This window comes from Pseudomonas sp. NFACC16-2 (assembly GCF_900119205.1).
Lineage (GTDB): Bacteria > Pseudomonadota > Gammaproteobacteria > Pseudomonadales > Pseudomonadaceae > Aquipseudomonas > Aquipseudomonas fluorescens_Q.
Genome location: NZ_FPIX01000020.1, coordinates 1 through 57,671, shown reverse-complemented (window position 1 = coordinate 57,671; position 57,671 = coordinate 1). Strand labels below are relative to the sequence as shown.

Genomic DNA, 57,671 nt, shown 5'->3' with positions numbered 1-57,671 from the left:
GCAGCAGGAACGGGCTGACGTGCTTGCCCAGGTTGTCGTAGGAAAACAGCGTGCGCACCTGGAAGCCATCGCCAACCCAATGGGGCCGTGGGCTGGTGTAGAGGCCGATGATGTTTTTCATGCTGTGTCTCCAAAATCAGTACTGCGATTCAATGGGCACAGCTTAGAACCGACACCTTTGCAGCACTAGACTGCAAAAATCGGCTTTAGCGTTCTATTTAGAGAACGACTGAAAAACCTGTAGGAGCTCGCTCCTACAGGTTCTGGTGTCATTCAAAGGTGATTGCGCTTGGCAAACTCCGACAGCCCCACCAAGGATTGCAGGCCAAGCTTTTCCAGCAGCCGAGTCTTGTAGGTGCTGACGGTTTTTGGACTCAGGAACAGGCTTTCGGCGATGTCCTTGCCGCGCATGCCCATGGCCAGCATGCGCAGGATGGACAGCTCGCGGGTGGAGAGGCTTTCCAGCGCCTGCTGTTCGCTGCGCTGCTGAAAATCCAGCCTGACGGACATCTGCGGAAAATAGGCATAACCGGACTTCAAGGCCTGGATGGCCTTGGTCAGTTCCTTGAGGTCGCTTTTCTTGGTCACAAAACCCCGGGCCCCGGCCGAGATGCAGCGGTTGCAGAAGTGCTGCGCATCCTGGGAAGTGAACACCAGCACACTGCACTCAGGGAATTGGGCCATGATCCAGACCAGCAGGTCCAGGCCATCAAAACCGTTCATCACCAGGTCGAGGATCACCAGGTCTGGCACGCACTCCTTGATGAGGGCCCTGGCATCGGCCACGCCGCTGGCGTCTCGGATGTGGGTGAACGCCTCATTCTGGCAAATAAGCCGCAGCGCCCCTCGTATGACAGGGTGGTCATCCACGATCAACACGTCTTTCAAGGCAATTCCCCAGGTCATTACAAACGGCACCGGCGCCATGACTGCACCGGACTCTTGCATAAGCGCCAGGTCTAGCCACCTGTCAGATCCGACAGTGCAGACCAACGGTCTTTCTCAGCGTCCATGGCCCTGCCTGAGGGCGCGCGTCCACGGTTGCAGCGACTCACGGGCTTGAGGGTCGACCAGCTCCATCAAGCGCTGCAGGGAGGCAAGGTCAGGCAGTGGCGCCTGGCTCAGGTGCATGCTCGATCGGCGCGCGACCGGCACCGGCGACAGGCTGGCCGGTTGCGCGTTGTAAATCATCCCGTGACGAACCTGTGGGTTATAGATAACAAAATCGTGCAAGTCCAACGCCCCGCTTGTCAGCCCGGCATTGACGACGATCAGGTCGAAGGGCTCGCTGCCGTACTCCACCAGCGTCAGCAACTCTTGCACATGGCTCACGGGGACAATCCGGAAATAGCCCTGTTGATTGAACAGGCGCTCCAGCACGATTCGATGAGCATGGTGTGGGTCGGCAATCAGGATACGGAGTGCTTTGTTCGGCATGGCAAGCTTTCCAATAGCAACGCGCCAGGTAGAAACCGGCTCAGAACATTAAAGGCCGTCAGGCTAGAGGAAGCGCTTGAAAGACGATGTAGGATTATTCCCAAAATGAAGCCAGACGAAGCCCTTGTTAGGTCTTCAGTTGCTCCGCCACGTGCTCGATGGCTTGGCGAATATCTTCCACGGCTTGGGCGAGCAGCGACGTATCGCCGCCCCGACAAGCGCTTTCCAGCGCCTCGCAGGCGGCGATCAGCCGTTGCGCCTGGACGATCCGCGCCCCACCCTTGATCCGGTGCGCCAGGTCCGCCAGGCCCGGCAAGTCTTGTCGGCTGGACAAGTGCAACAGTCGCGCTTGATCGTCGGCATTGCTGCTGACCAGTTCCTCCAGCAGTGCCCTGATGGCGGCCGTGTCGCCACCGGTCAGTTGTTCCAGGCTGGTCAAGTCGATGCCATCGTCGGGCTGAGGCGCCCCCACGTCCGGCGTGACCGAAACCAGGCACGCATTGAGCGCCCGAAGGCTGATGGGTTTGAACAGGCAATCGTCCATCCCGGCCTCGGCGCAGCGGTCCTTTTCCTCGGGCTGGGCGTTGGCCGTGAACCCCAGGATCAGCCCGGGCGACAGGTTTTGCGCATGCTCTTCGTCGCGAATGGCCCGCGCGAGTTCGTAGCCGCTCATCAAGGGCATGTTGCAATCGGTGATGACCACATCGAAGTGCTCGCTGCGCCAGGCGTGCAGACCTTCGACACCGTTCTGCGCCTCCTGGACACGATGGCCCAGGTAGCCCAGTTGCTGGGACAGCAGCAAGCGATTGGCCGGGTAGTCATCGACCACCAGGATACTCAGCGCCGGGCCCGGCACCAGCGCCTCAGCCTCGACAGGCGGCGAGGTCGGCAAGGCGTCGAGCAGGGGCAGGTCCAGCAGGATCTCGACCTGCGTGCCCGCCCCCGCCACGCTGCGCAACGTCAGGGTGCCGCCCATCATTTCGCACAAGGTGCGGCTGATGACCAGCCCCAGCCCGGAACCGCTGCGGGCCGACTGGGTCGTGTGGCTGGCCTGGGTAAAGGGGCTGAACAGGCGGCGCTGGTCCTCAGGCGAAATCCCGCAGCCGGTGTCCTCGACTCGCAGGCAAATGCCCAGGCGCCCGTGTTCAATGTCCGGCTCGCCGCGCACACTCAGGCGCACCTCGCCTTGGTCGGTGAACTTGATGGCGTTGCTCAACAGGTTCGAGACGATCTGCTTGAAGCGCAACGGGTCGATCGACACGTCATGGTTGACCCCGGTGTCCAGCACCCGTTGCAGGCGCAGGTGTTTCTGCCGGGCCAGGCCCTCGAAAATCCGCGTCACCGACTCGATCAATTCATGCAGATTGGCCCGTTGCGGTGCCAGCGACAGCTTGCCCGACTCGATGCGGGCGATGTCGAGGATGTCGCCGATCAAGTCCAGCATGCCATGGGCGGCCCCCGACGCGACTTCGATGGCGACCCGGTCCACGATGCCTTGGTCGGCTTTTTTCAGGGCCAGTTCCAGCAGGCCGATCACCGCGTTCATCGGTGTGCGGATCTCATGGCTCATGGTCGCCACGAAGGTGGTCTTGGCCCGGTTGGCGTCGTCAGCGCTTTCCTTGGCGACGCGCAATTGCTCCAGCAGGCGCCGCAAGTAAATGACCCAGCCCAAGGTCACCAGCAATAGCAGCGCAGCGACGGTGAACCCCTGGAGAATGGTGGTGCGGTTGCGCAGCCAGTAACTGTCGTCGATTACCACCTCACTGCGCCAGCGGTTGGTCAGCTCGTCCATCTCTTCGGGAGAAATACTCAACAGCGCCTTGTCGAGAATCGAGTAAAGCTCCAATGCGCCCCGGTTCGTCGCCAACGCAACGCGCGCGGGCAAGGTGCCGACGGTACTGGTGACCTGCAGCGTGTCGCGGTACTGGCGGGAGATCATGTAGCGGGCGCTGATCAGCGGATTGACAGCAGCGTCCGCCCTGCCGGCGGCGACCATGGCCATGGCATCGGCGGTGTTTCGTGCCGTCACCAACTGCACGCGGGGGAACTGCTCCAGCAGGAACTCGCGCAACACGTTGCCACGCACCAGCGCCAGGCGCTTGCCGGCCATCTGGTCCAGGGTCAGCGGGCCCTTGGCCCGCGCGGGCACCACCAGCACGAACGGATTCGTCAGGTACGGTCGGGTAAAGCGCAACTCGTCTTCGAGTTCGGTGCTGGGTATGGCGGTCGCCAGGACGTCGGCCTTGCCGCTCTTGATCTGCCCGATCAAATCATCAACCGAGTCGCCACGCTGCACATCGAATTTCAAACCGGTGCGCAAACTGATCCTCGCCAGCACATCGGCGCCGATGCCGTGCAAATGGCCTTGTTCATCGAAGAACGTCAGCGGCAAGAAATTTTCGTTGGCAGCGACTTTGATCCGTGGGTGGGCATCCAGCCAGCGCTGCTCCTTGACGCTGAAGTGCAGCGCCTGCTGACCCGGCATGCTCGCGCCGCCGGCACTCCAGCGCCTCAGGATGCTCATCTGTTCGCTGGCGGGAATGGCTTGCAGCGCGGCGTTGATGATGCGCAACAGGCGCACGTTGTCGCGGCTGACCGCGAAGGCGAACGGCTGCACTTCCATGCGCGAAAAATCGGCCAGTTGAATATTGTTCAGGTAATTCTTGCTGATCAGGTAGTTGGAACTGATCGAATCCCCCAGATAAACGTCGGCCTGACCAAACGCCACGGCACCGATGGCACTCAAGGTCGAGGGGAACAGCTGCAAGGAGGCTTCGGGGTAAAACGCCTCGACCGTCTCCGGCGGCAAGTAGTGATACAGCATCGCCACGCGCTTGCCCGCCAGGTCGCTGGGCAAGTCCTGGCTGTCGTTGATGCGGGCCACGAGGGTGGGCAGGTCATCGGCATAGGCCTGGGACATCGCCAGGTCCGGGTCGCTGGCTTCGAAGCCGTTGGCGGTGCCGAGCAGATCGATCTCACCGCCGCGCAGGGCCTGGAGCGATTCGGCACGGGATGGGTAGCGCTGGACCTGCACCTTGATGTGAAGGAGTTGCCCGAGCAATTGCGCATAATCGGCGGTCAGGCCTTCATAGTCGCGACCATTGCCGGTGATGCTGAACGGCGCGTAGTCCGGCGCCGAGGCGCCCAACTGCAACGTGCCCTTTTGGCGCAGCCAGGTCCAGTCGGCGTCGTCCAGGGACACCGAATAATCGCTCACATTGGAGCGCCCGAGTACCCGCAGCGCCTCGGGAGCCGCGCCCACCGATGGCACCACACTCAATGAGCCCAGCAACAGCGCCACCAGGCCTGTGCGTAAAAGCAACATCATCTGGTCAGGGTGTTTCGCTTGGCGTAGTCGGCCCGGCTCACACCGACTGCACATACAGTCAGGGTGGACCGGCTGAGGGGTTCAGACTGCCAATACGAGGGAACAGCGAACCGAGCCTTTCAAACAGCAGGAGGCTGTGAAGTGAGTGTAGGAAATTTCTGAAGAATTTCCTGCGAGTGACCGCGCCTATGGCCTGTGGGAGTTTGCTCGCTCCCACAGGGTTGCGTTGGCTGATAGATTTCCTGCGAGTGACTCGCTCCCACAGGACCTATACGGCGGCGAGCAACTGATCGCGCACCGGACGCGCCTGCCCGCGATTATTCCCGTGCTCATACAGCGAGCCGGCAATTTCATCGGCACGCACCGGCAGGATCGACAGCAAGGTATCGCTCAGGCCATGGCTGGCCTGGCAGAAGCCCTGCATGTAGATCGCCGCCTTGCAACGCTCGTCGGTGATCAGCTTGTAGTTGCGATCCACCTCGAAATCCCCCAGGTATTGCGCCAGCGGCTCCAGCAAGGTGCGGTGCAGCTGCCGCTCGTATCCGGTGGCCAGCACCACCGCGTCATAGCGGCGCACGGTCAACTCGCCAGTAGCGTTGTTGCGCACCGCCAGTTCCACGCCGGCATCGGTGGCCGTGGCCTTCTCCACCGTAGTGAGGGTGCGGAACGCATGACGGGCGATGCCAGAGACTTTCTGGCGATAGAAAATCCCGTAGATGCGCTCGATCAGGTCGATGTCCACCACCGAATAGTTGGTGTTGTGGTACTCGTTGACCAGGCGCTCGCGCTCGCTGTGGGGTTGCTGGAACACCAGGTCGGTGAACTCCGGCGAGAACACTTCGTTGACGAATGGGCTGTCGTCCGCAGGCTTGAGGGCCGAGCCGCGCAGGATCATGTCGACCTGCACCGAAGGGAAGCTGTCGTTGAGGTCGATGAAGGCCTCCGCCGCGCTCTGCCCACCGCCGATGATCGCGATCTTCATCGGCTGGCCCTTCACGCACGGCTGGCCCGCCATGCGCTCCAGGTACTGGGAATGGTGGAACACCCGCGCGTCGTCCTTGAACACCTTGAACGCCTCGGGAATCCGCGGCGTACCACCGGCACTGACCACCACCGAACGGGTGGTACGTACGAATTCTTCGCCCTGGCGGCCGCGGGAAATCACCCGCAGCGCCTCGACCTGCTGGTTGTGCAGCAGCGGTTCGATGCGCAGCACTTCTTCGCCATAGCGACTCTGTTGGGTGAAATGCCCGGCCACCCAGCGCAGGTAGTCATTGAACTCCATGCGGCACGGGTAGAAGGTGCCGAGGTTGATGAAGTCCACCAGGCGGCCATGGTGCTTGAGGTAATTGACGAACGAATACGGGCTGGTGGGGTTGCGCAGGGTCACCAGGTCCTTGAGAAAGGAAATCTGCAACTCGCTCTGGGTCACCAGGGTGTTGCCGTGCCAGCGGTAGTCGACCTGCTTGTCGAGGAACAGCACGTCCAGTTCACCCTGGACCGGCCCGCGCTCCTGCAAGGCGATGGCCAGCGCCAGGTTCGAGGGGCCGAAACCGATGCCGATCAAGTCGTGAACGATGGGCGATGCAATTGCCTGTGTCATGTCCAGTGTCCTCTGGAAAAGCCCTCAACAGGGCGCGAAAAGCCTGGGGTGACCTGCCCAGCGTTTAGGGGGCCAACAAGTCGTGTGTTGAGAGGAACGAGGACAATGAAAAAAAATTTACCGCGAGACGACCGGCGTAAGCAGATTAATGCGCGTCCCACTGCCGCACGCGAACGCGGCAGTGCTTCATGGCGTTGACGATGTGTTTTTCCACCAGTGCCCGGGAAATGCCCAGGCGCTCGGCGATTTGCGGGTGGGACAGGCCTTCGAGCTTGCGCAGCAGGAAGCTCTCGCGGCACAGCGGTGGCAGCTCGGCCAGGGCACGCTGGAGCATGTCCAGGCGCTGGCCGTGGTCGAGGCAGGTCTGGGGCGACGGAGTGAAAAAGCGCTCTTCGCTGTCCAGCACCTCCAGGGATTCGACCTGGCGCAAGGTATTGCGCCGATGCCCGTCGATCACCAGGTTCAATGCCGTGCGATACAGGAACGCCCGGGGCTGTTCGATGGGCGTGTCGCTGGCGCGCTCCAGCACCCGCACATAGGCGTCATGCACCACATCCTCGGCCGCCTGGCGGTTGCCTAGCCTGGCGTTCAGGAAACACACCAGCTCGCGATAGTAGTTTTCCAACATGACTCCCGTGCGCAATCGCTGCGCCAGCTATCCCTGTGCCCACTCGGCATGCCCGGGAAAGGCAATGGCACGATAGTGGCAGATTCAATCGCGTAATTTATAGTAATTCTCATATAGATTTAAAGCTTTGGTTTGCATCAGAGCTGATTCGCTCATCCCAACCCAGGCGGAGCACGGCTTTTGTTGGTGAGGTGATGTATCTGTGGCGAGGGGATTTATCTGTGGCGAGGGGATTTATCCCCGCTGGGCTGCGCAGCAGCCCCCCCCCAAAGCAGCACCTCTGTGTATCAGGTGTATTGAGTGGGCTGGTTTGGGGCCGCTTCGCAGCCCAGCGGGGATAAATCCCCTCGCCACAGATAAAGCCACCCGCCACAACATCATGGCCTGGCTGTTGAATCGCCTTCCCCTCAACCTGCTACCAAGTGTTTCAACCCAGTAAATTCCCGCCCCAAGCGCTCGTTTACCAGAACAGCCTCCCGTCCCTGCCCTGCCTGCGACGGACCCGATATCACCGGCCGGAACCCTGCATGAAACGTCCCCGTCCTACCCGACGCGCCTGGCTTCTCACCTTCGCCCTGCTTCCAGCCGTGGCCTTCGCCGCGTGGCAAGCGGTCGCGCCAAGCCGGGCGCCCCTGGTCACCGCGCCCGTCACCCGTGGCGACATCGAAAACAGCGTCACCGCCCTGGGCACCCTGCAACCGCGGCGTTATGTCGACGTCGGCGCCCAGGCGTCCGGGCAGATCCAGAAGATTCACGTGGAAGCCGGCGACGAAGTGCGCGAAGGCCAGCTCCTGGTGGAAATCGACCCTTCCACACAAAAGGCCCGGCTGGACGCCGGACGCTTCTCGATTGAAAACCTCAAGGCCCAGCTCCAGGAACAGCGCGCCCAGCACGACCTGGCGCAGCAGAAATTCCGCCGCCAGCAGCAACTCAAGGCCGGCGGCGCCACCCGCGAGGAAGACGTGCAGACCGCCCAGGCCGAAGTGCGGGCGACCCAGGCGCGGATCGACATGTTCCAGGCCCAGATCCGCCAGGCCCAGGCCAGCCTGCGCAGCGACGAGGCCGAGCTGGGCTACACGCGGATCTATGCGCCCATGAGCGGCACCGTGGTCGCCGTCGGCGCGCGGGAAGGCCAGACCCTCAACGCCCAGCAGCAAACCCCATTGATTTTGCGCATCGCCCGGCTGTCGCCGATGACGGTCTGGGCCGAAGTCTCGGAGGCCGACATCGACCACGTCAAACCGGGCATGACCGCCTACTTCACCACCCTGGCCGGTGGCAGCCGGCGCTGGAGCAGCACCGTTCGCCAGATCCTCCCGGTGCCGCCACGCCCGCTGGAAGCCAGCCAGGGCGGCAGCCCCAGCGGTGGGCGCAGCGGCAGCGAACGGGTGGTGCTCTACACCGTGCTGCTCGACGTAGACAACGCCGACCGCAGCCTGATGACCGACATGACTGCCCAGGTATTTTTCGTCGCGGCCCAGGCCCAGAACGTGCTGACCGTGCCCACCGCTGCGTTACAGGACAACGCCGGCCAGGTGCGGGTGCTGGCCGACAATGGCGATGTCCAGTCGCGGACCGTTCGCACCGGCGTCAGCGATCGACTGCACATCCAGATCGTCGACGGCCTGAGCGAAGGCGAACAGGTGCTGATCGGTCCGGCCACCGGCAGCGGAGGCTGAATGAACACGCCCCTGATCGAACTGCGGGACATTCGCAAGGCCTACGGCGGTGGCGACAGCCCTCGGGTGGAGGTGCTGCGCGGCATCGACTTATCCATTCACGCCGGGGAATTCCTGGCGATAGTCGGCGCGTCCGGCTCCGGCAAATCCACCTTGATGAACATCCTCGGCTGCCTCGACCGCCCCACCAGCGGCGAGTACCGTTTTGCCGGCGAAGACGTCGCCAATCTGGGCAGCGATGAACTGGCCTGGTTGCGGCGCGAAGCGTTCGGCTTCGTGTTCCAGGGCTATCACCTGATCCCGTCCGGCACCGCCCAGGAAAACGTCGAAATGCCGGCCATCTATGCCGGCACCTCGGCCGCCGAACGCCACGCCCGCGCCAGCGCCCTGCTCGAACGCCTGGGCCTGGCCAGCCGCACTGGCAACCGTCCGCATCAGTTGTCCGGCGGCCAGCAACAACGAGTGTCGATTGCCCGGGCCTTGATGAACGGCGGCCACATCATCCTCGCCGACGAACCCACTGGCGCCCTCGACAGCCAGAGCGGCATCGAAGTCATGGCCTTGCTCGACGAACTGGCGAGCCAGGGTCATGTGGTGATCCTGATCACCCACGACCGCGAAGTGGCGGCCCGGGCCAAGCGCATCATCGAGATCCGCGATGGGCTGATCATCAGTGACAGCGCCGGCCCCGAGTCGGCCACGCCCCATGCCCATCCAAAGGCATTGCAGGCCGTGGACCTGCGCCAGCGCCTGAGCGCCGGCAGCGAACACAACGGCGCCTGGAAAGGCGAGTTGCTCGACGCCGTGCAGGCCGCGTGGCGGGTGATGTGGATCAACCGTTTCCGCACCGCCCTGACCCTGCTCGGCATTGTCATCGGCGTGGCGTCGGTGGTGGTGATGCTGGCCGTGGGCGAAGGCAGCAAGCGCCAGGTCATGGCCCAGATGGGCGCCTTCGGCTCCAACATCATCTACCTCAATGGCAGCGCACCCAGCCCGCGCGCGGCCAAGGGCATCATCAGTGAATACGACTTGGCCGCCCTGGCCGCCCTGCCCGAAGTGCAGCGGATCATGCCGGTCAACGGCGCCGACGCCAGCGTGCGTTTCGGCAACCTCGACCACACCAGCTACGTCGGCGGTAACGACACGAATTTCCCGATCATCTTCAATTGGCCGGTGGCCCAGGGCAGTTACTTCAGCGAGGCCGATGAGCGTAGCGCTGCCGCAGTGGCGGTGATCGGCTACCGGGTCCGGCAGAAACTGTTCAAGGACGTCGCCGACCCCGTCGGCCGCTACATCCTGATCGAGAACATGCCGTTCCAGGTGGTCGGCGTGCTGGCCGAAAAAGGCGCCAGCTCCGGGGATTCGGACGCCGACGATCGCGTCGCCGTGCCCTACTCCGCCGCCAGCGTGCGGCTGTTCGGCAGTCGTCATCCCGAGTACGTGGTGATCGCCGCCAAGGACGCGGGCAAGGTCAAGGAAGCCGAGCAAGCCGTCTCCCGCACCCTGTTGCGCCTGCACGACGGCAAGCAGGATTTCGAGCTGACCAACAACGCCGCGATGATCCAGGCCGAGGCCCGCACCCAGGGCACGCTGTCGCTGATGCTCGGCGCCATCGCGGCGATTTCGCTGTTGGTGGGCGGCATCGGCGTGATGAACATCATGCTCATGACCGTGCGCGAACGCACTCGCGAGATTGGTATCCGCATGGCCACCGGCGCCCGGCAGCGCGACATCCTGCGCCAGTTCCTCACCGAAGCGGTGATGCTCTCGGTGGTCGGTGGGCTCGCCGGCATCGGCCTGGCCCTGCTGGTGGGCGGCGCATTGCTGCTGGGCAAGATCGCCGTGGCGTTCGAATGGCTGGCAGTGTTCGGCGCCTTCGGCTGCGCCCTGGTCACCGGCGTTGTCTTCGGTTTCATGCCGGCCCGCAAGGCCGCCCGCCTCGACCCGGTCGCGGCCCTCACCAGTGAATGAACCTCATCCCATGAAAGCGCCCCTGACCCTCCTGGCCGCCAGCCTGCTACTGGCGGCCTGCGCCAGCCCGTTGTCGCCACCGGACAGCGGCATCCAGCCGCCGCTGGCCTGGAAGAACCTCGACACGCCCAGCGCGCGCGCCGATAACCAGCAATGGTGGACGCACTTCGGCAGCCCACAGTTGAACCGGCTGATCGAACAGGCGCGCCTGGACAGCCACGACCTCGCCGCCGCCATGGCCCGGGTGCGCCAGGCCCAGGCCAGTGCGGTGATCGCCGGCGCGCCGTTGCTGCCGGCAGTCACAGCCGGGCTCAACGGCAATCGCCAGGAATTGTTGCGCGGCAAAGGCTACAGCCAACTGGACGTCGACCGGGACAACCGCACCATCGACTACTACGACGCCAACCTCAGCGCCACCTATGAGCTGGACTTCTGGGGCGGCAAGCGGGCGGCCCGGGACAGTGCGTTGAGCACGCTCTCGGCCAGTCAGTTCGACCGGGCGACGGTGGAATTGACCCTGCTCAGCGGCGTCGCCAACAGCTACACCCAGGCGTTGTCCCTGCGCGAGCAACAGCGCATCGCCGAACAGAACCTGGACAACGCCCAACGCGTACTCGACCTGGTGCAGACCCGCTACGACGCCGGCAGCGCCACGGCCCTGGAACTGTCCCAGCAGAAAAGCCTGGTAGCGGCCCAACAACGCCGCTTGCCCCAAGTGCAGCAGCAGGCCCAAGAGGCGCTGATCACCCTGGCCACACTGCTGGGGCAGCCGGTGCAATCGGTCGGGCTCGAAGACGAAGGTTTCGACCGCCTGCACTGGCCCGCCATCGACGCCGGCGTACCCAGCGAATTGCTGCGCCGCCGCCCGGACATCGCCGCCGCCGAAGCGCGCCTCGCTGCCGCCCAGGCCGACATCAGCGTGGCCCGCGCCGCCATGCTGCCCTCCGTCACCCTGGGCCTGAGCCTGGGCACTGGCGCCGACATCGCCGACCAGTTGCTGCGCAACAACGTCTACAACCTCACCGCCGGCCTGGCCGCGCCGATCTTCAACAACGGCCGCCTGAGTGCCGAACGAGACAGGGCCACCGCGCGCCAGGAGGAACTGCTGGAGCTCTACCGCGCCGCCATCATCAACGGCTTCGCCGACGTCGAAAAAGCCCTGAACAGCATCAACGGCCTGGACCAGCAACGGCAATGGCAAAGCGAAGAACTGCACCAGGCCCAGACCGCCTTCGACATCGCCCAGCGCCGCTACCAGGCCGGCGCCGAGGATTTGCTCACCGTACTGGAAACACAGCGCACGCTGTACGCCGCCCAGGACATGAACGTGCAACTGAGATTGGCGCGGGTGCAGGCGAGTGTGGCGTTGTACAAGGCGTTGGGTGGGGGTTGGCGGGTGATGTAAGCCTCGAATACACATTCAAGCCAAGTGACATCTGTGGTGAGGGGATTTATCCCCGCTGGGCTGCGCAGCAGCCCCCCAGAGCCGGCACCTCGGTGTGTCAGGTGTATTGGGGGTAGCTGATTTGGGGCTGCTTCGCAGCCCAGCGGGGATAAATCCCCTCGCCACAGATAATTCCCCTCCTTACAAAGATGTTCGGCTTTGGTTCTGTTTATCCGGTCGTGTAGGACTCCCGAGTGAGGCTACATCGCCTTGCGCCGTTACCTACAACTGCGCCAGAATCCGCCGGCTTGTGCGCCTGGCTCGTGGCTTTTACTGTTTCCGGGTCGCTGATTTCAGCGATCGGGTTTGGTAGCCCGCGAGTCAACTAGGCGCAAGCGCCACCTCCTACAGATGCTCTCTCGGTGTCTGTTTCATGGTGGCCGTGCGCAGGGCGTCTTCGGGCGCGCCGGGTTCCTAGTGCTCCGGTCTACCAACCCGCGTACGGCCGCCACCCCATCGTTTGGTAGCGATAGTGTCGGCTCCTGAAAATGAATACTAGGAGCTACACCATGTTCAAGATCACCCCCAATCCCCCCGCAGACGACTCCAAAAAACTCAACGAAGCCGCCGACCGCGCCCTCGCCTTTTACCTCGATCCCAAGCCTGAAAAACCCAATCCAGCGCCGGGCCAGTTGTTCACGGTTGCAGAAGACGCGGACATGGAATGCCTTCTGGCCAACCTCAGCGAAACCCTCGCTTCGGTCAACGTCATGGCAAGCGAGCAAGCTTTTGAACTGGAAGGCTCGCGGCGCCATTTTGCGCTGGGCATCCAGCAAATGATCGAGTTGGCAGAACTGCTGGCGAACCGCGCACTGGACATCGCCGCGCCGCGCTAAAAAACCCTTACAACACAACCCTCAAGCCAAGTGACATTGTGGCGAGGGGATTTATCCCCGCTGGGCTGCGAAGCGGCCCCAAAACCGGCTCCCTCAAAAACACCTGACACACCGAGGTGCCGGCTCTGGGGGCTGCTGCGCAGCCCAGCGGGGATAAATCCCCTCGCCACAACAGTGTTCATCCAATAGGAAAGGTTAAACGGGTTTGCTCTTGAGATTGCGCGCATACCACGGCCGTTGCGGCACGCGGCGGAACAGTTCGGTGAGCTTTTTGTCATCGCTGCCGAAGGTGATGCGCAGCGCCAGTTTCATGGTTTCCGGGTCCATTTCCACCGAGCGTCCGGCCTGCAGCCCCGGCGTGGTGTTGCAACCGTGGGTGTCCGGGCCCAGCCAGGGGTCGGCGATTTCCACCCAGCGGCCGGGGGCGAACCAAGGTACGCCGCTGACTTCGAGCCGGCTCACTTCCCCCGGGTGGAAACGTTCGTGGGCGCGGAACCAGTCTTCGAGGCGGTCGTCGATCCAGCCGTGGAAGGCCCAGAACACCGGGTTGACGTGGGAAGAGAACGGATCACCGAGGAAGTCGTTTTCCGGCGCGTACCAGCGCTGGGCGAAGTCGTCCGGGTCACGGGCGAACGGTACTGGGTGGCCGTTGGACGGGTCCCGTGGCACCGAGGCCCAGCGCATGTGCAGCCAGTCGTGCAGGCCCAGCTCCACTTCCGAGCCGAACTGGCCCAGGGTCAGTTTCGACAGGTAGCGCGGGTCACGGTAGCGCGATTCCCACACCTGGAAATTGCTGTGGTAGGTCTCGGCGGTCTTGATGTCGCTGACCCATTGGGCGTATTGCTCGTCGCCGTCGGCCAGCCAGGTGGGTGGCAAGGCGGTGCCGTCGAGGTTATCGAAATAGCGGGCGAACCCCTGGCGATCACGCTCCAGCTCCGGTTGCGGCAACGGGAAGCGCGGCCATGATGGCAGTGGCTGGAACGAACGCGCGATGCCGAGCATGTGCCGGTGCATGAAGAAGAAGTCGATGCCCGAGCCGTTGCGATCCTTGCGCGGGCCGCGGGCGTCGCGCTCCTGATCTCGTGGGCCGGGCTGCCAACCGATGCCGCGCAGGGCGTTACGCTTGTCTTCGTCCAGGGTGTGCCATTTGTCCCGCGAGGCATGCCAGAGCTGGTGGAACAGCCGATGTTCTGGCGACACCAGCCAGGCCAACAGCGCCGGGCTCAGCGGTGTACGTTCGCGGGCTTCGGGGAATGGTTGCTTGTGGGCGATGAATTGATTGTCGAGTTCCAGCAGGCCCAGCGGACGATCCAACCGCAACACACGACCGCTGAGCGTCGCGGAGCCGGCATTGCCGAAGCCAGCCCAGACTTCGTCCAGGGTCATGGTGAATTCATAGTCCGGCGCGCCGCCCGGGGCCTGGGCGCCGATCAGTCGCCAGCTCAGTTGCTTCGGATCGGCGTCGGCCAGGTCGCCCAACACCCGATAACGTGGCTCATCCCCCGCGCGCAGCCGCTCGGCGGTGTCAAGGCACCCCACCAGACCACGGCCCTTGTGGCCGATATCGAGGAACACCTGGAGACCGTCCTGGGGCAAGCCATCGAGGCCAGCGTCGCAACCGGTGAAGCGGATCGTCCAGATGCCCCGCAACGTATCGGCCCGACGCTGGCCCGCCACGTCCGCCACGTCGAACGAGGCCTCGCCGGGGGTGATGGTCGGGTCCGGTCGGGTCAGTTCGCGATGCCCGTAATACACCGCAGGCACGGCGGCACCGGTCAGCGCCAGGCCTGCCATGAACCATCGTCGAGAAATCGTCATTGCCTTACCTGTGTCCAACCCTGGAACGGGCTTTATCCAAGCTAGAACGATGGGTGGGCCAACAAATTTATAGAGGCCCTCGAAGCCGCCTAAATTTCCCCACCGATCACTCGTTCTCCCCAGATAGCAAAGGCTCCCGCGCCTGTCCTTCCAAGGCGAACCTGACTGAGATCGGCAATGACAACACGACGTTCGAAAAAGGCTCTTTTCATCGGCCTGCCATTGGCCCTGGCGCTGGCCGTCGGTGGCGGTCTGGCAGCCTGGGATCACTGGTGGCGGGACAACCCCGGCTACCCGGTCAAGGTGATGAAAGAAGCCCGGGAGCTGCACGAACGCCTGCTGTCCTTCGACAGCCACATCACCGTGCCGCTGGATTTCGGCACCGCCGGCAATGAAGCAGACAAGGACGGCAGTGGCCAGTTCGACCTGGTCAAAGCCAACCGCGGGCAGCTGTCCGGCGCGGCCCTGACGGTGTTCGGCTGGCCCGAGCTGTGGAACGGCGACAATGCGCCGCACAAGCCTACTGCCGGTTTCGTCGAGGAAGCGCGCAACCAACAGGAAGTGCGCTACAAGATCATCACCGGCCTGGTCCGGGACTTTCCCAACCAGGTCGCCATCGCCTACACCCCGGATGACTTTCGGCGCCTGCACGGCGAAGGCAAGTTCGCGATCTTCATCAGCATGCTCAACGCCTACCCCCTCGGCCATGACCTGAGCCTACTGGACCTGTGGACGGCGCGGGGCATGCGCATGTTCGGCTTCAGCTACATCGGCAACAACGACTGGGCCGACTCCTCGCGTCCGCTGCCGTTCTTCAATGATTCGCCCGACGCCCTCGGCGGCCTGTCGGAGATTGGCAAGCAAGCGGTGACCCGCCTGAACGACCTCGGCGTGATCATCGACGTGTCGCAAATGTCGACCCTGGCCCTGGAGCAAGTCGCGCAGTTGAGCCGCACGCCGCTGGTGGCCTCCCACTCCGCGCCCCGGGCGATGGTGGACATTCCGCGCAACCTCAGCGACAAGGAAATGCAACTGATCAAGGCCAGCGGCGGCGTGGTGCAGATCGTCGGCTTCTCCCAATATCTACGCCCGTTGACGCAAAAAACCCAAGACCGACTCAACGCCCTGCGCGAACGTTTCGACCTGCCGCCACTGCCCAACCTGGCAATGGCGCTGATGCCCGGTGACCCGATCATCGCCGCCTGGCCGGAGCAGAAGTTCGGCCAGTACGCCAGCCAGCTCTACGGCATTCTCGAGGAGGAACCCAAGGCCAGCCTCAAGGACCTGGGGGATGCCATCGACTACACCGTGCGCAAGATCGGCATCGACCACGTCGGCATCAGCTCCGACTTCAACGAAGGCGGCGGCGTCAAAGGCTGGGAGAACGTCGGCGACATTCGCAACGTCACCGCCGAACTGCTGACCCGTGGCTACTCCGAAGCCGACATCGCCAAACTGTGGGGCGGCAATTTCCTGCGGGTCTGGGATCAAGTCCAGAAAGCCGCACGCCCCGCCATCGCCTCGACCCAGAAGACCGTCCAGCCATGAATGAACGTCGCACTTTCCTGAAGCAGGCCGGCATCCTCGCCGCCGGCCTGCCCCTGGCCTCCGGCCTGTCCGCCACGGCCAGTGCCGATGCTCTGCCGCCGCTGCCCAAGAATAAATGGGCACAACTGCGCTCGATGTTCGACCAGGACCCGGACTACCTGCACTTCTCCAATTTCCTGGTCACCACCCACCCGCGCCCGGTGCGCGAGGCCATTGAAAAGCACCGCGCGGCCCTGGATAAAAACCCGGGGCTGTTGATGGACTGGGACCTGGGCGTCACCGAAGAACGCGAGGAAAACGTGCGCATCTGGGCCGGCCGTTACCTGCAAGCTAGCCCGAAGCAGATCGCCCTCACCGGCAGCACCACCGAAGGCCTGTCGATCATCTACGGCGGCGTCCACGTGGCGGCCGACCAGGAAATCCTCACCACGGCCCACGAACACTACGCCACCCACACCATTCTCGACCTGCGCACCCAACGCAGCGGCACCCGGGTGCGCAAGATCAAGCTGTTCGACAACGCCCACGACGCCAGCCACGAACAAATCCTCACAGCCATCGACCGCAACATCCGCCCGGAGACGCGGGTGCTGGGCATGACCTGGGTGCATTCGGGCAGCGGCGTGAAGCTGCCGATCGACAAGATCGGCGCCCTGGTGGACAAGCACAACCAGGGCCGCAGCGACGAGCAGCGGATCATTTATGTGGTGGACGGCGTGCACGGTTTCGGCGTCGAAGACCTCAGTTTCCCCAAGATGAATTGCGACTTTTTCATCGCCGGCACCCACAAGTGGATGTTCGGCCCACGGGGCACGGGCCTGGTGTGCAGCCGCAGCGAAGAGCTCAAGTACGTCACGCCGATCATCCCGACCTTCTCCGAAGCCACGGCGTTTTCCACCACCATGACGCCGGGCGGCTACCACGCCTTCGAGCATCGCTGGGCGGCGGACGAAGCGTTCAAGCTGCACCTGCAACTGGGCAAGGCCGAGGTGCAGGCGCGCATTCACGCCCTCAACAGCTACCTGAAAAAACAGCTGGTGGCACAGCCGCAAATCGAGCTGGTCACGCCGCTGAGTCCGGACCTGTCCGCCGGCTTCACCTTCTTCCGGGTCAAGGGCCGCGACAGCGATGAGATCGCCGGCTACCTGATGAAGAACCGCGTGATCGCCGACGCCGTGCACCGCGACGCGGGACCGGTAGTCCGCACCGCGCCGGGGCTGCTCAACACCGAAGCCGAGATCGACCGCTTCATGGGCTTGCTGAGCAAGACACTCTGAACCTGACCTTATCGAGAGAGACGGATGAACAGTTTTTCGTTGAAGCTATTACCGGCACTGGCCCTCGCCGCCCTGCTGCCCTCCGGCGCCCAGGCCTCGCAACCGGGCCAGGTCTTTCGCGACTGCAAGGACTGCCCGGAAATGGTCGTGCTGCCCACCGGCACCTTCCAGATGGGCACCCCGGAAAACGAAGTGGGACGCGAGCCGGACGAGGGTCCGATGCACCCGGTGACGTTTGCCAAGCCCCTGGCGATCAGCCGCTTCCAGGTGCTCAAGGGCGAATGGTTCGCCTACCTGCGCGACACCGGCTACACGATGCCCGACGGCGATAAGCGCCCCGGTCGCGCTTGCAAGGCCGGCATTCCGGATTACCAGGGCAGCGACCCGCGCAAGCAGTACACCGACCGGCATCCGGCGGTATGCATGGATTTCGCCGAGGCCAACGCTTACGTGGCCTGGCTGTCGAAAAAAACCGGCAAACAGTACCGACTGGTCAGCGAATCCCTGCGCGAGTACGCGGCACGCGGCGGCAGCACCGGCCCGTTCCCCTTCCCGTTCGACGAGGGCAAGGAATACAGCATCGCGCAACACGCCAACACCTACGGCGCGGCCGACGGCTACAACTTCACCGCACCGGCCGGCAGCTACGCGCCCAATGCCTTCGGCGTCTACGACATGCACGGCAACATCTACGAGTGGACGGCCGATTGCTATAACGACAGCTACGTCGGCGCACCGAGCGACGGCAGCGCCTGGCTGACCGGCAAGTGCGAGTTCAAGCGCATCCGTGGCAACGACTGGGGCGAAGCACCGGTGTTCTCCCGCTCGGGCAACCGCAACGCGCTGGTGCCCAGCGATCGCGGCGACTGGATTGGTTTTCGGGTGGCGCGGGATATGTAAATCATCGGACTCGCCCAAATACCTGTTTGGACCGGGGATATGGTTAACCCTGTGGTGAGGGGATTTATCCCCGCTGGGCTGCGGAGCAGCCCCCAATGAAATACCACATCTATATTTCTGACTGATCGGTGTCGCTTGTCTTGGGGCCGCTTCGCGGCCCAGCGGGGATAAATCCCCTCGCCACAGGTGCTTTGCTCGTCCCGATAGATGGGGTGAGCACCACTAAATCCCCTCTCCTACCAATCGTTCTACAGGTGGGCGCGCCCCAACCGGCGTGCCGCCGTCCTCCAGCCCATGCGGTGAATGCCCGCGCTGGCCTTCGCCCTTTTTATCAAGCAGGGAAACCTCCATGAGCCAACCAACACGCGGGGTGATCAATGAAATGTTCACCTTGCTCAAACCCTTCCGGCTGATTGTCGTAGGCTCCATCCTCTTGGGCATGCTGGGCGGCCTGAGTATCACCGCCCTGCTGGCGACCATCAACGACGCCCTGAACGCCGCCACAACGCCCACGCCCCGACTGCTGGCGACGTTCGCCGGGCTTTGTGCGGCGGCGCTGCTGGCCTCGATTCTGTCGGACATCGGCACCAACCATGTCGGCCAGAACATCATCGCCGAGCTGCGTAAGTCCCTGGGCAAGAAAGTCCTGCTGGCGCCCATCGAACAGATCGAACGCTATCGCAGCCATCGGCTCATTCCGGTCTTGACCCACGACGTCAACACCGTCAGCGACTTCGCGTTTTCCTTCGCGCCGCTGGCCATCGCCTTCACGGTCACCCTCGGTTGCCTGGGTTACCTGGCCTACTTGTCACTGCCGATGTTTTTCCTGCTGCTGGTGGCGCTGGTGATCGGCACGGTCGTGCAATACCTGGCGCGTGCCCGTGGCATCCGCGGTTTCGAAGCGGCCCGTGAGGCTGAGGATGCGCTGCAGAAACACTACGGCGCCATCGCCGCCGGAGCCAAGGAACTGCGTATTCATCGTCCACGCCGCCAGCGTATGTTCAGCCAGCGCATCGAAGCGACCGCCGATTACATCTGCGCGACCAACATCCGTTCGGTCAACACCTTCGTGGTGGCCAAGACCTTCGGCTCGATGCTGTTTTTTGTGGTCATTGGCCTGGTCCTGGCCCTGCAATCCCTGTGGCTGGGCATCGACAAAACCGTGCTCAGCGGCTTCGTGCTGGTGCTGTTGTACATGAAGGGCCCGCTGGAATACCTGGTGATGACCTTGCCGGTGATCAGCCGGGCGAACATCGCCTTCAAGCGCATCGCCGAACTGGCCGAGCAATTCTCCTCACCCGAACCGCACCTGTTGCTCAACGACAAACACCTGCGCAAGCCCACGATCCAACAGCTGGAACTGCGTGATGTGCACTACGCCTTCCCAGTGGTCGAAGGCAGCCAACCCTTCGCCCTGGGACCGGTCAACCTGTCCATCGCCCAAGGGGAGATTGTGTTCATCGTCGGCGAAAACGGTGGAGGCAAGACCACGCTGATCAAACTGCTGCTGGGCCTCTACTTCCCCCAGGGCGGCGAAATTTTCCTCGACGGCGCGCCGGTAGGGGCCGCTCAACGGGACGATTATCGCCAGTTGTTCACCACGATTTTTGCCGACTACTACCTGTTCGATGAGCTGGTCCAGGGCGATCAACAGGTGCCCAAGGACGCCAACCGCTACCTGGAGCGCCTGGAAATCGCCCACAAGGTCAGCATCCGCGACGGTGCCTTCAGCACCACCGACCTGTCCACCGGCCAGCGCAAACGCCTGGCGTTGCTCAATGCCTGGCTCGAGGAGCGTCCCGTGCTGGTGTTCGACGAATGGGCCGCCGACCAGGATCCGCTGTTCCGGCGGGTGTTCTATACCGAACTGCTGCCGGAACTGAAGGCGCTGGGCAAAACCATCATCGTCATTTCCCACGACGACCGCTATTTCGACATCGCCGATCAACTGGTCCGGATGCAGGCCGGTCAGGTGGTCAGTGAAAAAGCTCCGGCGGCGTTTGCCTGAACCCGCCCGACGCAATGCTGTTTACCGCGAGAACACCATGAACGAACTGCTAGATGATGATCTGCTGACGCTGCTGCTGGAGGATGTCGCTGGCGACATGCAAGCCAACTCCCACCGACTGGACCGCGCCCCCCTGTCTTTCGCCCAGCAACGCTTGTGGTTGGAGCACCAGCGTGACCCCGCCCGTTCGGCCTACAACCTGCCACGGGCCCTGCGCCTGAGCGGTGAGCTCGATGCCGACGCCTTGGAGCAGGCCCTGAATCGGGTCATCGACCGACACGACATCCTGCGTACCGCGTTCAATGACATCGACGGCGCGCCGGTCCAGGTCGTCGAGCGCGACGCCTGCCTCGTCCTGCACCGGGAAGACCTCGGCGACCTCGCCCCCCAGGCGCGTGCCACGGCGCTCTCACAGCGCATCGAGCTGCACGCCGGGCAACCGTTCGATCTCAGCCGCGCGCCGCTGATGCGAGCCACGCTCCTGAGGCTGGACAGCGACGAACATGTGCTGTTGCTCAACATGCATCACATCGTCTCCGATGCCTGGTCCAACACGATCCTCATGCAGGACATGACCCAGGCCTATGCCCAGGCCGTGCTCGGCGATCCGACACCGCTGCCACAGTTGCCCATGCAATACGCCGACTACGCCACCCACCAGCGAGGCGAGTACTTGCAGAGTTCGGCCTGCCAGCGCAGTGGCGAATACTGGAGTCGCTACTTGGGGCAGGACCTGCCCACGTTGGAGCTGCCCCAGGATTTCCCCCGCGCCACGGGCCAGCAACATATGGCCGGACGCGTACATCTGTCACTTGCCCCCGCAATGGCCCGGGCCCTGGACACGTTCTGCCAACGCCAGGGGCTGACGCCTTTCGTGGTGGCGCTGGGGGCCTGGCAAATGTTGCTGGTCCGGTACAGCAACCAGGACGATTTCACCGTCGGCGTCCCCAACGCCAACCGCAACAGCCATGAAAGCCAAGACCTGGTAGGTTTTTTCGTCAGCAGTCAGGTGTATCGCACGCGAATCGACTCGAGCCGCAGCGGGCTGGATTTTCTGCGGGATCTGCGCGCCCAGGCCCTCGCCGCGCTGGAACATGCCGACTACCCGTTGGAGCTGATCCTCGATCAGTTGCAACGCCCCGGCGCACAGGGCTTGTTCCAGGTCTTGTTCAACTGGCGCACCGGCTCACCGGCCCTGCCGATCTCACCCAAAGGCGAACTGGCCCTGGAATTTCTCGACACAGGCGACAGCCAGGCCAAGTTCGACTTGTCGCTGGATGTCGACTATTCACAACAGCAGATAGTGGCGACCTTCGAATACAGCCGTGATCTCTATCGCACTGACACCATCGAGCGCATGGCCGAGCACTGGCAGAACCTGTTGCGGGGCCTGATCGAGACGCCTGAACGCGCCCTCGGCGAGCTGCAATTGCTTAGCGCTGATGAACGCCAGCAAACCTTGCACGACTGGAACCGCCAGCCGACCCAACTGCCCCGTGAGCGTTGCCTGCACCAGGTGATCGAAAGCCATGCCGCCACCACGGGCGACGCCATGGCCCTGACGTTTGAAGGGCTGCACATGAGCTATGTCGAGCTCAACCGACGGGCCAACCAATTGGCCCACCGGCTGATCGAGCAAGGCGTCGGACCCGACGTACTGGTCGGCATCGCCGTCGAGCGCACACCGCAGATGATCATCGGCCTGCTGGCAATCCTCAAGGCCGGCGGTGCCTACGTGCCACTGGACCCGGCCTACCCGGCTGACCGCCTGGCCTACATGATCGAGGACAGCGGCGTCACCCAGATCCTGACCCAGGCCCATCTGCGTGAATCGCTGGCGCTGCCCGCTGGCATAGGCTGCCTGTTGCTGGATTCGGTCGACGCCGATAGCACCTATCCCGAGCACAATCCGGATGTGCCGATGCACCCGGATAACCTGGCGTACGTGATCTACACCTCAGGCTCGACCGGCAAGCCCAAGGGCGCACTGCTCGCGCACCACAATGTCAGCCGCTTGTTCCAGGCCACGGAGCACTGGTTCAGCTTCGATCACCGGGACGTCTGGTGCCTGTTTCATTCCTATGCCTTCGACTTTTCCGTATGGGAGATTTTCGGCGCGTTGCTGCACGGCGGTCGACTGGTCATCGTGCCCCACGCCGTGAGCCGTTCGCCGCAGGAGTTCTACGCCCTGCTTTGCCAGGAAAACGTTACGGTGCTCAACCAGACACCCTCGGCGTTCAAGTCATTGTTGCAGGTCGCCTGCGAGCCTCGGCAGCCGCTTGCTCATCGGTTGCGGCAGGTGATTTTTGGCGGCGAAGCGATTGACGTGCAGAGCCTGCGCCCCTGGTTTGAACGTTTCGGCGACCAATCGCCGCAATTGATCAACATGTATGGCATCACGGAGACGACGGTCCATGTCACCTGGCGACCGCTGTCGATCGAGGACTTGCACAGCGAGACCGCGAGCCCGATCGGCCAGCCTATCGTCGACCTGTCCTGGTACTTGCTCGACGCGCACCTGAACCCGGTCCCCAAGGGGTGCATCGGTGAGCTGTATGTCGGCCGGGCCGGCCTGGCCCGTGGCTACCACCAGCGCGCCGACCTGACCGCCAGCCGTTTTATCCCCGACCCGTTCGATCCGCTGCCGGGTGGCCGCCTGTATCGCACCGGCGACCTGGCGCGCTACCGCACCGACGGCAGCATCGAGTACATCGGGCGCCTGGATCATCAGGTCAAGATCCGCGGATTCCGCATTGAATTGGGCGAAATCCAGGCACGTTTGCAAACGCTGCCGGCGGTCCAGGATTGTGTGGTGCTGACCCATGACGGCCCGACCGGCCTGCAACTGGTCGCCTACGTGATCGCCACGCAACCGCCCAGCGCCGAGTTACGCGAAGGTTTGTTGAGCGCGCTCAAAGCGCAGTTGCCGGACTACATGGTGCCCAGCCACCTGCTGTTCATCGACCGGTTCCCTCTCAACGCCAACGGCAAGCTCGACCGCAAGGCCTTGCCGGAGCCTGACGCCAGCCTCCGGCATTCGAACTACGTGGCGCCCCGCACTCAGCTGGAAGAGGCCCTGGCGCAGCTCTGGCAACAGTCCCTCAAGGTCGAGCGCGTGGGGGTCAACGACAGCTTCTTTGAACTGGGCGGGCATTCGATCCTGGCCATCGAGCTGATCGCCAACCTCAAGGCCCGCCTGAATATCACGGTGCGGCTGCAAGAGCTGCTGGCCCACCCGAGCATCGTCGAGTTGGCCCTGTTCATTTCGCAAAAACATCGGGAGCAGACCCCATGCCTTGTGGAATTGAACAACGCGCCCGCCAGCGCACCGCAACTATTTTGCCTGCATCCCAGCGGGGGCATCGTATTCTGCTATCAGCCACTGGCGCGCAAACTCCAACATCGGGCGCGCACCGTTGGCGTCATGCACCGTGGCTTCAGCGAACCCCATGCGAGCCCTGAAGCCTGGCGCGAGATGATCGCCGATTACAGCCGGGAAATCGTCAACGCCCAGCCCCAAGGTCCGTATTACCTGATGGGTTGGTCCTTGGGCGGGACCATCGCCCTGGACATCGCGGCGACGCTGGAAAGCCAGGGCCATAAGGTAAATTTCCTCGGCCTGGTGGACAGCACGATTCCAGAACACCTGTACCCGGCAACCCTATCGCGTCATCGGCATTTGCCAGGCGATGAACAAGCCGACCCGGCCTCCCAGGATCTGCTTGGGGCCATCGAATACTTCGATCTGCTGTTTCCAACCCTCACCGAGCGCACGGCGACTTACCGGCAACAGAACCCCGACAGCACGGTCCAGGCATTCCACGAATGGGCCGCCAGCCAGATCGAGCCGGGGCGAGGCGACTTGTTGTCAATCGTGCAGAGCGTCAAGGATGAAGTCATGAACGCCCAGGCGTTCTCGGTGCATGATCGTTTGCTGGAAGCGTTTGACAGATTCACCTTCAAACCGGTACGGGTACGCCCGAGCTGCTGGTGGACCCAGGCGGAAAAAACGCCGGAAGAACTGGCCTTCTGCGAAAACCTGATCAAGGGCTACAGCCTGACCGGCGAGCTGCAATGCTCGGTACACTCCCCGTTGCGCCATCGCAGCATGATCTTTGATGAGGGGTTGCTTGATTCGCTGATCGAGGTTTTTCTGGGCAGTACGACACACGATAAGTAGCGTCAGGCACACTCATTGTGGTGAGGGGATTTATCCCCGCTGGGCTGCGAAGCAGCCCCCAAACCAGCAACTCGGTGTATCAGGAGGATTGAGTTCACTGCTTTAGGGCTGCTTCGCAGCCCAACGGGGATAAATCCCCTCACCACAGGTTTTGGGCTGCCACAGGTTTTGGTCTGCCGCAGTTTTTGTGCTGCTTCAGGTGTTTGCACACTTCCCCATCAGCCATAAAAAAACCGACCCGCACAAGGCGGGTCGGTTTTTTCTGCGCGCGCAACTCAGAACTGCGGTTTGTACGTCACGCTGAACATCATGTTGCGTGGATCACCGTAGTAGTTATTCGCGCTGAGCTGACTGTAGGACGGAATGAAGTACTTCTTATCGAATATGTTGTTGAAGTTCACTGCCAGGTTCACTTCATCAGTCAGGTCATACCCCACTCGCGAGCTCCAGATGGAAAAACCTGGCTGATCGAATTGGCGATCATAGCTGACCGTACTGCTCTGGGTGTTGACTCCACCCCCGACACTGACTTTGTGCCAGTCACCCGGCAACCGATAGTCAGCCCAGATACGTACCATGTGCTTGGGTGTCCAGGTACTGAACACCTTGCCCTTGTAATCCGCGTCTTCCAGAAACTTTGTGGTGTTATAGGTGTAGCTGCTCGACACCTGTAAGCCCGGTGCTACTTCACCACTAACTTCAGCTTCGAAACCTTGGCTCCTGACCTTGCCCGTCGCTACCGAACAGTACCAACCATCACAAGCGAGACCACCGCTGATGTCGCTGACCGCACGGTTCTCGTGATCGTATCGGAAGATCGCAAACGAGGTATTGAGCTGGCCATCCATTAGCTCGCCCTTGAGGCCCAACTCATAGTTGGTGCCCTCGACCGGCTTGAGGATCGACTGACTCGTATCGCGCACGGTCTGGGGAATGAACACATCCGAGTAGCTGGCGTAGGCCGACCACTGGTCGTTCAGGGCATACACCAGCCCGTAGTATGGCGTGACCTTACCGCTATGCTTGGCCGTGCTGCTTGCGGGATCAGCGTTCTCGACACGAGCAAAATAGGTCTGGGCGTCATAGGCAAAGTCATACCAACTGGATCGCGCACCGACGATCAGTGTCAGCGGTTCCGTCACATTGACGCGCCATGTGCCATAAATGCCTTTCTGCCGTACGTCATAGGTGCTTTCGGTCAGGTTCGCACTGTCGGCAATGCTATCAAAGGTGGGGGACGGCCTATGATGATCGATGTTGTCAATATCCACACCCGGCGTAAAAGCCCGGGCGAAGGCATCATTGGTTTTAAGCTTGGTGTAGTTGGTGCCCAACATCACATTCTGTTTGAACGACAGTGCTTCGAAGTCGCCATTAATGTAGGCATCGAACCCAAGGGTCTTGGTAGAGAAATCGGTTGAGTAATCCGCATAACGCGCACCGGTCCCATCGTCCGCTATCGTACCGGTGATGAACTGATACGTCGCTTCATTGGACTCGTTCATGGCCATAGCCGCGGCTTTGACCTTCCAGTGATCATTGAAGTGGTGCTCCAGATCCAGGAACACCGAAGTTTGATCATTCATCGCTCGGTTCCAACTGGCGCCAGCAAATGAGGAGCGCCCCAAGTTCAAGGCCGTACCGTCGCTGTAGCGCGGAAGACCGATCAAGTAAGGGGTGGAGTGGCTTTTCTTATTGCTGGCACCGATGCCAAGCACCGTATCCGGGCTCAGGTCAAAATCCACGGCGCCATAGACGGTCTGTTCCCAGTTCGACACATAATCCGTGAACGAATTGCCTTTTTCATAATTGACCACGGCCCGACCACGAATGGTGCCTTCGGAGTTCAGCGGACCGCCGACATCCGCCTGGCTTGCATAGCGGTCCCAACTGCCGGCCTTGGCGCTCAACGTAACTGTTGGCACGGCTTGCGGGCGTTTGCGTACCATATTGATCGCGCCCCCAGGACTGTTGGCGCCCTGCAACAGGCCAGCAGCGCCACGAAGGAATTCAACGCGATCATAAACAGCCATGTTTTCGGTGATGTAGCTGCCCAGCGAGTAAACATTACGCGGAACCGGTACACCGTCGTACTGCAGCGTTTCGATATCGAAACCACGGGCATAGATGAACATGCCGGGACCGGGTGATTTAATCGAACTCATCCCAGGGGTGCTTTCAATGGCCTGGGTCAGGTTGGTGATGTTCTGGTCATCCATGCGCTTGCGGGTCAAGACACTGACCGACTGCGGGATATCCTTGAGCTTCTGTTCCCCTTTTCCTATGGTCACCGCCCCTGTGGTGTAAGAGTTGGTGCCCTCGGTGGTCACACCCAATTGCCGGCCGCTGATTGTCGTCGCGCCCAACTCAATCGCCGAACTCGCATTACTGCGCGTGATTATCAGAGTGTTGCCTTCGACGCTGTAGCGCACCCCAGTACCCTTGAGCAATTCAGCGATGGCAGCCTGCGGGCTCATCTTGCCGCTGACACGGGTGCTCTTCAGGTCGGCCATATCAGCAGCGTTGTAGATCACTTGCTGGTTGGTCTGCTGACCGAACGCTTGCAGTGCCTGCGGCAGCGGTTGCGCGGGAATGTTGATGCTGACGTCTTCCGCCATCACCTGAGCGCTGAGGGGCAGTCCGCAGACCAACCCCAGACCGGCCAACACCCGCCGCGAACGCAGGCCGCGGGACATGACGAGTGCCTTGAACAGAGGTTTCAACTCATGAATGGATGACATCGTGCTCTCTATTATTGGTAGAAGTAAAAGTCCATGGGGCCGAAGGGCCCGCCGCTCGCCAGCACACGTAAGCCCGCACGGTCGATTGCCCCAAGGCAATGTCAGTGCGTGGCCGACCGCCCCCTCCCCGGGCACGGTCATCTGGCTGGACGACGGCGAAATCTTTACTGGACAAATCCGGTGCCTGGGCAGCCCTGCCCGACCCGATTTGCCCGCATACCTTAGTAAGACGCAGCACCTGCCAAAAACCGGAATGAGTTTATTTATCATTCGCGTAAAAAGTTAAAAAATCCGCCGCTAGATCGATCGTTCCTCACGCTCCGCGTGGGAATGCCGCCAGGGACGCTCCGCGTTCCGCTTCTACAAGGTGACGCAGAGCGTCACGGGATGCGTTACCACGCAGAGCGTGGGAACGATCAGAATGTGGCGCGGGAGCAAGCTCCCTCGCCACAGGGTTCTGCTTGGTTTTTAAGATCTGACCCGCCCCGGAATCAGCCCAGCGGCGCCGCCCTGGCGGCTTGCAGCTGGCGGGCCTGTTCGGTCAGGAGGGTCTTTTCCTCAGGGCTCATCGCTTCCATGCGCAGGCGCACCTGGGCGATTTTCTCCAGTTGCCCCGGACTGCTTTCCACCGCCCGCAAGGCCAGCGCCAGCGATGCCACGGTCGGATGATCGAAGACCAGCCCCGGGTGGATGTCACACTGCAACGACTTGCGAATACCGGCCACCAACTTGATCACCAGCAGCGAATGACCACCGGCGGCAAAGAAGTCGCGGTCGATGCCCAAGCGCTCAAGCCCCAGCAATTGCGCCATGCGCGCGGCAAGCAATTGCTCCAGTGCATCCCGTGGGGCCGCGTCTTCGTCCGCCATCGTCGCACCCGCCCACTGTTGCAACGCCTTGCGATCGATCTTGCCGTTCGCCAGCCGCGGGAACCGTTCGATCAGTTGCAACTGCTGCGGCACCATCACACTGGGCAGGCGAGCGCTCAGCTCAGCACGGACGGCGTCCAGCAGACCCGCCGACCTGCCCTGCTGCGCCACGACAAAGGCCAACAGTCCCTGCTCGGCCGACGGTGCCGGCAGCACCAATGCTTCGGCCACTTGCGGCACACGCAGCAGCTCGGCCTCGATCTCCGCCAACTCAATACGGAACCCACGCACCTTGACCTGCTGATCACGCCGACCGTGCAACTGGATCGCCCCGTCCGCGCGATAACGCGCCAGGTCGCCGCTGCGATAAAGGCGCTGGGCCGGATCGAACGGGCTCTGGATGAACGTCTGCTCATCGGCCTCGGCATTCAGATAGCCCCGACACAACTGCGCGCCGCCCAGGTACACCTCACCCAGCACGCCCACCGGCGCCAAGCGCAGATCGGTGTCCAGCACGTAAACCTGGTTGTTGCCCAGCACCTGAGTCAGCGCCGAACAATCGCCGACCGCGCCGTGCAGCGACAACGGATGGATCATCACCCCCACCGTGGCTTCGGTCGGGCCGTAGTGGTTGAACACCCGGCAATCGCCGCGCAACCGGGCGATGCGCTCGATCAACGGCGGCGGAATCGGCTCGCCACCCAGTACCAGCGTACGCGGCAGGGTCGCCTGATCACTGTCGAGCAGTGCCGCAAGGTGCGACGGTACGATTTTCAGGCAGTCGATCCGGTGCTGCTGCAGGTACCCGGCAAACAACGCGCCGTCCTGCATCTGCTCATCGCTGGCCACATGCAGGGTCGCGCCATTGAACAACGCGCCAAACAACGTCGTGTTGCCCAGGTCCGCCGCCACAGTGGACGTGAAACCGACGTCCTTGCATTGCTCAAGTCCCAGGGCCTGGCTGGCCTGGGCGGTGTAGTTGAGCAATTGCCGATGCTCGATCACCACGCCCTTGGGCACCCCGGTGGAGCCGGATGTAAACAACACATAGGCCATGTCGTTGCCCTGAGTGACCAGGTCTGGCAATGCCCCCGCCGACTGACTCAGCTGCGCCACGGTCAGCGCCTTGTAGGGCTGATCCTGCCAGGCCGGCAGATGCGCCGCATCGGTCAGCAACACAGCCGCGCCAGCCTGCTCCAGCATCAGCGCCTGGCGCGCCTGGGGCCATTGCACATCAAGGGGCAGATACGCCGCCCCCATGCGCCAGCTCGCCAGCATTGCAATCACCAGCTCCGCCGAGCGCGGCAACGCCAGCGCGACAATCGAACCCTTGCCCAGGCCTTGTTGCTTGAAGCCCTGGGCCAGGCTGTCGACCCGGGTTTGCAACTGGCCATAGCTCCATGACTGATGGGCGTCGGTCAGGGCGATGGCATCCGGCCTGTCAATCGCCCAATCGGCAATGCGCCGGGGCAGATAACGGCCATCCGCCAAGACCTGCATCGGCGGGTTGATCGCTCGCAAGCGCTGTTCTTCGGCGCGACTCAGCAGGCTGAGCTGCGCCAGTGGGGTGTGCCCGGCCGCAAGGATCGACGCCAACAGCACGCCGTACTGCTCCAGCACGGCATTGGCCGAGGCTGGCGAATACAGCGCGCTGGCGTAGTACAGATCAACCCCGGCAAGCTGCTCGGCACCGTTCAATTGCACCTGCAACAAGCACTCGAACCCATCGGCCCGCACAGGCACCGACACTGGCGCCCAGTGCAGACCACTGCTGTCCTGGGCACGACTCGCCTGAGCCACCGTAAAACCGTAGGCCGGGCGCGCCGCGTCAGGGCTCAGTTCCGGCGTCCAGTATTCCTGCCAGGTGCGGTGTTCTTCGAGACGAGCCGCCAGCGCCACCAGCCACTCATTGAACGACTGGGTGGCGGGCAACGAAACGCACAGCGGCAAGGTTTTCTCGAACACGCCCACGGCACTGGCGAAGTATTCGTAGTCGCTGCGGCTGTCATGGCGCACACCGACCAGCGCCTGCTCACGCCCACTCAAACGGCCCAGCAACACCCACCAGGCGCCTTGCAGCAGCGTGGCAAGCGGCTGCCCGAGCTGCGTGGCCAGACGTTGCAAAGCCTCACGCTGGGCAGGCTCCAGTGTCAGGGCCACGCAGGCGTCGGCGGCGCGGGTCTCGCGGCTGGCGCTGCGGCCGGCCAACCATGGCGTGGCGATGTCCGTCTGCTGGCCTTGCAGGTGTTGCTGCCAGTAGCTGCGTGCGCTGGCGGCATCCTCATCCAGCACCACTTCACTGCGCCACTCCAGGTACTGGGCAAACTCGCCCGGTGCTTCGTCTTCCGATGCCAGAACCCCGGCGTACGCCTGCTGTACTTGCTCAAGCAGCAGATTCAGCGACTGCCCATCGGCACTGTAGCGGGCGATGCCCAGCCGCAGTTGCCATTGCTGGGGCCCCAGGCGATACAGCACAGCCTGGACGCTTGCCGATTCGCCGGGCACAAACGCGCGGCCCATCGCTTCGTTGATCTGTGCCTGGACTTCCTCGGCCCGTTGCTCACCGGCCTGCACCGTCAGTGGGAAGCGCCCGGCACCAGCGGCGGCCTGACGCAAACCGTGGAACCCGGCGACTTTGCCCAGTTGCGCCAGCAGCATCGGCTGCTGCGCCAGTAGCGTATCGAACGCCACCTGCAAGCGCTGCGGATCGAGATCGCCGTCAATGACCACGTTCAACCAGCGCAAGGCGTCGCCACAGGTTGCCGTGGTCGACAGTTGCTCAAGCACGGTTTGTTGCTCGGGCGTCAGGGCGAAACCCGAATCGTGCGCGTCCATCGTGACCTCGTTCATGCTCCGCTTTCCTCGGTGTTGAGTGCGCCCTGGGTGGTTTGCCCGGCGGCAGGCCGGTGCTCAAGACTGCTGTGGTCGTACATATCGCCCATGGCCACCACGATCTTGCGGGGCCCCTCGAACGGATCGCGAGCGTGGGCCACCAACATGTTGTCCAGCAGGATCACGTCGCCTTTGTGCCAGTCGAAGCGTACCGCACAGGCTTCGTACAACTCACCGATACGCGCCATCACCTCATCCTCAATCGGTGTCCCGTCGCCGTAATACACCTGCCGAGGCATGCGTTCGAGGCCGAACATCGACAACAGGTCTTCCCGTACATCCGGCTCCAGCCAGTAGATGTGATGCAACTGCACCTGGTTGAAGAACGACTTCTCGCCGGTGATCGGGTGGGTGATGATCGCCGGGCCCGGCGTGCGGGTTTGCAACTCGTCGTTATCGAGCCAGCGCCACTGGATGCCACCCGCCCGGCAACGGGCCTCCACTTCGCGGCGATCTTCAGTCTTGAAGAAGTGCTGCCACGACACGTCGAGTTTGTCGGTGAAGGTGCGCACGTAGAGCAGGCCTTTGTCTTCGAACTTTTCACGAAGGTCCGCCGGCAGCTTTTCGTACATCAAGCGGCAATCCACCACCGGGGTCGCGCCGCCCACGGGCGCGGCTTGCTCGCAATAGAACATCTGCTTGCGCGGCCAGCGGTCCTGATGGGAGCTCTCGTTGTGGAACAGGATCATCTTGCGCTCGGGGTACGGCGTGGAGCGGTAGGTGTTCTTGCCCCCCTCCTTCTTGGGCAAGTCGCCGTACTGACCATAAAGGCCCGGCTGGATTGCTTCGGCGAACGCTTCAAAGCCCTGGATGCCATCCAGCTCGAAACCGCGAAACAGGATGCCCGCATGCTCGGCCAACTTCTGTTCGATGAACGGCCGGTTCTGCTGGATCCACTCGATGACATCCAGATGGGGCTCGCCCGGCTCCAGCATCAGCGGGAATCGTTGCGGCGCCGCCACCAGGGATTCGCGCACCCGCGTTGGCCGGGGCCTGGCGACCGGTGTCGCGGAACGCTTGAGAAACTTGCCCAGCTTATCGGCCTTTGGCCCCGGGACGGTGGCAGGCCTGGCGGCTGCCGCCAAGTGGTTGACTGGCATGCGGATAGCTCCCAATTGAATGTCCTGATCAGCGACGATCTGTTCCAACAGGGCTGTCCAGGCCTGAATCAGGTGCTGAATGCGCTCATGTCCGAACAAGGTTGTGGCGAACTGCCAATTACCACGCAGTTGCCCTTCTTCTTCGTCAACGAACAACGCCATGTCGAATTTAGAATGGGTCTCGAGGGCCGGCAGGGCCTCCACGTTCAAGCCGGCCACGGTTCGGCTGCGTACCGGTACGTTGTTCATCACGAACAACACCTGGAGCAACGGATTCATCCCCTTGTGTCGCGGCACGCCCGACGCCTCGACAATCTGGTCGAATGGCAGGTCCTGATGCTCCAGCGCACCGAGCAGGTTGTCCTGGGTGTGGGCCAGGAACGCCGCAAACGTGAGTTCGGCGTCAAAACGCGAACGCAGGGGCAGCACGTTGACGAAGAAACCGATCAGGCGCTCAAGCTCAGGCTGTTCACGACCGGCCACGTCGGCACCCACGACGATGTCTTGCGCCGCGCAGACCCGGTGCAACAACACCTGGAACGACGCCAGCAGCGTGCTGTACAGCGTGACACCGGCCTCGCTCGACGAGCGCCGCAATGCCGCCGTCAACCCGGGGGAAAGATGGAACTGCAACGCATCGCCGTCATAGGACGCTGTCTGCCCCCGCGGGTTTTCCAGTGGCAGGCTCAGGCGACCGTCATAGCCACTGAGCCGGTGTCTCCAGTAGTCGGCCTGACGCGCCAGCACGCCCTGCTCTTCCAGCGCCTGCTGCCACAACGCGAAGTCGTAGTACTGAACGTCCAGGGGCGGCAGCGGCATCGGCTGGCCATTGAGGGACGCTTCGTAGACCTGCACCAGCTCGTTGATCAACAGCCCCATCGACCAACCATCGGAGATGATGTGGTGCATGGCATACAACAACACATGCTCGGTCGGTCCCAGGTGCAGGATCCGCCCGCGCCACAGCGGAGCCTGTTGCAGGTCAATCGGCGTGCGCGCGTTTTCCAGCGTCGCCCGGGCCACCTGTTCTTGCTGGGCACTGGGCGAGAGGCCCGACAAATCGATCACCGGGAAGTCCCCTTCGATCTCATCGGCAATCAGCGCCAGCGGATCGCCTTCGTCGTCCTGGGTGTACGCCGTGCGCAGCACGTCATGGCGGCGGACCACTTCGGCGAAGCTGCTCAACAGGTGTTCCACCGACAACTCGCCAGACAAGCGCAACGCCAGGGGCATGCCATAGGCCGAAGTGCCGCCGGACAATTGTTCGGCGATCCACAGGCGCCGCTGCACCAACGACAACGGAGCCGAACGTCGCGGCCCATGGGCCTTGAGCCGGATTCCACTGGAGTCACCCGCCCAAACCGCTCCATCCGCACTCCCAGCCATCAGGGCCGCCAGCGCCTTGAGCTGCGGATGATTGAACAGGTCCCGCAGGCTCAGCGGATAGTCCGTCAGCTTGCGCAACCGTGAGACGGCCTGGGTGGCCAGCAACGAATGGCCGCCACGTTCGAAGAAATGATCGTTGCGCCCGATCTGCTCTACCTCCAGTACTGCTTGCCAGATGCGGGCAATCCGTTGCTCCAGCTCACCCTCGGGCGGCACGAAGCCTTGCTGCGACTGGTTGGCGTCGAATCGGGGCAGCGCCTTGCGCTCCAGTTTGCCGTTCGGGCTCACCGGCATGCGCTCAAGCCATACCCAATGCTGCGGGACCATGTAGTCCGGCAGGTGCTGGCCCAGGTGGGTCTTCAAGGCTTGCTCGAAGGCAAGGCCGGTACTGGCCTCGGCATTCAACAGCGCCGAGGATTGCGGCACCACATAACCCACCAGCAGCGTGCCGTCCTGGGCGATCACGACGCTGTCGCGGACCTCGGCATGTTCGGCCAGGCGCGCCTCGATCTCGCCCAGTTCAATGCGCAGGCCACGGATTTTCACCTGATGATCCAGGCGCCCGGCGTACTCGATCACCCCGTCGGCCCGGTAGCGCGCCAGGTCGCCGGTCCGGTACAGGCGCGCGCCGTCACCAAACGGGCTGGTGACGAAGCGTTCGGCGGTCAACGCCGGACGACGGTGGTAACCCCGCGCCAGGCCTTCGCCCCCCAGGTACAGCTCGCCGGTGACCCCCACCGGCAACGGCGACAGGTCCGGGTCGAGGATAAACGTGCTCAGGTTGGCGATCGGTTGACCAATCGGCACCGCGTCCCGACCTTCGTCGACGCAGGTCCAATGCGTCACGTCGATGGCCGCCTCGGTGGGGCCGTACAAGTTGTACAGGCCGGCAGCGGGCAGTTTGGCGAACACCTGCAACTGGGCATCCACCGGCAAGGCTTCGCCACTGCAAATGATCCGCTTCAGGCTCTGGCAACGCCCCACCGCCGGGTCTTGCATGAACACCTGCAACATCGACGGGACGAAGTGCAAGGTGGTGATCTGCTGCGCGCTGATCAGTTCGATCATCTGCGTCGGGTCGCGGTGGGCGCCGGGCGGCGCCATGACCAGGGTCGAACCGGTCAACAATGGCCAGAAGAACTCCCAGACCGACACGTCGAAACTGAACGGCGTTTTTTGCAGCACACGGTCGCTCGCCTCCAGCCCATAGGCGTCCTGCATCCAGAACAACCGATTGACCAGCGCCGAGTGACGGTTACCCGCGCCCTTGGGTTTGCCGGTGGAACCCGACGTGTAGATCACGTAGGCAAGGTTTTCAGCATCGACCGCGACCGCTGGATTGCGGTCGCTGCGACCGGCCAGCCAGTCGCCGGGCTGATCCAGCACCAGGCTGCGCAGGCCCGACGGCACCGGCAAGCGTTCCAGCAACTGATGTTGGGTCAGCAGCAAGCCAATGCCGCTGTCGTCGAACATGTAGGCCAGGCGATCCTGGGGATACTCCGGGTCCAGCGGCACGTAGGCGCCGCCCGCCTTGAGGATCGCCAACAGGCCGATCACCATTTCCACCGAGCGCTCCACGGCGATGCCCACCAGCACATCCGGCCCTACCCCGTGCTCGATCAGCACATGGGCCAGGCGGTTGGCCTGGGCATTGAGGTCGGCATAGCTCAGCCGCTGGGAGGCAAAAACCAGGGCACAGGCGTCGGGGGTTTTATCCGCCTGCGCTTCAATCAGTCGATGCACACTGCAGTCGAGGGGGTAATCCATCGCGGTGGCGTTCCAACCCTGCTGGACCTGTTGCTGTTCGGCATCGAGCAATGCCAATTGCCCCACCAAGCGCTCGCCGCCCAGGGTCAGTTGCTCCAGCAGATGGCGCAGGTGCCCGCCGATACGGCTCACGTCGGCCGGCATGAAGCTGTCGTGGCTGTAACTCAAGAGCAACGACAGCGTTTCCCCCAGGTTCACCGCCAGGGTCAGCGGGTAGTTGGTTTGCTCGTGATTGACCACCTCGCCGAAGCGCAACGTGGCCGGTGCCCCCTCTTGCAGCGCCTGGGCAACCGGGTAGTTCTCGAACACCAACAGCGTGTCGAACAGCGCCGCACCGCCCTGCCCGGCCCAGCGCTGGATATCGAACAGCGGCGTGTGTTCGTGTTCGCGCAGGCTCAGGTTGCGCCCCTGGACCTCCTGCAACCATTGGCCGACGCTCTGCTCGGCCCGCGGCTGGCCGATGACCGGCAAGGTGTTGATGAACAGGCCGATCTGCTGCTCCACGCCGGGAATCTGTGCCGGACGCCCGGCCACGGTGGCGCCGAAGGCAACGGCGGCATGTCCGGTACAGCGTTGCAGCAACAACTGCCAGGCCGCTTGCACCAGCGTGTTGACCGTGACTTTCTGCTCACGGGCAAAGCGCTGCAGCCGCGCCGTGACTTGGGCATCGAGCAACTGCTCGTGTTCGCCGTGGCCATGGCGGGCATCGGTGCGGTTGTCCCGGGCAAAAGCCCCCGCCAGCAGCGTCGGCTCGTCCAGTTCGGCCAGTTGCGCCTGCCAGAATTGCTCGTTGGCCCGTGGGTCTTGAGCCGACAGCCACTCGATGTAGTCGCGGTAGCGGCCGGATGGCCGGGCCAGGACCTGGCCGCTGTAGCGTTGCAGCACTTCGCCGAGCAACTGCGAGTTGCTCCAGCCATCCATCAGGATGTGATGGCTGGTGTAGATCAAGTGATAGCGGTCCTCTGCCACGCGCGCCACCACCAGCCGCAGCAACGGCGCCGCATCCAGTGCAAAGCCCTGGCGCTGTGCCGATGCAAGGGTTTCAAGGTCTTGGGCCAGGTCCGGCCTGGCGCGCCAGTCATGGGACACAAACGCAACCTCCAAGCGTTTGTGCACCACCTGCAAGGCGCGCTTGAATTCGCCCTCCCAGACAAAACTGCTGCGCAGCACGTCATGGGCGTCCATGGCCGCCTGCCAGGCCTGGCGGAAGCGCTCGACGTCCAAGCCTTCGACATCCACCCGCAACTGATTGATGTAGTTGCCGGCCTGTTGCTCAAGCAACGTGTGGAACAGCATGCCCTGCTGCATCGGCGACAACGGATAGATGTCCTCGACCTGTCGCGGCGCCAGCGCCAAGGCGTCCAGTTGCGCCTGGGTCAACCCGGCCAGGGGGAAGTCCGACGGCGTGAAGCCCTGGTGCTGCGCCTGGCAGCAGTGCTCGATCAGCGCTTGCAACTCTTGACCGTAGTCCACCGCCAGCGCCTGGATCGTCGAGGCGTCGAACATCTGCGCGCTGAATGTCCAGTCGATGCTCAGCTCGCCGGCGTAGACACTGCCGTTGAGCGTCAACCAGTTGTCCAGCGGCGCCAGGGGACTCTGTGGCTCGCCTGCCGCTTCACTGGCCGGGCTGAACAGCCCGTCGGCCTCCTCGGCAAAACCGCTGTCGAACTGGCCCAGGTAGTTGAAGGTGATCCGCGGCTTCGGCAGCGCCTGGAGGGTGCGCCGCGTCTGCTCGTCGCCCAAGTAGCGCAACACACCGAATCCGAGGCCTTTGTCGGGTATCGCCCGCAACTGCTCCTTGATGGCCTTGATCGACTCTCCTGCGGTCGCTGCCGGTGTCAAACGCACCGGGAACAGGCTGGTGAACCAGCCGACGCTGCGGCTCAGGTCGACGTCATCGAACAGCGCCTCACGGCCATGGCCTTCCAGTTGAATCAAGGTTGAGGCCTCTGCGGTCCATCGACCGATGACCCGGGCCAGGGCCGTCAACAGCAGATCGTTGACCTGGGTTCGATAGGCCGCTGGCGCTTGCTGCAGGAGCCGGCGGGTCTGCTCTTTGTCCAGCCGCGTCTGGACCTGCGCCCCATGGCACCTGCGCAATTCGCCGTGAGGCCGGTCGCAAGGCAGATCGTGACGAGCGCCCGCCAGTTGCGCTTGCCAATACGTCATCTGCGCCTGCAACGCCGCGCTGTCGGCGTGCAGCTTCAAGCGTTGCGCCCAGGCCTGCGTGGCGCTGGTCTTGGCCGGCAGCTTGAGGGGCTGGCCGACTTGCAACTGCTGGTAAGCCTGTTGCAGGTCCTCCAGCAGAATGCGCCAGGACACCCCGTCCACCACCAGGTGATGAATCACCAGCAACAGCCGCTGACTGCCATCGGCAAGGTTTGCCAATACCCCCCGCAGCAGCAGGCCACTTTCCAGTTCCAGGCTGCGCTGGGCTTGTTCGGCCAAGCGTTCGAGTGCCGGGGCGTCGGCCACTTCGGCGGTCCACAACAGCGGTGAACGTTGCCAAGCCGCCTGCTGCTCGGCGAGGGTTTGATGGTGCCCGGTCCAGCTGCCATTTTCGCGCTTGAAGGCCAGGCGCAAGGCATCGTGGTGGGTCACCAAGGCCTGGAGCGCCTGCTCCAGGTGCCCGCCGTGGATCGGCCGCAAGCCCTTGAGCAGCACCGACTGGTTCCAGTGATGAGGCTCGGCCATGTCCTGTTCGAAAAACAATTGCTGGAACGGCAGCAACACCGCGCTCCCCGTCACCGGACTCTGGTCGATGCCGGGGCGGCTGTCATCCAGGGTGGCCACGCTGGCGAGGCCTTGGATGGTCTGGTGGACGAACAAATCCTTGGGGCTGAAATGGATCCCGGCCTGACGGGCCCGGCTGACCACCTGGATGGAGATGATCGAATCGCCCCCCAGTTCGAAGAAGTTGTCGCTGACACCCACTTGCGCTTGCCCGAGCACGCTTTGCCAGATACCGGCCAGCGCCTGTTCCATGGCGGTATGCGCTGCGACGTAAGCCTTGGGGCTGGCGCTGAGATCAGCTGGGGGCAGCGCCTTGCGCTCCAGTTTGCCGTTGGGGCTGACCGGCATTTTTTCCAGCCACAACCAGTGCTGCGGCACCATGTAGTCGGGCAAGGACTGGCTCAAATGCGCCTTGAGGCGGCCTTGCAGCGCCTGGCGCACGGCCTCTTCGGCGCTCAGTAATTCAGTGCGTGTCGGCACCACGTAGGCCACCAGCAGACTACCGCCCTGGGCGATCACCACGGTTTCGCGCACGTCATCGTGCTCGGCCAGGCGCGCTTCGATTTCCCCCAGTTCGATGCGCAAGCCACGGATTTTCACCTGGTGGTCCATGCGCCCGGCGTATTCGATCACACCGTCGGTGCGGTAGCGCGCCAGGTCGCCAGTGCGGTACAGCCGCTGGCCGTGACCAAAGGGGCCGGTCACGAACCGCTCGGCCGTCAGCGCGGCGCGGCAGTGGTATCCACGGGCCAGTCCCTCGCCCGCCAGGTACAGCTCGCCGATCACGCCCACCGGCACCGGCGAAAGCTCATCGTCCAGGATGTAGGTGCCCAGGTTGGCGATCGGCTGGCCAATCGGCACGCTGTCGCGACCTTCCTCGACACAGGTCCAGTGGGTCACGTCGATGGCCGCCTCGGTCGGGCCATAGAGGTTATACAGGCCGGCGTTCGGCAGTTTGGCGAACACCTGTTGTTGCGCATCCACCGGCAGGGCTTCACCGCTGCAAACGATGCGTTTGAGGCTGGTGCATTCGGCTACGCGGGGGTCTTGCACAAACGCCTGCAACATCGATGGCACGAAGTGCAGCGTTGTGATGCGCTGCGCCGTGATCAGCCCGATCAGTTGCGCCGGGTCGCGATGAGCCCCCGGCGCGGCCACCACTAGCGTCGCGCCGGTCAGCAGCGGCCAGAAGAACTCCCACACCGACACGTCGAAACTGAACGGCGTTTTTTGCAACACGCTGTCGGTGGCATCGAGCCCATAGGCCTGCTGCATCCAGCACAGGCGGTTGACCAGCGCCGAATGACGATTGCCCGCGCCCTTGGGCTTGCCGGTGGAACCGGAGGTGTAGATCACGTAAGCCAGATTCTCGCCGTCGACCACCACGTCCGGATTTGTGTCGCAACCTGCGTACACCTCGCCATCAGGCAGGTCCAGCACCAGGCTGTCGATTCCTTGCGGAATCGGCAATTGATCGAGCAAATGCTGCTGGGTCAGCAGCAAACCGATGCCGCTGTCCTCGAACATGTAGGCCAGGCGATCCCGTGGGTATTCCGGGTCCAGCGGCACATAGGCACCGCCGGCCTTGAGAATCGCCAACAGCCCCAGGACCATTTCCACCGAACGTTCCACGGCGATGCCCACCAGCACATCCGGGCCGACGCCATGCTCAATCAAGGTGTGAGCCAGGCGATTGGCCTGGGCGTTGAGCTCGCCGTAGCTCAGGCGTTGCTCGCCGAACACCAGCGCCGGGGCATCCGGCGTCCGGCGTACCTGTTCTTCGATCAACCCCTGGACACAGCGATCGAGCGGGTACGCAACCGCCGTCGCGTTCCAGTCGACGAGCAGGCGCCGACGCTCGTCAGTGTCCAGTAACGCCCACTGCGCAACCGGGCGATGCAGGTCCTGCACCAAGCCGTGCAACAGGTTGAGCCAATGCTGGCCCATGCGCTCGAGGGTGGCCGGTTCGAACAGGTCCGTCGCGTAGATCAACGCGGCGTGCAGGCCCTGCGGGCTGTCGGTGGTCTCCAGGCTCAGGTCGAACTGCGCGGTGCGCTGCGCCCAGCCAAGGGGTTCGACCGCCAGGCCCGGCAATGCGTCGTCAAAGACCGAGGCGGTTTCGTTGCGGTGGTTGAACATGGCCTGGAACAACGGGCTGTGGCTCAGGTTACGCTGGGGCTGCAAGGCATCGACCAATTGCTCGAACGGCAGGTCCTGATGCATCTGCGCCGCCATGGCCGTCTGCTTGAGCTGTTGCAGCAAATCGGCCCCTGTCAGATCGCTGTGGAACTCGGCGCGCAGCACCTGGGTATTGACGAAGAAACCGATCAACCGCTCGGTTTCCAGGCGTTGACGGTTGGCAATCGGCACCCCGACGCGGATGTCGGCCTGGCCGCTGTAGCGGTGCAGCAGGGCCTGGAAAGAACCGAGCAACAACACGAACAGCGTGACGTTTTCCCGCCGGGCCAGGGCCTTGAGGGCATCGCTCAACGCAGGATCCAGCACAATCGGCAGCCGCGCGCCGCGCAGGCTTTGCTGGGCCGGGCGCGGATGGTCGGTGGGCAGTTCCAGCAGGGGTTGCTCGCTGCCCAGTTGCGCGGTCCAGTAGGCCAGTTGCCGATCCTGTTCGCCGGCGGCCATCCATTGGCGCTGCCAGACGGCATAGTCGGCGTATTGCACTTCCAGCCCGGGCAACTGCGCGGGCTGCCCCTGGGTGAACGCCGAATACAGGCTCATCAGGTCGTCGACCATCACCTGCAACGACCAGGCGTCGGAAACGATGTGGTGCAGGGTCAACGCCAGGACGTGGTCCTGCGCCCCCAGCTCCAGCAATGCCACGCGCAGCAGCGCATCGTTCAAGAGGTCGAACGGGCGTTGTGTCTGCTCTTCGAGGAAGGCCTGAATGCTAGCCTCATCCGCCCCGGTCAAGCGTTGCTCGATAAAACTGACTTGCCCTTGCGGGCGAATCACCTGGCAGGTGCGTCCATCGTCCTCCACGAACACGGTGCGTAAGCTTTCATGCCGTTGCACCAGCGCTTCGAAGCTGCGGCGCAGGGCGACTTTGTCCAGGGTGCCGCGCAATCGCAGCGCCGTGGGAATGTTGTAGGCGGCACTGTCCGGGTCCATTTTCCACAGGAACCACTGGCGCTCCTGGGCAAACGACAGCGGCAGTGGCTTATCCCGCGCCACGGCGGCCATGGCCTGCGGCTGTACGCCCGACTCGGCGTCGAGGGCCGCGACAAAATCCTGCAACGTGCTGTATTCGAACAGGCTGCGCAGCGGCACCTCGATGTCCAGCAGCCGACGAACCCGCGAGACCACTTGGGTCACCAGCAACGAGTGTCCGCCCAACTCGAAAAAGTTGTCGTGCAGCCCGACACGCTCAAGCTTGAGGACCTCCTGCCAGATCTGCGCCACTTGCTGCTCGCGCTGGCTGCGAGGCGCCACGTAGGCACGTTGCAATTCGCTGGCATCCGGGGCCGGCAACGCCTTGCGATCGACCTTGCCGTTGGGCGTCAGCGGCAGTTGCGCCAGGAACAACAGGTGCGCCGGAACCATGTACTCGGGTAGCTGCGCCTTGAGCGCGGTTTTCAGCGAGGCGCGCAACGCGGCCTCGGCCTCGGCGTCCAACACCTCAGCCGTGGCCGGCACCACATAGCCCACCAGTTGCGCCCCGGTCGGGCCTTCATGGGCCACCACCACGGTTTCACGCACGCTCGCCTGGGCCAGCAACGCCGCTTCGATTTCCCCCAGTTCGATCCGCAAGCCACGGATCTTCACTTGATGGTCGATACGACCGATGTACTCGACCACGCCTTCGGCCCGATAACGGGTCAAGTCGCCAGTGCGGTACAGCCGCTCGCCCGCGCGCGAAAACGGATCGGGCACGAAACGTTCGGCGGTCAGGGCCGGGCGTTGGAAATAGCCGCGGGCCAGGCCTTCACCGCCAATCAACAGCTCACCCGGCGCACCGGGTGGGTTGAGCGTCAGGTCGCTGCCAACGATGTACAGCGCCGTGTTGTCCAGGGGCTTGCCCAGGAATGGGCGGCTGCGTTCAAGGCTCAAGGGGTGCACCGCCGACCAGATCGTGGTTTCGGTCGGGCCGTAGAGGTTCCAGACCTTCGGCGAAAGGGCCAACAAGCGTTGCGCCAGTTCCAGGGGCAACGCTTCGCCGCCACACAGGAACGTGCGCCCGGCCAGCAGCGCAGACTGCTCGTGATCCAGCAGCATGCGCCAGCTCGAAGGTGTGGCTTGCAACACGGTCACGTCATGGCGTTCGATCAGCGCCAGCACCGCTTGCGGATCCTGGTGGACGTTCTGGCCGGTCAGCACAATGCTGGCCCCGGCCGACAACGGGCCGTAGATTTCCAGGCCAAAAATGTCGAAGGAAAACGTCGTCAGCGAAAGCATGCGGTCGCTGGCTACAAGGCCCGGCTGGGCGATCATGCTGGCGACGAAATTGCTCAGCGCGCCATGACGCACCATCACGCCCTTGGGTTTGCCGGTGGAACCGGAGGTGTAGATGACGTAGGCCAGATGCTCGGCAGTCAGTGGCACCACCGGACAGCTGCGCGGTGCGGCCTGCAGCGCGGCGTCGGGCTGGTCCAGCAACAGGGTCTGCAGGGTGGCCGGAATCGGCAGCAGCGCCTGCAAACGGGCCTGGGTCAACAGCAATTCGATGCCGCTGTCCTCGATCATGTAGGCCAGGCGATCCTCGGGATACGCCGGGTCCAGGGGCACGTAGGCGCCACCGGCCTTGAGGATCGCCAGCAGGCCGACGATCATTTCGACGCTACGCTCCACCGCGATGCCCACCGGCTGGTCGGGCGTCACGCCCAGGGCCATCAAGCGGTGGGCGAGCTGGTTGGCGCGCGCATCCAGTTGCCCATGGGTCAGGGTCTGTCCATCGATGGTCAGCGCCTGCGCGTCGGGGGTCTGGCGCGCTTGTTCGGCGATGCGCCAGTGCACGCATCCGGTTCCGGCACCGTGGTCGGCCACGCGGTACCAGTCTTGCTGCGTCAGGCGCTGCTGGGCGGCGTCGAGCAACGGCAACTCACCGATACGTCGTTGCGGCGCCTCGACAATGCCTTGCAGCAGGTTCTGCCAGTGCTGGGCCAGGCGTTCGATGGTCTGCGCTTCGAAGAGGTCGGTGGCGTAGGTCAGTTCGGCGGCAACGCCCTGCTCGGTTTCATAGGTGCCCAGGGTCAGGTCGAACTGGGCGGTGCGCCCTTCCCACACCAGGTCCTCGATGCTCAGCCGTGGCAGCTGCAACTGCCGGTCCTGGGTATCACTGGCTGTCTGGTGGTTGAACATGACCTGGAAGATCGGGCTGTGGCTCAGGCTGCGTTCCGGTTGCAGGGCTTCGATCAACTGCTCGAACGGCAAGTCCTGATGAGCCTGGGCGGCCATGGCCGCTTGCTTGACCTGATGGAGCAAACGATCGAACGGCAGTTGTCCATCGACATCGGCGCTGAGCACCTGGGTGTTGACGAAAAAGCCGATCAGGCCCTCGGTCTCGACCCGGTTGCGATTCGCCACGGGCACGCCGACGCGGATCTCTGGCTGGCCACTGTAGCGGTGCAGCAAGGCCTGGAACGACGCCAGCAGCACCATGAACAGACTGGCCCCTTCACGCTGGGCCAATTGTTTGAGCGCCGTGCCCAGTGCCGGCGGCAGGTTCAGGTCCAGGCGCGCACCGCGAAAACTCTGCACGGGCGGGCGCGGATGATCGAGGGGCAATGCCAAAACCGGATGCTCGCCATCCAGGGTCTGGAGCCAATAGGCCAGTTGCCGCTCGCGCTCACCGGCCTCCAGCCAGTGGCGCTGCCAGATGGCGTAGTCGGCGTACTGCACGGTCAGTTCCGGGAGCACCAGCGGCTGGCCGGCAGTGTCCGCAGCGTAATGGCGGACCAGCTCATCCACCAGCACCTGCATCGACCAGCCATCGGAGATGATGTGGTGCTGGATCAGCGCCAGCACATGGTCGTCTTCGGCGATTTGCAACAGTGAAACCCGCAGCAGCGGCCCCTGGCGCAGATCGAATGGGCGCGCGCTTTGCGCCTCGACGAAGGCCTTGATGCTGTCGTCCTGGCTGGCTGGCGAACCGGCGGGCAACGCGTGGACCGCAATACGCAGCGGCATGTGCGGGTGGATGACCTGCACGGCCTGCTCGCCATGCTCGATGAAAGTGGTGCGCAAGCTCTCGTGGCGCTCGACCAAGGCGTTGAAGCTGCGCTCCAGGGCAACCACATCCAACGGCCCCTTGAGGCGCAGGGCACTGGGGATGTGATAGGCCGAGCTGTGCGGGTCCATCTGCCACAGGAACCACTGGCGTTCCTGGGCATAGGACAGCGCGATGTGTTCGAACCCGGAGCGAACCTCGGGGATCGGCAGGTTGGCCGGCGAGACGCCTTCTTCAAGCATCTTTTCCAGGTACAACCGGCGTTTGTCCAGCGGCAGAGTGATAAAGCGCTTGGCAATCCTCAAAGCAACACTCTTGTCCATCAGACTTCCTCCATTTCATCAAGCAGGGCTTCCAGCTTGTTCAGTTTCTGTTCGTTGATTGGCCCGTCCCCGATGTCCAGTTGCGCGACAAAATCCCCCAGGACGGGGTGCTGGAAAATCAGTTGCGGGGTCAGCGTCAGCCCCAGTTCGAGGGCCAGGCGCGAGACGGCATTGACCGCCAGCAGCGAATGACCGCCCAACTCGAAGAAGTGGTCGTTCAGGCCCACGCGTCCCACCGTGAGCACCTGGGCCCAGATCGCCGCGACCTGCTGCTCGAGTTCACTGGCCGGCGCGACATAACCGGCTTGCAGCAAGCCGCTCTCCGGGGCCGGCAAGGCCTTGCGGTCGAGTTTGCCGTTGGGCGTCAGCGGCAGTTGATCGAGGAACAGCAGGTGCGCTGGAATCATGTAGTCGGGCAGGTGTTCCCTGAGGCCGGCCTTGAGCTGGTCGCGCAGGGCACGCTGCGCTTCGGTGGCGTCCAGGTCCAGCGCTGGGGCGACCACGTAGGCCACCAGTTGCTGGCCTCCCGCCGCGTCCTGGGCCAGGACGGCCACCTCACGCACCTCGGGTTGTTGCAGCAGCCGCGCTTCGATTTCCCCCAGCTCGATACGGAAGCCGCGGATCTTCACCTGATGGTCGATCCGGCCCTGATATTCGAGCACGCCATCGACGCGATAACGGCTCAGGTCGCCGGTGCGGTACAGGCGTTCGCCGTTGCTGGAAAACGGGTTGGGCACGTACTTCTCGGCGGTCATCGCGGCACGGCCGAGGTAGCCACGGGTGATGCCCGCGCCGCTCAGGTACAGCTCGGCCGAGACGCCTTGGGGCACCGCTTGCAAGTCACTGTCCAGCAGGTAGCTGGCGGTGTGCTTGAGGGGCCGGCCGATGTTTGCCGTGCCGCCGACGGTGCGGCGGGTCCAGGTGGAATAGGTGGTGTCTTCCGATGGGCCGTAGAGGTCGTAGACATGCTCAATCCCACATTGGTACAGCGTTTCCACGAGGCTCTGCTTCAACGGCTCGCCGGCCAGGTTGATGATGCGCACGCTGGCCGGGATTTCACCGCTACGCTGCAACGCGGCAATGGCCGATGGCACGGTGTTGACCAGGCGCACCTGATCCCGGGCGGGCAGGTGCGGCAACTCCAATGCGTTACGGGCGATGATCAGCGAGCCGCCATTGGCCAGGGTCACGAACAGCTCCCACACCGACAGATCGAAACACACTGAAGTGGAGGCGAGCACGCCTTGGATATCGTCGCGGCTGTAGACCGACTTCGACCAATCGATCAGCGCCAGCACGTTGCGATGGGCAATCGCCACGCCCTTGGGCTTACCGGTGGAGCCGGAGGTGTAGATCACATAGGCGAGGCTGTCTGGCGTGACCAGGGTGTGGGGTGCGCTCAGCGGGTAGTGCGTCAGGTCGAGTTGATCCAGCATCAACACAGCGGTCTCGGCCGCAACGGTCAGCGTCGCCGCCACCGCTTGCTCGGTCAGCAGCACCCGCGCGCCGCTGTCGTCGAGCATGTAGGCCACGCGTTCGGCCGGATAGTCCGGGTCCAGCGGGACGTAGGCGCCACCGGCCTTGAGCACCGCCAGCAAGGCGATCAGCAATTGCTCGGAGCGCGGCATTGCCACGCCTACCCGCACTTCCGGGCCCACCCCCAGCTCAATGAGTCTATGGGCCAGGCGATTGGCGCAACCGTCCAGTTCGCGGTAGCTCAGGCGGGTGTTGGCGAAGGTCACCGCCAGGGCCTCTGGCGTGGCTTCGACCTGACGAGCAATCAGCTGGTGAATGCACAGCGTTTGCTCGAACGGGGCGTCCACCGGGTTCCAGTCATGGGTCAGGCGCTGATGCTCATCGAACTCAAGCATCGACAGTTCACCCAGGCAGCGTTCACCATGGGCGGTCATCTGCCCCAACAGTTGAGCCAGATGCGCCGCCAGTCGCGCCACGCTGGCGGGTTCAAAACTGGCCCGCTGGTAGCTCATGTGCACTGACAGCTGCCGATCGAGGCCCACCAACAGCGTCAGCGGGTAGTTGGTCTGCTCCTGGGTGACCACCGGGCCGAAGCGCAGGCCGTCTGGCGCGCCTTGCTCCAAGGCTTGGGCAATCGGGTAGTTCTCGAACACCAGCAGGCTGTCGAACAGCGGTTCACCGCCCTGCCCAGCCCAGCGCTGGATGTCCAGCAACGCGGTGTGTTCGAACTCCCGCAGCGCCAGGTTCTGCCCTTGCACCGTTTGCAACCAACTGTCCAGGGACTGCTCGGCCCGCGGGCTGGCGATCACCGGCAAGGTGTTGATGAACAGGCCGATCTGCTGCTCGATGCCGGGCACATCCGCCGGGCGGCCGGCGACCGTCGCACCGAAGGCCACCGTGCCTCGACCGGTGTAACGCTGCAACAGCAGCAGCCATGCCGCCTGCACCAAGGTGTTGACGGTGACTTTCGAGGCACGGGCAAAGGCCTCCAGGCGTCGGGTCAGCGCTTCGTCCAGCACCTGGACATGATCGCCATGAGCGGCCAGGGCCTGCGCCGGCTTCGCCATGACGTCGGCCAGGCGCGTCGGGGTCTCCAGGCGGCGCAGCGCAGGCATCCAGAACGCTTCGCTGGCGGCCTCGTCCTGGCGTTGCAGCCAGGCAATGTAATCGCGATAACGCCCGGCCGGACGGGCCACGCTGTCACCCCGGTAATGCTGCAAGACTTCACCGAGCAACTGCGCACTGCTCCAGCCGTCCATCAGGATGTGATGGTTGGTGTAGATCAGGTGATGACGGTCAGTGCCGGTGCGCACCAGCACCAGGCGCATCAGCGGCGCCCGGGTCAGGTCCACGCCTTGGGCATGTTCTGCCTCGGCCAGGGTTTGCAGGGCGCCCTCAATATCAGTGCGCCCGTTCCAGTCGAGCACACGGAACGGCACCTCGACCTGGCGCTGCACGATCTGCACCGGCTGCGCCAGGTCGCCCTGCCAGAAGAAGCCGCTGCGCAGGATGTCATGGGCATCGACCACGGCTTGCCAGGCGGTGCGGAAACGTTGCGGGTCGATGCCCTCGATGTCGAGGCGCATCTGGTTGATGTACTCGCCACTGCCCTGCTCGAGCACGGAATGAAACAACATGCCCTGCTGCATCGGAGACAGCGGGTAGATGTCGTCAATGGCCTGGGGGTGTTGGACCAGGGTGTCGAGTTGCGCCTGGGTCAGCCGCGCCAAGGGGAAATCCGATGGCGTCACGCCACGGCTGTTGCTGTCGCAGCAGTGGGCGATGAGCGCGGTGAGTTCCTGTACATAGTCATCGGCCAGGCGCTGGATGGTCGCGGCGTTGAACCTGTCGCCGCTGAAGGTCCAGCTCAAGTCCAGCTCGCCGCCAAACACTTGGCCGTCGAGGGCCAGCGGGCTGCCCAGCGGGCCTTGCAGGTTCACTTCTTCGCCGCCGCGCTCGGTGGTCGGCACGAACAAGGCCTCGCCGGCCCCATCGAAGCTGCCGTCGAACTGGCCGAGGTAGTTGAAGGTCAGTTGCGGTTTCGGCAAGGCTTGCAGGGTCTGGCGCGCCGCATCATCGCCCAGGTGCGCCAAGGCGCCGAAGCCAATGCCCTTGTTGGGAATGGCGCGCAGTTGCTCCTTGATCTGTTTCAACGAGGCGCCGAGATCGGCAGCCGGGGTCAGCTTCGCGGGGAACAGGCTGGTGAACCAGCCGACGGTACGAGTCAGGTCGACGTGGGCGAACAACTCTTCGCGGCCGTGGCCTTCGAGTTGCACCCACACGCTGTCGTCGCCGGTCCAGCGCACCATCACCCGCGCCAGTGCCGTCAACAGCAGGTCGTTGACCTGGGTGCGGTAGGCCGCCGGGGCCTGCTGCAACAGTTGCCGGGTGAGGGTTTTATCGAGTGCCGTGCGGATCGTCACGGCTTGGCTGTGTTGCTGCCCGCCCTGGGGATTGTCCCACGGCAACCCCGCCGAGGCGCCTTGCAACTGTTGCTGCCAAAAGCCCAGCTCGGCCTGCAAGGGTGCGCTGGCCGCGTAGTCCTGCAACGCGGCGGTCCAGGCTTTGACCGCACTGGTCTTGGCCGGCAGCTGCACCGCCGCCGTGCCCGCGAGCATCTGCCGATAAGCGCTTTGCAGGTCTTCGAACAGAATCCGCCAGGACACCCCGTCCACCACCAGGTGATGCACGATCAGCAGCAGCCGCTGGGTGCCGTCGGCGAGGTTCGCCAGCAGCCCGCGCAGCAGCGGGCCGCCGTCCAGTTGCAGGCTGCGCTGGGCCCGGTTGCCCAGCACTTCCAGCTCAGCGAGATCGGCGACGTCGGCCTGCCACAGCAGCGTGCCAGCGGCCTGCGCCTCGACGTCACGGTAACGCGCGGTCCAGCCTTCGCCCTCCTCGATAAAGTCCAGGCGCAAGCTGTCGTGGTGCTCGATCAGCGCGCCCAAGGCTTGCTCCAACGCCTGCGCATCCAGCGCCTGCGTCGGCTTGAGCATCACCGATTGGTTCCAGTGATGGCGGTCCGGAATCGGTTGGGCGAAGAACCATTGATGGATCGGCAGCAGTGCGGTTTCGCCGGTCACGGGTTTCTGGTCGATCGACTGCCGCGGCGTGCCCGTCTGGACCACGGCGGCCAGGGCCTCGATGGTCTGGTGCTGGAACAGATCCTTCGGCGTGAACTGGATACCGGCCTGGCGGGCGCGACTGACCACCTGGATCGAGACGATGGAATCGCCGCCCAGTTCGAAGAAATTGTCCTGCAGGCCGACTTGCCCAAGCTTGAGCACGTCCTGCCAGATGGTCGCCAGTTGCTGCTCCAGCGGGCTGCGCGGCGCCACGTAGGTTTGCTGCAATTGGCTGACATCGGGCTTGGGCAGGTTCTTGCGGTCGAGCTTGCCGTTGGGGGTCAGCGGCAAGCGTTCAAGCAGCAGCAGGTAGGCCGGGACCATGTGCGCCGGCAGGGTCGCCTTGAGCTGTTCGCGCAGGTGCTCGGCGAACGCCTCATGCGGGGCCGCCGACGCATCGGCCACCACATAGGCCACCAGGCGCTTGCCGCTACCAGCCGGGCCTTCCTGGGCCACGACGACCGTTTCGCGCACGCCATCCAGGGCTTGCAGGCTGGCCTCGACTTCGCCCAGTTCGATGCGGAAACCGCGGATCTTCACTTGGTTGTCGATACGGTCCAGGTAATCGAAGATGCCGTCGGCGCGTTGGCGCACCAGGTCGCCGGTGCGGTACAGCAAGCCACCTTCCGCGCTGAACGGATCAGCGACAAACCGCTCGGCCGTCAGCCCCGGGCGGTTCAGGTAGCCCCGGGCCAGGCCGCTGCCACCCAAGTACAGCTCACCGGCCATGCCTTGGGGCAGCAGGTTCAAGTCAGCATCCAGCACGTAGGCGCTGCGGTCGCCGATACGGCTGCCGATGGGCGCATACGCGGCGCCGCACGTCACGTCACGACCGGCCTTCCAGATCAGCGGCGTGACCACGGTTTCGGTCGGGCCGTAGCCATTGATGATGAAGTCCGGATCGAGGGCGCGCTTGACCCGTTCGAAACTAGCGTTGGGCACCGCATCGCCGCCGAAGCAATAGATGCGCACCTTGGGTGGGTTGCCTTCGCGCTCGGCGTGTTCGGCCAGTTGTTGCAGGTACACCGGTGGGAACGCCACCACGGTCACGCCGTGCTCGCGCATCGCGTTGTAGGTTTGCTCCGGGGTCCACAGGCTGTCGTCGCGAATCAGCAGCGAGGCGCCGTGGGTCAGGCTGGTGAGCCAGCGTTCGTGGGCGCCGTCGAAGGCGAAGGACATGAAATGGAATTCGCAATCGCGGCCCTGCATTTCATAGCGCTCGCCGATGGCCTGGCAATGCATCGCCAGCGGTCCATGGGCCACGCTCACGCCCTTGGGATTGCCGGTGGAGCCGGAGGTGTAGATCACGTACGCCAGGTTCTGTGGATCGACCTCGATCGCAGGGGCATGGATAGGTTGTCGGCTCAGGTCCAGGCAATTGAGCTCCAGCACCTGTGCGGCACGTTCCAGGGGCAACTGCGCCGACACCCGGGAATCGGTGAGCAACAGCGCCAGCCCCGAATCCTCGATCAGGTACGCCAGGCGTTCACGGGGGTAACTGGTGTCCAGCGGCACGTAGGCAGCGCCGGCCTTGAGCACCGCCAGCAGCGCGACGATCACCCCTTCGCTGCGCGGCAGGGCCACGCCGACGCGGGTTTCCGGGCCCACGCCACGGGCGACCAGTGCATGAGCCAGTTGGTTGGCCCGACGGTCGATGTCGCCGTAGCTGAAACGTTTTCCATCGAAGATCACCGCGGTGCTGTGCGGTTTCAGCGCCGCCAGATGGGCGATGCGTTGATGCACGGCGATGTCGGTCGGGTATGGTTGCGGATGGTTGGCAGCCTGTTGCGCCTTATGTTCCTCATCGTTGGCCAGGGCGATCTCGCCGAGGCGACGCTCGGCGGATTCGGCAAACCGTTCCAGCAGGTGCAGCAATTGCGCACTCAAGCGCTCGATGGTCGCGACGCTGAAATGCGCCCGGTCAAAACTCATGTGCAGCGCCAGCGTCTCGCCCAAGGTCACGCCCAGGGTCAGCGGGTAATGCGTCTGATCCTGGTTGGCGACTTCGCCGAACACCACGCCTTGGGCGGTGCCACGTTGCAACGCCGCGGAGATCGGGAAGTTTTCGAACACCAGCAGGCTGTCGAACAGCGCTCCCCCGCCCTGCCCGGCCCAGCGCTGGATGTTTGCCAGCGGTGTGTGCTCGAATTCGCGCAGGCTCAGGTTCCGGGCTTGCACGGCGGCCAGCCAGGCAGCGACCGTCTGGTCCGGACGCGAGCCTGCGATCACTGGCAAGGTGTTGATGAACAGGCCGACCTGTTGTTCGATGCCAACCAATTCTGCCGGTCGCCCGGCCACGGTGGTGCCGAACGCCACGCAGTCGCTACCCGTGTAACGCTGCAACAGCAGCAGCCACGCCGCTTGCACCAGGGTGTTGACGGTGACTTTCTGCTGGCGGGCGAATGCATTGAGACGGCCCGTGCGCGGCGCATCCAGCGTGTAATGCCTGAGCGCGTGAGCGCTTTCGCTGCGCACTTCAGCACTCGCCGCGGCGGCGTTTGCGAGCAGCGTCGGCTCCTGGAGATCGGCCAGTTGCCCCAGCCAGAACGTTTCGCTGAGGGCTGTGTCCTGGCGCTGCAACCATTGGATGTAATCGGCGTAGCGGCTGACCGGACGCGGCGGCTGTTGACCGGCGTAGCGTTGCAGCACTTCGCCAAGCATCTGCGCGCTGCTCCAGCCGTCCATCAGGATGTGATGGTTGGTGAAAATCAGGTGATGACGCTCATCGCTCAACTGAATCAGCGTGACCCGCAGCAGTCCGGCCTGAGTCAGGTCGAAGCCCCTGGTCAGGTCAGCGGCGGTGAAATCCCTGAGGGCCTGGGCGACATCATGGCGCCCGCGCCAGTCGAGCAAGGTGTAAGGCAGCACCAGGCGGCGGTGGATGATCTGCAACTGCTCCTGCAACTCGCCCTGCCAGATGAAGCCGCTGCGCAGGATCTCGTGGGCGTCCAGGGTCGCCTGCCACGCGGCGCGGAAACGCTCGGGGTCGAGGCCATCAACATCCACGCATAACTGGTTGATGTAGGTGCCGGCGCCCTGCTCGTACAAGGTGTGGAACAGCATGCCTTGCTGCATCGGCGACAGTGGATAAATGTCCTCGATAGCGGCAGCCGGCACTGGGATCGCGTCCAACTGCGCCTGGGTGATACGCGCCAGCGGGAAATCCGACGGCGTGACGCCCATGGCATCGGCCAGGCAACAATGGTCGATCAGCGCTTCCAGTTCGCGGGCATAGTCATCGGCCAGGCGGGCGATGGTCGCCTCGTTGAATTGCTCAGTGCTGAACGTCCAACGCAAGTCGAGCTCGCCGTCGTAGACCTGGCCCTCGATGCCCAGCCCGTTGTCCAGCGGCGCATCGAGGCTCTGCTCGTGTCCGGCGCTTTCGCCCGCCGGGCTGAACAGCACGCCCTCGCTGGCATCGAAACTGCCGTCGAACTGACCGAGGTAATTGAAGGTGATGCACGGCAATGGCAAGGCCTTGAGACAGGCTTGTGCCGCGTCGTCGCCCAGGTAGCGCAGCACACCGAAGCCAATGCCTTTGTTCGGGATCGCCCGCAGCTGCTCCTTGATCTGCTTGATCGCGGCGCCCACGCGGTCGGCCGGGGTCAGGCGCACCGGGAACAGGCTGGTGAACCAGCCGACCGTACGGGTCAGATCGACGTCGCTGAACAGCTCTTCGCGGCCATGGCCTTCCAGTTGGATCAGTGTGTCGGTATGCCCGGTCCAGCGGCAGATCACCCGCGCCAGGGCGGTCAGCAGCAGGTCGTTGACCTGGGTGCGATACGCCGCGGGGGCCTGTTGCAGCAGTTGCTGGGTGAGGGTCTTGTCGAGTCGGCTGTGTAGCACTTTTGCGTATCGGCTTTGCCGGCTGCCTTGAGGGCTGTCCCAGGGCAGATCCACCACGGCGCCTTGCAGTTGCTGCTGCCAGAAGGTCAATTCGGTGCGCAGCGTTTCAGTGCTGGCGTAGACCTGCAGATGTTCGCCCCAGGCCTTGTAGGCGCTGGTCTTGGCCGGCAACCGGAGGGTGGCTCCGGCACTGGCCTGTTGATAAGCCCGTTGCAGGTCTTCCAGCAGGATGCGCCACGACACGCCGTCCACGGCCAGGTGGTGCACGGCCAGCAACAGACGCTGGCTGCCATCGGCCATGTTCGCCAGCACGGCACGCAGCAGCGGGCCCTTTTGCAGGTCGAGGCTGCGCTGGGCCTTGGCACAGAGGTCTTGCAGCTCAGCGGCGCTCAGGTTATCCGCGGTCCACAGCAGCTCGGGGTCGATCGCCACCGGTGCCACATCGGCGCGCCAGCCCGTCGGGGTTTCGGTGAAGCGCGAACGCAAGGCATCGTGATGCACCACCAAGGCGTTGAGGGCCTGCATCAGCGCTGGCGCCTGCAACGGCAGGTGGCTGCGCAACAGGACAGCCTGGTTCCAGTGATGACGCTGGGCAATGGCGTCCTCGAAAAACACCTGCTGGATAGGCAGCAACGGCAGCTCGCCGCTGACCGGCCCTTGATCGATCTGCAGGCCACTGCCGCCCTGCTGCGCGACGCTCGCCAGGCCTTGTATGGTTTGATGCTGGAACAGGTCACGGGGGGTGAAATGGATCCCCGCCTGTCGCGAACGGCTGACCACCTGGATCGAGATGATCGAGTCGCCGCCCAGCTCGAAAAAGTTGTCGGTCAGGCCGACCTGTTCAAGCTTGAGCACGTCCTGCCAAATGGCCGCGATGCCTCGTTCCAGCTCACTGCGGGGCGCGATGAAGGCTTGCTGCAGCTGGCTGGCATCGGCTGAAGGCAATGCCTTGCGGTCGAGCTTACCGTTGGGGCTCAGCGGCAATTGCGCCAGGAACAGCCATTGCGTGGGCACCATGTAATCCGGCAGGCTCTCCTTGAGCTGCGCCTTCAGGGTGTCCCGCGCCGCGCCCTGCGCCTCGGCCGAGGCCGACACCAGCGAGGCATCCTGGGGCACCACGTAGCCCACCAGTTGCAGGCTGCTGCCACCTTGCACCGCCAGGACGACGGCTGCGTTTACCGCGTCCAGTTCCAGCAGCCGCGCTTCGACTTCGCCCAGCTCGATGCGCAAACCGCGGATCTTCACTTGATGGTCAACGCGACCGACGTATTCGATCTGGCCCAAGGTGTTGAAGCGTGTCAGGTCGCCGGTGCGATACAGGCGCGCGCCAGTGGTGGAAAACGGATCGGGAATGAACCGTTCGGCGGTCAAGCCCGGACGCTGGAAGTAACCGCGCGCCAGCAGCTCGCCGCCAATCAGCAACTCGCCGACCACGCCCACCGGCGTGGGTTCGAGGTGTCCATCGAGCAGATAGGTATGCCGGCCTGGCAGCGGCTGGCCAATGGGCAAGGTCAGCGGCAGCGGCCGGCGATTGAAGACGTAATCGCTGCAATCAAGCGTGGTGGCGGTGACCGTGGCTTCGGTCGGGCCGTAGGTGTTGAGCAGCTTGACCCGCTCGAGCCCGGCCCGGCGCCAGGCCTGCACGCCCTCGGGCGGCATCGCCTCGCCACCGCTGTGCACCTGGCGCAGCGCGGCATAGTCACGCGGGCCGGCAGCGGCGAACTCCTTGGCGATCATGTTCCAGTAGGCGGTGGTCAGGTCCATGACCGTAATGCCCTGTTCGACGATGTGGCGGTACAGGGTTTCGCTGTCCCACACCTCGTTGCCACGCAGCAGCACCGAGGCACCGCAGGTCAGCGGCCCGAACAGTTGCTCGCCAAAGGCATCGAAGTTGAACGTGGCGAATTGCAGCACGCAGTCGGCGCTGCTCAAGCCGTAATAGTGCTGGGAGGCGAACGCATGCTTGCTCAGCGCGCCGTGGCTGATGCCGACACCTTTCGGGCGCCCGGTCGAGCCGGAGGTGAACATGACGTAGGCCAGGCTGTCGGCCCACACCTGGCGTTGCAGATTGCCGGGCTCGGCGTCTTCCCAAGACGGGCTCTGATCCAGGCACAAGCAACGCACGCCCTCGGGCACAGGCAGGCGTTCAAGCCAATGGCTTTGGGTCAGGAGCAGGCGACTGGCGCTGTCTTGAATCATGAACCGCAGGCGATCAGCTGGGTACTGAGGGTCCAGCGGCACGTAGGCACCACCGGCCTTGAGCACGGCAAGAATGGCGATCACCAGTTCCAGGCTGCGGTCGACGGCAATGCCCACCAGCACGTCAGGCCCGACACCCGCCGCCACCAACGTGCGCGCCAGGCGATTGGATCGGGCGTTGAGCTGGCCGTAGGTCAATCGTTGTCCGTCGCAGATCAAGGCGATGACGTCCGGGCTGCGTTCAGCTTGCGCCTCGAACAGTTCGTGCACCGGGCGCTCGCTCGGCCAGGTCGTGTCGTGGCGCCCCCACTCAGTCACCAACTGCCGGTATTCAGCCGGCGCCAGCAACGCGAGTTCGCCGACCCGCTGCTGTGGGTCGGCGACGATGTTGCGCAACAGCAGCGTCCAGTGCCGCGCCATGCGCTCGATGGTTTCGGGGTTGAACAAATCACTGGCGTAGGTGAACGCGGCATGCAATTGGCCGCCCTTTTCGTAGGTATCCAGGCTCAAGTCGAACTGGGTACTGCGCGATTCCCACTCGATGACACCCAGCTCCAGACCGCTGCCGACTTTCAGCGTGGTGACGTCGGCCACTTCCGGCTGGTGGTTGTACATCACCTGGAACAATGGGTTGTAGCTCAGGCTGCGCTCAAGCTTCAGCGCCTCGACCAGTCGTTCGAAGGGCAGGTCCTGGTGGGCCTGGGCGCCGAGGGCGGTTTCCTTGACGTCACGCAACAGGTCGCCAAGGCGGGCCTGGCCATCCACTTGCACCCGCAACACCTGGGTGTTGACGAAGAAACCGATCAGCCCTTCGATTTCCTGGCGGTTGCGGTTGGCGACCGGAACCCCGACCCGCAGGTCGTCTTGTCCGGTGTAACGGTGCAGCAGGATACTGAAGGTACCCAGCAACAGCATGAACAAGGTCACCCCCTGTTGCCGGGCCACGCCGCGCAGTTGCTCGACCAGCGCGGCCTCCACCACCTGTTCCAGGCGACGACCGCGATAGCTCGGCAGTATCGGGCGTGGGTAGTCGAGTGGCAGCTCCAACACCGGATGCTCGTCGCCCAGTTGCGCTTGCCAGTAATCGAGTTGCCGCTGCAGCTCGCCGGCCTCCAGCCAACGGCGTTGCCACAGGGCGTAGTCGCTGTACTGGATCGGCAATTCGGCCAACTGCGGTGCAACGCCCGCCTCATGGGCGTCGTAGAAACGAATGAACTCATCGATCAACACGTTCATGGACCAGCCATCGGAGACGATGTGGTGCAGGGTCAACAGCAGCACGTGTTCCTGCTCATCGAGCTTGAGCAATTCGACCCGCAGCAACGGGCCGCAGGCCAGGTCGAAGGGCCGCATCGACTGGGCCTCGGCAGCCAGGCGAACCGCCTGCTCGCGCTCGTCGGCCGGCATGGCACTGAAGTCCGCGTGGTCGATCACCAGCGGCGCGCTGGCCGGCACCTGCAGGAGACGGTCGTCGGCCTGGCGCTGGAACACCGTGCGCAGGGTTTCATGCCGCGCCACCAGGCTGGCGAAGGCTTGCTCCAGGGCCGGCAGGCTCAACACTCCGCTGAGCCGCACCGCCCCAGGCAGGTTGTAGGCGCCACTGTCCGGCTCCAGTTGCCAAAGGAACCACATGCGCTGCTGGGCATAGGACAAGGCCTGGCGATCCTCGGCCTCGACGCCCTGGGGGATGGGAAAACCGCTGAACTCCACGCCCTCCTTGGCCAGCGCCGCGAGGAACATCCGGCGCTTGTCCAGGGGCAACCCGATAAACCGGCGAGCAAGTTTCAAGGCGTCTTCAGCATTCATTTCTGGGGTATCCGGAATCAGTGGGCACAAGGCACAAAGGCAAGTCGTCCCTATAAAACGAATGCAGACCGGAAAAATTAGCGTTTGGGAATTTGTATCAGGAAGAGCATCCCGACATGCAACAGACCGCCCGCAGTGTGGCGAGGGGATTTATCCCCGCTGGGCTGCGCAGCAGCCCCCTCAGGAGAACAATCTCAATCAATCTGACAAACTGGGTTTCGGGGCTGCTGCGCAGCCCAACGGGGATAAATCCCATAGGCGCTAACCAAACTCCAAAAATAGTAAACTGATCCGCAATTGAGATGAGTTGCAAGGAAAGCAAGTGTGACACCAGGACTAGATGAAGATTGGCCAAAGCTGTTAGCGCTATTGCCTGCGGGATGGGAAGCCAAGGCCAGGGAATTGGGGGCGTTGAAGTTCGGGCGCCGTTTCACCCCAGAGACTTTATTACGCACCCTATTGCTGTATCTGAGCAGCGATTGTTCGATGCGCGAAACGGCGGCGCGAGCCGACGTAGAATTGTCGGATGTTGGCTTGCTCAAACGAGTCGATAAATCGGGGAATTGGCTGGGC

At 63.6% G+C, this 57,671-nt stretch carries 20 protein-coding genes and 1 pseudogene (1 of these 21 running past the window's edge); 10 read left to right on the top strand and 11 right to left on the bottom strand.

The genetic code is table 11. The features are described 5' to 3' along the window. From BT116_RS17200 to BT116_RS17175, 6 genes are all read right to left on the bottom strand, one after another. A protein-coding gene (locus BT116_RS17200; protein ID WP_072345842.1) for a pirin family protein crosses the window boundary here: on the bottom strand, positions 1 to 121 show its 5' end (the start). The gene continues 746 nt to the left of window position 1, outside the view; the window shows 121 of its 867 coding nt (coding positions 1-121); it begins with the start codon at positions 119 to 121; its stop codon lies beyond the left edge, outside the window. A gap of 152 nt (positions 122 to 273) precedes the next feature. Beyond that, positions 274 to 948 (bottom strand): response regulator transcription factor, encoded by a 675-nt coding sequence (locus tag BT116_RS17195; protein ID WP_256572581.1) that lies wholly within the window; start codon positions 946 to 948, stop codon positions 274 to 276. Between the two features lie 54 nt (positions 949 to 1,002). Beyond that, a complete protein-coding gene (locus tag BT116_RS17190) occupies positions 1,003 to 1,437 on the bottom strand; it encodes a response regulator (protein WP_072345840.1) in 435 nt (144 codons plus the stop codon). A 127-nt stretch (positions 1,438 to 1,564) separates the two neighbouring features. After that, the gene (locus BT116_RS17185; RefSeq protein WP_072345838.1) at positions 1,565 to 4,765 is read right to left on the bottom strand and encodes a transporter substrate-binding domain-containing protein; all 3,201 of its coding nucleotides are present in this window, start codon (positions 4,763 to 4,765) and stop codon (positions 1,565 to 1,567) included. A 268-nt stretch (positions 4,766 to 5,033) separates the two neighbouring features. Further along, complete coding sequence (locus BT116_RS17180; RefSeq protein ID WP_072345836.1) at positions 5,034 to 6,368, bottom strand: lysine N(6)-hydroxylase/L-ornithine N(5)-oxygenase family protein; 1,335 nt, start codon at positions 6,366 to 6,368, stop codon at positions 5,034 to 5,036. A 145-nt stretch (positions 6,369 to 6,513) separates the two neighbouring features. Further along, complete coding sequence (locus BT116_RS17175; protein ID WP_072345834.1) at positions 6,514 to 6,996, bottom strand: sigma-70 family RNA polymerase sigma factor; 483 nt, start codon at positions 6,994 to 6,996, stop codon at positions 6,514 to 6,516. Between the two features lie 527 nt (positions 6,997 to 7,523). Here BT116_RS17175 and BT116_RS17170 point away from each other — a divergent pair. From BT116_RS17170 to BT116_RS17155, 4 genes are all read left to right on the top strand, one after another. After that, a complete protein-coding gene (locus BT116_RS17170) occupies positions 7,524 to 8,675 on the top strand; it encodes an efflux RND transporter periplasmic adaptor subunit (RefSeq protein ID WP_072345832.1) in 1,152 nt (383 codons plus the stop codon). Then, entirely contained in the window at positions 8,676 to 10,646 is a 1,971-nt protein-coding gene (locus BT116_RS17165) for a MacB family efflux pump subunit (protein WP_072345830.1), read from the top strand. 10 nt (positions 10,647 to 10,656) lie between these two features. Continuing rightward, complete coding sequence (locus BT116_RS17160) at positions 10,657 to 12,051, top strand: efflux transporter outer membrane subunit (RefSeq protein WP_072345828.1); 1,395 nt, start codon at positions 10,657 to 10,659, stop codon at positions 12,049 to 12,051. 548 nt (positions 12,052 to 12,599) lie between these two features. Then, positions 12,600 to 12,926 carry a DUF6124 family protein gene (locus tag BT116_RS17155; RefSeq protein WP_072345825.1) on the top strand — a complete coding sequence of 109 codons (327 nt, stop codon included), beginning with the start codon at positions 12,600 to 12,602 and terminating at the stop codon, positions 12,924 to 12,926. A gap of 195 nt (positions 12,927 to 13,121) precedes the next feature. Here the strand turns inward: BT116_RS17155 and BT116_RS17150 are convergent, their stop codons facing one another. Next, positions 13,122 to 14,744: a pyoverdine maturation tyrosinase PvdP gene (locus BT116_RS17150; RefSeq protein WP_170845955.1), complete on the bottom strand. Its 1,623-nt coding sequence runs from the start codon at positions 14,742 to 14,744 to the stop codon at positions 13,122 to 13,124. 177 nt (positions 14,745 to 14,921) lie between these two features. Here BT116_RS17150 and pvdM point away from each other — a divergent pair, with 177 nt between their 5' ends. The 5 genes from pvdM to BT116_RS17125 all read left to right on the top strand — a co-directional run bounded on the left by pvdM (position 14,922) and on the right by BT116_RS17125 (position 24,657). Next, complete coding sequence (gene pvdM / locus BT116_RS17145; RefSeq protein WP_072345821.1) at positions 14,922 to 16,292, top strand: pyoverdine-tailoring dipeptidase-like protein PvdM; 1,371 nt, start codon at positions 14,922 to 14,924, stop codon at positions 16,290 to 16,292. Further along, positions 16,289 to 17,569, top strand: a complete 1,281-nt coding sequence (locus BT116_RS17140) for a pyoverdine-tailoring periplasmic protein PvdN (protein ID WP_072345819.1) — start codon at positions 16,289 to 16,291, stop codon at positions 17,567 to 17,569. The genes pvdM and BT116_RS17140 overlap by 4 nt, the downstream gene beginning before the upstream one ends. A 24-nt stretch (positions 17,570 to 17,593) precedes the next feature. Beyond that, positions 17,594 to 18,469, top strand: a complete 876-nt coding sequence (locus BT116_RS17135; protein WP_072345817.1) for a dihydropyoverdine dehydrogenase — start codon at positions 17,594 to 17,596, stop codon at positions 18,467 to 18,469. Between the two features lie 349 nt (positions 18,470 to 18,818). Next, positions 18,819 to 20,477 carry a cyclic peptide export ABC transporter gene (locus BT116_RS17130; RefSeq protein ID WP_072345815.1) on the top strand — a complete coding sequence of 553 codons (1,659 nt, stop codon included), beginning with the start codon at positions 18,819 to 18,821 and terminating at the stop codon, positions 20,475 to 20,477. 37 nt (positions 20,478 to 20,514) lie between these two features. Continuing rightward, complete coding sequence (locus BT116_RS17125; RefSeq protein WP_072345813.1) at positions 20,515 to 24,657, top strand: non-ribosomal peptide synthetase; 4,143 nt, start codon at positions 20,515 to 20,517, stop codon at positions 24,655 to 24,657. Between the two features lie 275 nt (positions 24,658 to 24,932). Here BT116_RS17125 and BT116_RS17120 read toward each other — a convergent pair whose 3' ends face one another. The 4 genes from BT116_RS17120 to BT116_RS17105 all read right to left on the bottom strand — a co-directional run bounded on the left by BT116_RS17120 (position 24,933) and on the right by BT116_RS17105 (position 57,098). Then, complete coding sequence (locus BT116_RS17120) at positions 24,933 to 27,398, bottom strand: TonB-dependent siderophore receptor (RefSeq protein ID WP_072345811.1); 2,466 nt, start codon at positions 27,396 to 27,398, stop codon at positions 24,933 to 24,935. Between the two features lie 491 nt (positions 27,399 to 27,889). Then, entirely contained in the window at positions 27,890 to 31,117 is a 3,228-nt protein-coding gene (locus BT116_RS17115) for a non-ribosomal peptide synthetase (protein ID WP_072345809.1), read from the bottom strand. After that, positions 31,114 to 44,649: a non-ribosomal peptide synthetase gene (locus BT116_RS17110; RefSeq protein ID WP_072345807.1), complete on the bottom strand. Its 13,536-nt coding sequence runs from the start codon at positions 44,647 to 44,649 to the stop codon at positions 31,114 to 31,116. Before BT116_RS17110 ends, BT116_RS17115 begins: the two co-directional genes overlap by 4 nt. Then, complete coding sequence (locus BT116_RS17105; RefSeq protein ID WP_072345805.1) at positions 44,649 to 57,098, bottom strand: non-ribosomal peptide synthetase; 12,450 nt, start codon at positions 57,096 to 57,098, stop codon at positions 44,649 to 44,651. The genes BT116_RS17110 and BT116_RS17105 overlap by 1 nt, the downstream gene beginning before the upstream one ends. Before the next feature lie 324 nt (positions 57,099 to 57,422). Between BT116_RS17105 and BT116_RS31245 the strand changes: the two are divergent. Next, a pseudogene (locus BT116_RS31245) lies at positions 57,423 to 57,671 on the top strand (IS4 family transposase); the annotation flags it as partial.

What these genes read in the sequence shown, in the direction of transcription:
- BT116_RS17130 (WP_072345815.1), top strand. Translation starts at nt 18,819, where the DNA reads ATGAGCCAACCAACACGCGGGGTGATCAATGAAATGTTCACCTTGCTC.
- BT116_RS17195 (WP_256572581.1), bottom strand. Translation starts at nt 948, where the DNA reads ATGCAAGAGTCCGGTGCAGTCATGGCGCCGGTGCCGTTTGTAATGACC.
- BT116_RS17180 (WP_072345836.1), bottom strand. Translation starts at nt 6,368, where the DNA reads ATGACACAGGCAATTGCATCGCCCATCGTTCACGACTTGATCGGCATC.
- BT116_RS17135 (WP_072345817.1), top strand. Translation starts at nt 17,594, where the DNA reads ATGAACAGTTTTTCGTTGAAGCTATTACCGGCACTGGCCCTCGCCGCC.
- BT116_RS17120 (WP_072345811.1), bottom strand. Translation starts at nt 27,398, where the DNA reads ATGTCATCCATTCATGAGTTGAAACCTCTGTTCAAGGCACTCGTCATG.
- BT116_RS17185 (WP_072345838.1), bottom strand. Translation starts at nt 4,765, where the DNA reads ATGATGTTGCTTTTACGCACAGGCCTGGTGGCGCTGTTGCTGGGCTCA.
- BT116_RS17115 (WP_072345809.1), bottom strand. Translation starts at nt 31,117, where the DNA reads ATGAACGAGGTCACGATGGACGCGCACGATTCGGGTTTCGCCCTGACG.
- BT116_RS17125 (WP_072345813.1), top strand. Translation starts at nt 20,515, where the DNA reads ATGAACGAACTGCTAGATGATGATCTGCTGACGCTGCTGCTGGAGGAT.
- BT116_RS17165 (WP_072345830.1), top strand. Translation starts at nt 8,676, where the DNA reads ATGAACACGCCCCTGATCGAACTGCGGGACATTCGCAAGGCCTACGGC.
- BT116_RS17140 (WP_072345819.1), top strand. Translation starts at nt 16,289, where the DNA reads ATGAATGAACGTCGCACTTTCCTGAAGCAGGCCGGCATCCTCGCCGCC.
- BT116_RS17175 (WP_072345834.1), bottom strand. Translation starts at nt 6,996, where the DNA reads ATGTTGGAAAACTACTATCGCGAGCTGGTGTGTTTCCTGAACGCCAGG.
- BT116_RS17110 (WP_072345807.1), bottom strand. Translation starts at nt 44,649, where the DNA reads ATGGACAAGAGTGTTGCTTTGAGGATTGCCAAGCGCTTTATCACTCTG.
- BT116_RS17170 (WP_072345832.1), top strand. Translation starts at nt 7,524, where the DNA reads ATGAAACGTCCCCGTCCTACCCGACGCGCCTGGCTTCTCACCTTCGCC.
- pvdM (WP_072345821.1), top strand. Translation starts at nt 14,922, where the DNA reads ATGACAACACGACGTTCGAAAAAGGCTCTTTTCATCGGCCTGCCATTG.
- BT116_RS17160 (WP_072345828.1), top strand. Translation starts at nt 10,657, where the DNA reads ATGAAAGCGCCCCTGACCCTCCTGGCCGCCAGCCTGCTACTGGCGGCC.
- BT116_RS17190 (WP_072345840.1), bottom strand. Translation starts at nt 1,437, where the DNA reads ATGCCGAACAAAGCACTCCGTATCCTGATTGCCGACCCACACCATGCT.
- BT116_RS17155 (WP_072345825.1), top strand. Translation starts at nt 12,600, where the DNA reads ATGTTCAAGATCACCCCCAATCCCCCCGCAGACGACTCCAAAAAACTC.
- BT116_RS17150 (WP_170845955.1), bottom strand. Translation starts at nt 14,744, where the DNA reads ATGACGATTTCTCGACGATGGTTCATGGCAGGCCTGGCGCTGACCGGT.
- BT116_RS17105 (WP_072345805.1), bottom strand. Translation starts at nt 57,098, where the DNA reads ATGAATGCTGAAGACGCCTTGAAACTTGCTCGCCGGTTTATCGGGTTG.